Origin of the sequence: Yersinia massiliensis (assembly GCF_003048255.1) — a bacterium.
Lineage (GTDB): Bacteria > Pseudomonadota > Gammaproteobacteria > Enterobacterales > Enterobacteriaceae > Yersinia > Yersinia massiliensis_A.
The window spans coordinates 2,305,850-2,363,520 of sequence record NZ_CP028487.1 but is presented as its reverse complement, the minus strand read 5'-3'; the positions used below and the strand labels follow the sequence as shown (position 1 = coordinate 2,363,520).

Genomic DNA, 57,671 nt, shown 5'->3' with positions numbered 1-57,671 from the left:
GTAATAACCCTGCACTTCATCTGTTGTCGTCAGGCCGCCAATTTTGGATAATAGGCGGCTTTTATTTTTTTAGGTTCCGCAATGACTGAATACCTGCTCCTGTTTATCGGCACCGTGCTGGTGAACAACTTCGTTCTGGTCAAATTTCTTGGCCTATGCCCATTTATGGGGGTTTCCAAAAAACTGGAGACGGCTATTGGTATGGGGCTGGCAACCACTTTTGTGCTGACATTAGCTTCGGTTTGCGCATGGATGGTAAACAGTTTTATTTTGCTGCCTCTCGGGTTGGTCTATTTGCGGACACTGGCATTCATTTTAGTTATCGCAGTTGTGGTGCAATTCACTGAACTGGTGGTGCGGAAAACCAGCCCAGCGCTTTATCGTTTATTGGGCATCTTTTTACCGCTGATCACCACTAACTGTGCGGTATTAGGTGTGGCGTTGCTCAACGTGAATCAATCTCATAATTTCATGCAATCGGCGGTCTATGGCTTCAGCGCTGCCGCCGGTTTCTCTCTGGTCATGGTGCTGTTCGCCGCAATCCGTGAACGGTTGGCCGTGGCCGACGTTCCTGCGCCCTTCCGTGGTTCTTCCATCGCCTTGATTACCGCCGGTCTCATGTCGCTAGCCTTTATGGGCTTCACTGGATTGGTGAAGTTCTAATGATGTCGTTATGGATTGCCATTGGTGCATTGAGTACATTGGCGCTGGTTTCAGGCGTTGTACTGGGTTTTGCTGCTCGCCGTTTTCAGGTCGAGAGTGACCCCGTGGTTGAGCAAGTCGATGCCATTCTGCCCCAAAGTCAGTGTGGCCAATGCGGCTATCCTGGTTGTCGTCCTTACGCAGAAGCCGTTTCCAGCGGCGGCGAAAAAATCAATAAATGCGCACCAGGTGGCGAGCAAGTGATGCTCAAACTGGCCGAATTACTGGCCGTCGAGCCACAGCCTTTGGATGGCGATGAGGCCGCAGCCCACCCGCAGCGGAAAGTGGCCTTTATCGATGAAGCCAATTGCATCGGTTGTACCAAATGTATTCAAGCATGCCCCGTTGATGCCATTGTCGGTGCTACGCGCGCCATGCATACCGTCTTACCCGATCTTTGTACCGGCTGTGATCTGTGCGTCTCCCCTTGCCCAACTGACTGCATTGAAATGATCCCTGTCGCAGCAACAACAGCTAACTGGAAATGGGACCTGAGTACGATTCCGGTCACCAACTTGCCTCCTCAGTTAGTTGCCTCACAGATGATTCCGGTGAAAATGATAGATGTGGAGCAACATGTTTAAGCTGTTTACTGCCCGCCAACGCGACAACATTTGGGATTTTGACGGCGGTATTCATCCCCCTGAAATGAAGTTGCAATCAAGTACGGTGCCGATGCGCATTGCGCCTTTGCCTGAGCAAATGATCATTCCCTTGCAGCAACATCTTGGGCCAGAAGGTGAATTGTGCGTTAGCGCGGGTCAGCATGTCCTTAAGGGGCAGCCGCTAACCGTTGGCCGTGGCCGGACAGTTCCCGTCCATGCACCAACATCAGGTACCATCACCGCCATTGCACCCCATATCACTGCACATCCCTCAGGTCTGGCAGAACTTTGTGTGCACCTCACTCCCGATGGCGAGGACAATTGGCGGAAACAGCAACCCTGGGTTGACTACCTACAGCGGGACAAAGTCACCCTATTGGACCGTATTCATCAAGCAGGGATTGCGGGGCTAGGCGGTGCAGGTTTCCCTACCGCGAGCAAATTACAAAGTGGTTTAAATAGCGTCATTACATTGATTATCAACGCAGCCGAATGTGAACCTTATATCACGGCTGATGACAAGTTAATGCAAGACCATGCCGATGAAGTGATTGCGGGAACCAAAATTCTCATGCACTTACTGCAACCTCAGCAAGTGCTGATTGGCATTGAAGATAATAAGCCAGAAGCCATCAAAGCATTACAACACGCGCTGAACGGTCATGATGATATTCAGTTACGGGTCGTACCGACTAAATACCCTTCTGGCGGGGCGAAACAGCTCACCAAGATTTTGACCGGTAAAGAAGTCCCCTTTGGTCAACACTCTTCGTCCATTGGCGTGTTAATGCAAAACGTGGGGACAGTCGTTGCCATCAAACGAGCCATTATCGACGATGAGCCCTTAATTGAACGGGTGGTGACACTAACTGGTGATGCCTTATCGAAACCCGGTAATTTCTGGGCCAGAATTGGCACACCAGTGCTCCATTTGCTGAAACTGGCAGGATTTCAACCACAGAGCCAACCAATGGTGATTATGGGTGGCCCGCTCATGGGCTTTACCCTGCCCAGCTTAGATGTGCCGATCGTTAAAATCAGTAACTGTATCTTAGCTCCCGCAGAAGCCGAAATGGGGTTATCAGAACCAGAGCAATCCTGTATTCGCTGTGGTTTGTGCGTGGATGCCTGCCCTGCGGGCTTATTGCCACAACAACTCTACTGGTTCAGTCGCGGCGAAGAGCATGAAAAAGCCCGCAATCATAATTTATTCGATTGTATTGAATGTGGTGCCTGCGCTTATGTTTGCCCGAGTAATATTCCGTTAGTGCAGTATTACCGTCAGGAAAAGGCTGAGATACGCGCGCTAGACCAAGAGAGTACTCGCGCTGCTGAAGCTAAAGCACGTTTTGAGGCTAAACAAGCACGGCTGGCACGAGAAAAACTCGCCAGAGAGTTGCGCCACAAGCAAGCCGCTGTGAAATTAACGGATGCGGATCAGCAAACCGTAGAGGCTGCTGTTAGCCGATTAGCACGGCAAACCAACGACACCGATGCTGCCATCACAGTGACGGCTGGGCAGACACCGGATAATAGCGCGGTGATTGCAGCCCGTGAGGCCCGTAAAGCACAAGCTAGAGCGCGTCAGGCTGAAAAACAAAATGCCATCGTGGTTGAAGCGCCCGCCGAGGCAGTTGATCCGCGTCAAGCCGCTGTTGCTGCTGCTATCGCCAGAGTGAAAGCCAAAAAAGCAGCACAAGCTGAAACTGCGCCAGTGGTTGAGCATCAACAAGCTGAAGAGTTACAAGAAGATCCGCGCAAAGCCGCGGTTGCTGCTGCTATCGCCAGAGTGAAAGCCAAAAAAGCAGCACAAGCTGAAGCTGCGCCAGTGGTTGAGCATCAACAAGCTGAAGAGTTACAAGAAGATCCGCGCAAAGCCGCTGTCGCTGCTGCTATCGCCAGAGTGAAAGCCAAAAAAGCAGCACAAGCTGAAACTGCGCCAGTGGTTGAGCATCAACAAGCTGAAGAGTTGCAAGAAGATCCGCGCAAAGCTGCGGTTGCTGCAGCCATTGCCAGAGTGAAAGCCAAAAAAGCGGCGCAAGCTGTTAACCCAGACTAATTCAGGATAAATGGCGCGCTGCCGTACACCAACGGCAGCGTATTAACGCACTGACATGAGATAGCGATAGCGACACGCGATATCCCGCATTTTCGATTCGGCATGGCAACTGTCTATCTCAATCACTTCCATTTCAACCCCGCCGCCAAACTCTTCACGCAATTTGGGCAAAACAGCGTTAAAAAGATACGTTGAGAACTTCACGCATTCCTTGGCACTGCCTTGATGAGATATCGACAGAAACTCACCAGCAGGAATCGCGATATTATCGATTTCGCGATGCCCTTGAATCTCATGGCGCTTGTCTTTATCAATTGCCGTCGAATACTCTACGCTGTTCTGTGTTTGCTGACACGACTGAGCATTGAACAAGGAATACACTCGCTGGCATGAGAAGTTAATTTCCTTGAAGAAATCGAGCAGAATCTCATCTTTCATCGCCATAAAAGAAGAGTGCTGACCACTACAGTGATTGTGCTCATCAAAATCCAACCGCCGCGTAAAACCCACTAACTCTTTCTCAGGCAAAGCTACCCTATTGATTTTCGGCGTGTAATGCTCATAGAAACCAAAACGAGGGATCATCCCCTGCACATCCCAATGCTCCATCTGACGAAAGTTATTGGGTGTCGTGGCAAAACGCTTTTTAAAAGTACGCGTAAAGGTTTGTTGCGAGTCAAAACCCAACTCATCAGAGATCTGAATGATGGGTCTACGTGAAATACGCAACGCAACGGCGGCCCGAGTTAAAACTCGTCCACGTATATAGGAGGCTAATTGTAACCCCACAATACTTTTAAATTTGCGCTGCAGATGCCATTTTGAATATCCAGAAATCTTAGCCACATCGTCCAATGTCGGACGTTTCTCTAAATTGATTTCAATCCATTCAATTAACTCTTCAATAAATAATATGTCTTCGTTTATCATTTCATTATTCTTTAAATATATAATTCTAATGCATACTACATTAATCTATCATTATGCCAATGCTTTTCTTTTAACTCACTCAATGCGTTAATAAATCGTTAATTTACAGTTGATTGCCTTGTATGAACGCAGTGGTTATTCTCAACAAAACAAAGAGATAAAGTTAATCCGAACATCTTACTGCGTAATTATAACCGCTACTTCTATCAATTAACCTTAACTATTCTCTTGTTACTATCGCGATATAAATTGCAAGTTAATTTTTATAAATTTAACTATTAATCAAGAGCTATTCGTAACCTTATATTTCAGCTTAGAATCGATAATAACCCTATGATTAAGGCGTATTACACGCTGCGCGAATAGGGTAGAATGCGCAGCAATATTATTCCCCATAACGGCTAAGTGTATCGACACCAGCAAGATGAGCTTGCTCGCACGGTGTTTGCGTTTGATAGCCCAGTTAAGCATTCGACATATGGTTGTAATTTCATGAAATTTAGGCCAGTAACACCCACTCAGCACCCTAGGCTGCAGATAGCCAGCTCCCCTTTTACACATAATCAACGGAGCACCAGTAACATCATGCTACTGGTTATCTTGGCCTGTATTCCGGGCATCATTGCCCAAACCTATTTCTTTGGTTATGGCAGCTTGATTCAAGTGGCTTTGGCGATAGTGACAGCCCTACTAGCAGAAGGTGCAGTTTTACAGCTACGCAAACAGCCTGTTTTGACTCGTCTGCGGGATAACTCTGCCCTGCTGACCGGCTTGTTATTGGGGATAAGCCTGCCGCCTTTAGCGCCTTGGTGGATGATTGTATTAGGCACGCTGTTCGCTATTGTTATCGCCAAACAGCTTTATGGTGGCTTGGGGCAAAACCCGTTTAACCCTGCCATGGTGGGCTATGTCGTTCTGCTGATTTCATTCCCGGTGCAAATGACCAGTTGGTTGCCTCCGTTACCATTACAGGGCACACCAGTGGGCTTTTATGACAGTATATTAACCATATTTACCGGCTACACTCACAGCGGTGCGAATATGCATCAATTACAGATTGGCTTTGATGGTATCAGCCAAGCTACCCCACTCGATAGCTTCAAAACCGCATTGCGTTCACAACCTGCCGAACAAATACTGCAACAACCTATCTTTGGTGGAACCTTGGCTGGCGTCGGTTGGCAATGGATTAACATCGGCTTCCTAGCGGGCGGTCTGCTGCTGTTATGGCGTAAAGCGATCCATTGGCACATTCCCGTCAGCTTCTTACTGGCATTAGCGGGTTGTGCTGCTATCAGTTGGTTCATTGCACCACAGAGCTTTGCTTCGCCGATGTTCCATCTGTTTTCCGGTGCGACCATGTTAGGAGCTTTCTTTATTGCTACCGACCCCGTCAGCGCATCAACGACGCCACGCGGTCGTCTGATTTTCGGGGCATTAATTGGTGTTTTGGTGTGGCTAATTCGCGTCTACGGCGGTTACCCCGATGGCGTCGCCTTTGCGGTATTACTCGCCAATATTACCGTTCCGTTGATCGACCACTATACCCAGCCAAGGGTTTATGGCCATGATCAATCCAGTCAGCGCAAGCCTTCGGATAAGAACAGCCGTGCAAATAAGTAAGGTGCCATTATGCTCAACACAATGAAACGTCATGGTATTACTCTGGCATTGTTTGCTGCGGGTGCCACGGGTTTGACCGCAGTAGTAAATGCCTTAACCGAAACGACTATCGCGCATCAAGCCGCTTTGCAACAGAAAGCGTTGCTCAATCAGGTGGTTCCGGCTGAGTATTACGATAATGACATGCAAGCAGAGTGTTACGTTGTCACTGATTCTGCGTTAGGCAATCTGACTCCCCATCGTCTTTACTTAGCCCGTAAGGATAATAAACCGGTTGCCGTGGCCATTGAGACAACCGCGCCAGATGGTTATTCTGGTGCAATTCAATTATTAGTGGGCGCGGATTTTAAGGGTAATGTGCTCGGCAGCCGTGTGGTGGAACATCATGAAACACCGGGGCTGGGTGACAAAATCGAACTACGCCTTTCTGATTGGATAACCCATTTCAGCGGTAAGCATGTTGATGGCGAGCAAGATAAGCGCTGGGCGGTCAAAAAAGACGGTGGTGACTTTGATCAATTCACCGGTGCCACTATTACGCCAAGAGCGGTCGTTCGGGCAGTGAAAAACACGGCGCTGTATCTGGAAACCTTGCCAGCCAAGCTCGATAGCTTGCCGGTTTGTGGAGAGAATCAATGAGTGAAGCAAAAAATCTGCTAGCCCAAGGGCTATGGAAAAATAACTCTGCGTTGGTGCAATTGTTGGGGCTTTGTCCCCTGCTGGCCGTTTCATCGACGGCGACCAATGCGCTCGGTTTGGGGCTTGCTACCACCTTGGTACTCGTTTGCACTAATACAGCGGTATCGGCGCTAAGACGCTGGGTACCCAATGAAATCCGTATCCCGATTTACGTGATGATCATCGCATCAGTGGTCAGTACCGTCCAAATGCTGATTAACGCCTATGCCTTTGGTTTATATGAGTCACTAGGGATATTTATCCCATTGATTGTCACCAACTGCATTGTGATTGGTCGTGCGGAAGCCTACGCAGCCAAGAACCCCGTTGGCTTATCAGCGCTGGATGGATTAGCAATGGGGCTGGGAGCAACCTGTGCGCTATTTGTGCTCGGTTCGCTGCGTGAAATTTTGGGTAACGGCACCTTGTTCGATGGTGCCGACATGCTATTAGGCAACTGGGCAAAAGTTTTACGAATTGAAGTGATGCATCTGGATAGCCCATTCCTGTTAGCGATGCTACCGCCGGGTGCTTTCATCGGTTTGGGGCTATTGCTCGCCGGTAAATATGTTATTGATGAAAAAATGAAAGCGCGTAAAGCCCATGTGCAGGTCACGGCACCACAATCTCAGGATATTACGGCAGGGAAAGCCTTATGAACAAAGAAAAACGCGTCGCCATTTTGACCCGTCTGCGGGATAACGATCCGCATCCAACCACTGAGTTGGTGTATACCTCTCCCTTTGAGTTACTGATTTCTGTGCTGCTTTCAGCACAAGCCACGGACGTCAGCGTGAATAAAGCCACGGCTAAGCTTTATCCGGTGGCGAACACGCCACAAGCTATACTGGATCTTGGGGTCGATGGCCTGAAGTCATACATTAAAACGATAGGCCTGTTTAATACCAAGGCCGAGAACGTGATTAAAACCTGCCGTATTTTGCTGGAGAAACACAACGGCGAGGTGCCAGAAGATCGTGCGGCGCTAGAAGCGTTGCCAGGTGTCGGTCGTAAAACCGCAAATGTGGTGCTAAACACGGCATTTGGCTGGCCGACTATCGCGGTAGATACGCATATCTTTCGTGTCTGTAATCGCACGGGTTTTGCCCCCGGCAGCAATGTTGATCAAGTTGAAGCTAAGTTACTCAAAGTGGTACCTGCTGAATTTAAGCTCGATTGTCACCACTGGTTAATTCTTCATGGTCGCTACACCTGCATCGCTCGTAAACCACGCTGCGGCTCGTGCATCATTGAAGATCTGTGCGAATTCAAAGAAAAAGTTTATCCGACGCATTAAATGCTAAATAGTGGGATTCGATTGGATGCGTTAATACTCCCCTCTAGAAGAGTGACAAAACAGGTTTATGCAATGCGCTGTTTTGTCACTGCCTTAACACCGATTTAATACAGAGCATATCTGTGGCACATCATCATGAAATTTAAGCCAGCCATAAAACCTTATACCGGCGCAGCGGGCGGTTGGGGTTCACTTGAAGCAACAACCCGTTTTGTCTTTGACAGTAAGCAAGCGCTGAAAAATATTCGTAATTTGCTGCGCGTTAATCAGGTTAAGGGATTTGACTGCCCAGGCTGTGCTTGGGGTGATGATAACCACAGCACCTTCAGCTTTTGTGAGAATGGTGCCAAGGCGGTAAGTTGGGAAGCCACTCGCAAGGCGGTAGAGCCTGAGTTTTTTGCAGATCATAGCCTGACCACGTTACGCCAACAGAGTGACTATTTTCTCGAGTATCAAGGCCGCATAACCCATCCAATGCGCTATAACCCGCAAACTGACCGCTATCAGCCGATCAGTTGGGAAAGTGCTCTTGAGCTAATTGCCAAGCACATTAATGGATTAGATAACCCAAATCAGATAGAGCTATACACCTCCGGTCGTGCTAGTAACGAAGCCTCTTACCTTTATCAGTTGTTTGGTCGTATGCTCGGGACCAATAACTTCCCTGACTGCTCAAATATGTGCCATGAAGCCAGCGGAACCGGCTTAAAACAAAGTATCGGTGTCGGTAAAGGCACCATCCGGATGCAAGATTTTGAGCAGGCAGATGCCATTTTTGTTTTCGGGCAGAATCCGGGCACCAACCATCCGCGGATGTTACACAGCTTGCGTCACGCTAAAGATCATGGCGCACGGATTGTCAGCTTCAATACCTTACATGAACGTGGTTTAGAACGGTTTGCCGATCCGCAAAACCCCATAGAGATGTTGACGCCAAAATCTTCACCGATCAGCTCAGCCTATTTTCAACCTAATCTTGGTGGGGATATGGCTGCGGTACGAGGCATGGTAAAAGCGCTCCTAGAAACTCATCGTCAGCAGTTGCTTCAGGGCGATTCCGGCTTATTCGATCAGGCCTTTATTGCCGCACACACTCAGGGAGTTGATGATTATTTGGCTGCCGTTGATAACACGTCATGGGAGCAGATCACCCAACAATCGGGTTTGAGTGAAGAGCAAATCCGCCATGCTGCTGGGATTTATCAGCACGCTGAACGCGTTATCCTGACTTGGGCCATGGGGATTACACAGCATAAACATTCCGTGATAACCGTACGGGAGCTCGCCAACCTACAATTGCTGTTTGGTCAGTTAGGCAAAGCTGGCGCAGGGCTATGCCCTGTTCGCGGGCACAGTAATGTGCAAGGTAACCGCACGATGGGGATTGATGAGAAACCCTCGGCCACGATGCTAAACAGTTTAGGCCAACACTTTGGTTTCACCCCACCGCAAGCTGCCGGTCATAATACGGTCGAAGCATTGGAAGCCATGCTTCGTGGTGAAGTGAGAGTACTGATTGCCCTTGGTGGGAATCTGGCGGCTGCGGCCCCCGATACTGAGCGAACAGCGCAAGCATTGCGCAATTGTGATTTAACGGTGCATATCAGCACTAAACTCAACCGTAGCCACCTCATCACGGGTGCCGACGCGTTAATTCTGCCGACATTAGGGCGCACTGAGCGTGATATGCAAGCCACTGGCTCGCAGTTTATCACTGTCGAAGATTCGTTCAGTATGGTGCACGCTTCTGAAGGTGTGGGTAAACCGCTGGCAGAAACCCAGCATTCAGAAACAGCCATTGTCTGTGGCATCGCGAATGCTGTTTTTGCCCATCACCCCATAGAAAATCATCGTCTCGACTGGCTGGCACTGGCGGATGATTACAATTTGATCCGTGACCATATTGCCGCCACATTGCCTGGTTTCGATGACTTCAACGCTCGTTGTGAACAACCGGGGGGCTTTTATTTGGGTAATGCGGCCGCTGAAATGCGTTTTGCGACCCCCAGTGGTAAAGCGGAATTTTGCGCCGCCGCCCTACCTGATAGTTTATTCCCGCAGACCTATGGCCCAATAAAAGCCCCCTTTGTACTGCAAACATTACGCTCACACGACCAATACAATACGACGATTTATGGCCTCGATGACCGCTACCGCGGGGTATATGGGCAACGTGAAGTTTTGTTTATCAACCCTGAGGATTTGGCCGAATTGGCATTAGAAGATGGTAGTTTGGTTGAAATTGAAACCCTGTGGAATGATGGCATTACCCGGAAGGTCAGCGGATTCAAGCTGGTTGGCTATGATATTCCCCGTGGCAATCTGGCAGCTTATTATCCTGAAACCAATCCGCTGGTACCCTTGTCCAGTTTTGGCGATGGCACCCATACACCCACCTCTAAATCTGTACCGGTGACCATTCGGCGCTGGCAGCCACCACAGTCACCCCGTATTGCCTGAATTTATTGCCATCTTCTGGCCCCAAATGGGGTCAGAAAAAAAGCTGCGGATAGGATGATGAATTTACCTGTGAATTTCCTTCCGGCATGATATGCCGCTTGCCCGACGGGGCTGATTCGCGTAAAACTGTCAGCCGGATTTAACCCACTCACTTGACCATTCACTGGACGCTATGTTTCAAGATAACCCGCTGCTGGCGCAGCTAAAACAGCAACTTCACACTCAGACCCCACGCGTCGAAGGCGTGGTAAAAGGGACTGAGAAAGGCTTTGGCTTTCTTGAGGTAGACGGGCAGAAAAGTTATTTTATTCCCCCGCCGCAGATGAAGAAAGTGATGCATGGCGATAGGATCATTGCCACACTGCACACTGATAAAGATCGTGAAATTGTTGAGCCAGAAACACTGGTTGAGCCATTTTTAGCCCGTTTTGTCGGTCGCGTTCAACGTAAAGATGATCGCCTGTCTATTGTCCCTGACCACCCGCTGCTACGTGATGCCATCCAATGCCGTCCAGTGACTGAATTGCCACATGACTTCCAAAATGGTGACTGGGCAGTAGCCGAAATGCGCCGCCATCCATTAAAAGGGGATCGGACTTTCCATGCTGACCTCACCGCATTCATCACGAATGGCGAAGATCATTTCGTGCCCTGGTGGGTCACCTTAGCGCGCCATAATCTGGAGCGTGAAGCCCCAGCGATGGTTGAATCCCCTCTGCATGATGCTGACCTACAGCGTGAAGATCTCACCGCACTGAATTTTGTGACTATCGATAGCGCCAGCACTGAAGATATGGATGACGCATTGTATGTGGAAGACAACGGTGATGGTTCATTGCGATTAACCATCGCTATTGCCGATCCGACTGCCTACGTCGATGAAAACAGTGAGTTGGATTTAATTGCGCGCAAACGTGCATTTACCAACTACCTACCGGGCTTTAACATCCCGATGTTGCCACGCAACTTATCCGATGATCTCTGTTCATTGCGACCTAATGAACGCCGTCCCGTATTGGTCTGTCGTGTCACCATCGCGGCTGATGGCGCTTTGGGTCACGACATTCGTTTCTCAGCCGCATGGGTCGAGTCTAAAGCCAAACTGGTTTATGACGAAGTGTCTGACTGGCTGGATGGACAAGGCGAATGGCAGCCGAAAACGCCTGAGATAGCACAGCAAATCACTTTGCTGAAGCAAGTTTGTGAAGCCCGTAGCCAGTGGCGTCAGGCTCATGCGTTAGTCTTTAAAGACCGCCCAGACTACCGCTTCCTGCTGGGTGAAAAAGGCGAAGTGCTGGATATTATTGTTGAGCATCGTCGCATTGCGAACCGTATTGTTGAAGAGTGTATGATTGCCGCCAACGTCTGCGCGGCCCTAGCACTGCGAGATAACCTTGGTTTTGGTATTTATAACGTCCATACCGGATTCGATCCGGCATTGGTTGACCAAGCCGCGACCGTATTGCAAGCCAATGGGGTTGAGGCTGATCCACAGGCGCTACTCACCCTGCCAGGTTTCTGTGAATTACGCCGCCACCTTGATGCGTTGCCGACTCAGTTCCTTGATAGCCGTATCCGCCGCTTCCAGACTTTTGCTGAAATCAGCACCGTTCCGGGCCCCCACTTTGGATTGGGTCTCGAGGCTTACGCGACTTGGACCTCGCCAATTCGTAAATACGGCGATATGGTCAATCATCGTCTGCTAAAAGCCATTATTACTGGGCAGCAAGCAGAGAAACCGCAAGATGAAATCACCGTTCAGTTGGCTGAGCGCCGTCGCTTAAATCGTATGGCTGAGCGCGATGTCGGTGATTGGTTATATGCCCGCTATCTGCAACCTCAAGCAGGCACGGATACGCGTTTCCCTGCTGAAATCATTGATGTCACCCGTGGCGGCCTACGAGTGCGATTGCTGGATAACGGCGCAGTGGCCTTTATTCCGGCACCCTTTATTCACGCGGTGCGTGATGAAATGGTATGCAGTCAGGAAACTGGGACGGTACAGATTAAAGGTGAGACGGTTTACAGCCAAAATGACAAGATTGAGGTTTGCATTGCAGAAGTGCGTATGGAAACCCGTAATGTGGTCGCCCGCCCTGTTGTTTAACCCTGTATACAAGTTTAGCCGATAGTCATGACGTAAAAGCAAATACAAGCCGTGGTGATGCAAAACATGCCACGGTTTTTTATTCATCTCACGCTTTCAGACCACAACTTTTTACGTTCATTTGTCTCTGCCTCCCCCTCCATCGTCATATTCCCACCCACATAGCAATATGTAAAAAAGTACTACCAATTATTACGTAAAAACATTTACGCATCACATTTTTTACTTCCGCTACTTTTCTTTCACATTAAAGCTCCTATGTTAAGTGATCGTGAGATCACCCCCCTACAAACGAAGGAGTCGTTACCCATGAAGAACGTCAAGACTGTCGTCATTTGGCTGACCGTGGCGTTAATAGGCGCATTTGCCTTTGCCATGCTAGCGCTGAGTCGAGGCGAGCATGTCAACGCTATCTGGCTAGTGATTGCAGCGGTAGCTTGTTACAGCATCGCCTACCGCTTTTATAGCCTGTTTATTGCCAAGAATGTTTTTGAACTCGATGATCGGCGTCTAACGCCGGCAGAGCGCCGTAATGATGGTTTGGATTATGTCCCGACCAATAAATGGGTGCTATTTGGTCACCATTTTGCTGCTATTGCGGGTGCAGGACCACTCGTTGGCCCTATTTTGGCAGCGCAGATGGGGTTCTTGCCCGGGACTATCTGGATTCTGGTTGGGGTGATGATGGCCGGTGCAGTACAGGACTTCCTGATCCTGTTTATCTCCACCCGCCGCGATGGCCGTTCTCTGGGGGAAATGGCAAAACAAGAACTGGGTGCTTTTGCTGGCGTTATCACCATGTTGGGCGCTTTAGGGGTGATGATCATCATCTTATCCGCATTGGCCTTGGTGGTCGTAAAAGCCTTAGCTGATAGCCCATGGGGTCTGTTTAGTATTGCCGCCACCATCCCCATCGCCCTGTTTATGGGCGTCTATATGCGCTTTATTCGTCCCGGCAAAATTGCCGAAGTGTCTATCATCGGTTTCGTACTGATGATGACCGCTATTATTTATGGCGGGAATATCGCAGCAGATCCTTACTGGGGACCGTTCTTTACCTTACACGGCACCACCTTGACATGGGTGCTGATTATCTATGGATTCATCGCGTCCGTGCTGCCGGTGTGGTTGTTGCTGGCTCCACGAGATTATTTATCCACCTTCCTAAAAATTGGGGTCATCATTGGTTTAGCCGTGGGCATTGTCTTTGCCATGCCTGAAATGAAGATGCCCGCCGTTTCACGCTTTATTGATGGCAGCGGCCCAGTGTTCTCCGGCAGCTTGTTCCCATTCCTGTTTATCACCATTGCCTGTGGCGCAATCTCAGGTTTCCATGCGTTGGTGGCCAGCGGCACGACCCCGAAATTGATTGAGCGCGAAAGTCATATCCGCTTTATCGGTTACGGCGCAATGCTGATGGAATCCTTTGTCGCTATTATGGCGCTCATCTGTGCGTCTGTTATCGACCCAGGTGTCTATTTCGCCATGAACTCACCGGCAGCATTAATTGGTAGCACGGTAGAAAGTGCCGCGCTGGCGATTAACAGTTGGGGATTTGTTGTCACACCTGAAACCTTAACGATGATAGCCCAAGATGTTGGTGAGAAGTCGATTCTATCTCGTGCTGGTGGCGCACCGACCTTCGCCGTCGGGATGGCCCATATCATCAGCGAAGTGTTTAACAGCCGCCACATGATGGCCTTCTGGTATCACTTCGCCATTCTGTTTGAAGCCATGTTTATTCTGACTGCCGTCGATGCCGGTACCCGCGCCTGCCGCTTTATGGTGCAGGACTTGGTCGGGGTCGTCGTGCCAAGCATGGCGAATAACCGCTCTTGGTTGGGCAACTTATCCGGCACCACGGTCGCCGTCGCTTGCTGGGGCTTCTTCGTATATCAAGGTGTGGTTGACCCATTAGGTGGGATCAATACCTTGTGGCCACTGTTTGGTATTGGTAACCAGATGCTGGCATCAATGGCGCTGATTTTAGGGACTGTCGTCCTGTTTAAAATGAAGAAGCAGCGCTATGCTTGGGTAACGATTGTGCCAACTGTCGGGCTGTTCATCACCTCGATGACCGCTGGCTGGCAAAAGATTTTCCATGAAAAACCAAGCATTGGCTTCTTGGCTCAAGCACGGAAATTCTCTGCCGGTGTGGAGCAAGGGGTATTAATCGCACCCGCCAAGAGCATTAAGGACATGGAAACTATCGTGTTTAACAACCAAATTAACGCCGCTTTATGTGCATTCTTTATGCTGGTGGCGGTGACCATGTTGATTTCATCCTTCTTTGTGGTGCGTCGCGCGTTGAAATCCAGCAAACCGACCACTCATGAAACTGAAATCGTATTCCGTGAGGAGGCTGTCCGTGGCTAATGTTGGTTTACCTTTTCGCCCACAACAGACTACCGCACCGCGTATCATTACGCGCTGCATTCCGCTGGTGCCTGTTGTTGCTCATCCAACCCATTTTTGGGGTTGGGTGCGACTGATTGCTCAGCGTATGGCGCAGAGTTTTCGCCTGATGGTCGGCGTTCAGGATTACGGCAATTATGTCAATCATATGCGCCGTCACCACCCTGAAACACCCCCGATGAGTGAACGGGATTTTCACCGTTATTGCCTTGACGCTCGTTTCCCGAGCAAAGCAGGTAAATTGGGGAAATGCCCCTGTTAATGTCAAAGGGAGGTTAATTTAATCAATTAATGATTTAACCGAACTGGCAAATCAGTGACACCGTAACGCCCTGTTGATACTCCGCAGGGCGTTTTTATTGTTAGCTAAGGATGGCTGAACCAAACGCGCCTTGCCAGTCATGCTCAAACTGTTCTACTGCTGCTTTCACTGCTGGCGTATTGATAAACTGCTCAGCCACATCCACGGGTATAGTCACTGATTGGCAGCCCGCTAACAGGCAATCTAAAACTTGGCGTGGTGTCCGGAAACTGGCAGCCAGCACTTTTGCATTGGGTGCATGCAGGGTCAGCAATTGCTGTAACTCACGCACCATCGCGATGCCATCCCCCCCTTGCGCATCCAAGCGGTTAACGTAAGGCGCAACATATTCAGCCCCCGCTAACACGGATAATAGCCCTTGCCCTGCACCATAAACTGCCGTGCCTAGCGTCGGGATTGACATCGCTTTCAATTTCTTAATCGCAGCGAGCCCTTCAGCAGTGGCAGGAACTTTAATCACTAAACCAGGGACGCGCTGAGACAATAACACCGCTTCAGAGACCATCAGCTCACTGTCGCTGGCTAAGACTTGGGCGAAAAGCTTGCCCGTGCCACCCAACGCATCACGCAGTGCAGGTAACACTTCCCAGATAGGTTTGCCCGCTTTAGCTAAAATGCTGGGATTTGTGGTCACGCCTTGCAAGGGTAATACGCGGGCCAGCCGTTTTACTGCGGCCACATCTGCGGTGTCGAGATAAAGCTCCATAAAACCTCCGATTGGGATGAATTTAGCGTTCAAGTGAGTCTGAGAACCCATCTGAGCAAATAGATTGGTCAAGAATCATTAACAGTAATCATAAACTAATGACCAAGGAATAACGTGATCCTCATCAACTTACTTTCATTCGAAAGTTAAATTAACTTCAAACGAAGAATTAATTAATTAATTTGGCAGCTGAAAATTAGCCCCTCAACATTCCAATCCAAATGAAACAGGTTGCCCTTCCCATCCCGTCGCTCTCAAGAACTGCTCCCAAGTCAAACTGTCGGGGTTAATTTTTCTGCTCCAAAGTAGATCGCGGTCCGGTCTGTAGTAACCGAATTCTACCGCGTAAGCCGCCATATTCGTCACTTCTTCGACTAGCCCATCCATATCCGCAAATGATGGGAAGTGCCGAACAAGTTCTTCGCGTGTATAGGCCGAACTGTATTTCGCTTTTATACCTCGGACGCGGGCAAAAGTTTCCACTATCTCTCTAGGCGACAAAATCTCGCCAATAACAGGTAAAGACTGTCCAGCGTATTTCTTCTTATGATCAAATAGCTCTAGAACAGCTGGGCCAGTTGCGGTGAGTGGGTCAACAAATGGCGCGGGGATATCTTCCGGTAGATAGACGGGGAAAACCAGAGCGCCATCCTCAAGATAGGGTTGATAGTATTCAAGTAGATTGGTGTAGAAGAAGGACAGGTAGATGAAGGTACTGGTCACTGGCAACGTTCGAATGTACTCCTCAATCTTCGCTTTATCGGTAAAGTGCGGAACCCATTTTGTCCCCGCCGTGATCTTTGCGACGTTTTCCAGAGCCGAGAATACAATGTGGTCCACGCCAGCTTCCACAGCTGCATCAGCGAGCTGTTTCCCCAGATTGGTTTCATATGTTTGTGCGTATATCCCCTCTGGTGTGACAGGCGGTGTCATCAGGAATGCACCATGCGCACCTTTGAATGCTCGAACGAAATCATCCTGAAGATCCAACTCAAGCGGCACTGCCATCAGTTCTGCTCCTCTCAGGGCCATCTCTTGTGCCTGCGGTGAATTCACCTGTCGAGTTAATGCCCGGACCCGGTAGCGTTGGCTTTGAAGCAGCGTATTGACGACGCTACGCCCTTGCTTGCTTAATGCACCCACCACGGTAATGAGTGGCTTATCAGTTGATGACATATATTCCCTCTGCTCTGTTTATGGTTTGAACTTGCATTATCAGAACAACTGAGAGATAACAGAAATCGATTGTTTTGTTATCAGGAATCCATTCCATGGATACCAAAAAGCTTGATTTGAATTTGTTAGTGACGCTAGAAGCACTGTTGACAGAACTGAATGTGACAAAGGCTGCGGCACGCTTACATCTCAGCCAGCCAGCTGTAAGCGCACAGTTGAACCGTCTGCGGACGCTGTTTGATGATCCGCTACTGGTTCCTGCTCGAAGGGGGATGATACCGACAGCCAAGGCGCTGGAGTTGTTGGCTCCGCTGCGTGGTTCTTTGGATCAGCTCCGGTATACACTGCAAGCTCATAATGATTTTCATCCTGAGCGAGCGACGTTGACCGTCAATATCGCCTGCACCGATTATATTCAGGCCGTGGTTGTCATGCCACTGGTGCTCGCCTTGAGACAAAAAGCACCGGGCGTACGTATTGCGGTACATCATTTTGATCCCACACAGGTTGAACATCAACTGGCGACAGGCGAGATTGATATCGTTATTGCCACACCTACGACAGGCAATGTGCATCTGCGTACTCATCACCTCTTTGATGAAAGCTATGTCCTCATTGGGCGGCGAGAGCATCCATCGTTAACCAACAACCTAACAATGGAAAGTTATGCCAAATTAGAACACGTCATCGTTTCACCTGCCGGTGGTAGTTTTTCGACGCCTGTTGACGATATGCTGGCGGTGTTCGGACATCACCGAAAAGTGGTGCTATCCGCGACTTCTTTCTTATTTATTCCTGACATTATCTCTGGCAGTGAGATGGTTGCCTTGGTTCCGCGTCGCTTAATCAGCAATGATTCCACGCGATTTTCGGTTTTTGATATCCCTTGGCTTGCCGAACAATTTGAGGTCAGCCTAGTTTGGCACGAACGCAACCATAGCCATGCCGGCCAGCGTTGGGTAAGAGAGACGGTTATAGCACTGAATGACTGAGTGTATAGCCTGCATTTATTTGTATCAGACTCAAATTTGTAGATTTGCCTGAATCGAATGCAGGTCGTTACTGCTATGTGGTCAATCTCACTTTTACCTGATGGGGACAGCGCATTGACCTTGCTATTTAAGGTATTATGGTTAAACGATAGCTTGTCACTATTATTGACAGCATCCCTATTAAGTACATTTATCCCTCTGGAATGCCATGAACCCTAGACAACAGACAATTTTACAATTGGTCAATGACCGCCAACGTATTAGCGTCAATGAGTTAGCGCAAGCTACCCATGTCTCCGAGGTCACCATTCGCCAAGATCTCAACGCGCTAGAGAAAAGAGGTTTACTCAAGCGCGTGCACGGTTCTGCTGCGGCACTTGAAAGTGATGATGTGGATGTCCGCATGATGACCCATTTCGCCACGAAGCAAAAAATGGCTCATTACGCCGCTTCATTAGTAAATGACGGCGAGACGGTGTTTATAGAAAGTGGGAGCAGCAATGCCCTACTGGCCCATCATTTAGCCCAACGCCCTGGGATTACGTTGGTCACTGTAAGCGGCTATATTGCGCGCCAATTAAAAGATTCTGCCTGCGAGGTCATTTTACTCGGGGGGATCTATCAGAAGAAAAGTGACAGTATGGTGGGCCCACTCACTCAGCTTTGCCTGCGCCATGTCAATTTTAGTAAGGCATTTATTGGCATCGATGGTTACCAGATAGATGCCGGTTTTACGGGGCGCGACATGCTACGAGCAGACGTTATCAATGCCGTGTTAGCGAAAGGCGCTGAAAATATTATTTTGGCTGATGCATCAAAGTTTGGTCTCGTGCATCAGAACTCACTATCACCACTATCCTCAATTAGCCGAGTGATCACTGATAGCCGCCTACCGGCAAATTATCAACAACAGCTCGCTGCGCAGAATATTCAAGTCGATATTATTAGTGAATAAGTGGGCTGAGTTCATCAGTTCGCAATAACATTTAACGATTTAACGGGGTCACACAGTGGCAGACATTACGTTCACGCGTGAACAAACACAGCGCATGGCGCGAAAGATTCAGCACTATTTGGAACAAGAACACAGCATTGAACTGGAAGATTTTGATGCGGAGTTTTTACTGGAATTTATTAGCCGCGAATTAGGTGCTCACTATTACAATCAAGGCATCAATGATGCTATTGCCCAAGTCGAAGCCAAAATGTTAGATATCACAGATTCAGTGTTATGGCTGGAAAAACCCGTGCAAGACTGAGCACGGGTCGAATAAAGTTCACGTCATCACTGCCCGTAATAGGCGTTTTTTCCATGTTTACGCAGGTAATGCTTATCGAGCAACTGCGGTTGCATATCGCCTAATTGTGGGTTCAATTGGCGTGAGAAGATCCCCATATAGGCCAACTCTTCTAGCACCACCGCATTATGTACCGCGTTATCAGCACTGGTTCCCCAAGCAAAGGGCCCGTGTGAATTGACTAAAACCGCAGGCACATCTTCTGGCTTAATGCCTCGCTCATGAAACGTTTCGACGATGACATTGCCGGTTTCCCACTCGTAGCGACCCGCTATCTCTTCCGGGGTCATCTGGCGAGTACAGGGAATGGTGCCATAAAAGTAATCAGCGTGCGTCGTACCCCATGCAGGCAAATCCAGACCAGCTTGCGACCATATGGTGGCATGGCGCGAATGGGTATGAACAATGCCGCCAATTTGTGGAAAATGCTGATAGAGCACTCGGTGAGTGTCGGTATCTGACGAGGGTTTTTTACTGCCCTCGACCACTTTGCCGGTTTCTAACTCAACCACCACCATATCGTCCAACGTCATGACATCATATTCCACGCCTGAAGGCTTGATGATCAGCAGACCACTTTGCCGATCAACGGCGCTGACATTACCCCAAGTGAATGTCACCAGATTATGGCGCGGGAGCGCCAAGTTAGCGGCAAGAACTTGCTGCTTCAGTTCGTTGAGCATCGTCATATCCTGATTAACTGAATTTGATTCATTTTCAGCGTCACAGGTCAGAACAGGTATGGGATAAATCGCTATAAACTGCGTAAGGATCGGCTGGAAAGTGCAGTCTGCGAACTACACATGTCTAACGGTAATATTTTATTCAAGGCAGACAATGGGTTAATCGTGCCTTTCTCCTCAGAAACCCTTAATTCATTCCCCTCAGTTAGCCAAATTAAGACTATTTACCTTTTAAATGATTTCAAGGCATTTATACTAGTTTCTATTGATGACAAAAGGACTTTTCAGCATTAATCCTGAATTAATGCCTATATGGCATTTTTTATTCTAAACACTCTAAAATTAGGACTGAAGCTACAATTGATACAATGCCTATACTTATCTAGGTAAGTTCAATTTGATACAGCTAGTTCAGGATATATACATCCAAAGTGTATCACCTGATCTATCCATACCAAGCTAACAGTCAGGAGAATAGCTATGATGATCAACAAACGATTTGCCACTGCGGCACTAGCGCTAACACTCGCTTTTTCACTGTCCGCTTGTTCTAACATGTCAAAACGTGACCGCAATACCGCCATTGGTGCTGGTGCTGGTGCCGTAGGTGGTGCCGTGCTGACGGGGAGTACGTTAGGGACGTTAGGGGGTGCTGCTATTGGTGGGGTGATTGGCCATCAGGTCAGTAAATAAACTTATCTTTCGTCCTTGGTGTTGTGCCGTTGTTAGCGGCACTCACTGACCCGAATAACTTACTCATGTAAGCTCATCGGGTTCACTCGTTTGCTGCCTAGCACAACACCAATGAATTTGGATAAACGGAAAAAACTTTGGATAAACGTAAAAGTCGCTGACATACCGCGTTTACATAATAAAGACCGTCTATTTATTGTCTACAGAATTACTTCAACCGCCCGCCAGTTTGACTTTCATTCCTTTGGCTTCTAAAAGTTGTTTTAGTAGGTCGCGCTTATCGCCTTGAATCTCAATAATGCCGTCCTTCACTGAACCGCCACAACCACACTTCTTCTTTAATTCAGCGGCCAATTTTTCGATGACATCATCACTGCCGTCAATACCGGTAATCAGGCTTACGCCCTTTCCTTTGCGGCCGCTAGTTTGACGCTGAATACGGACAATACCATCGCCTTTAGGACGTTCTACTTTAACTTCGGGCTCATTGATGCGACCAGTATCCGTTGAATAAACTAAGCGGCTATTATCATTGCTCATTATGCGCCCTTTTTCAGCGAGGCCAGAATTTCAGTTAGCGTTTTTTCTGGATCAGGTGATTGGGTGATCGGACGCCCTATTACCATGTAATCCACGCCCGCGTCGACAGCTTGTTCTGGTGTCATAATGCGGCGCTGATCGCCTGCCTCACTGCCCTGTGGACGAATGCCTGGCGTCACCAGTTTGAAGTCTGCGCCACACACCTGTTTTAAGCGAACCGCTTCATGGGCAGAACAGACGACACCATCCAAGCCGCAGTCCCAAGTGAGTTTGGCTAAACGCTCTGCCTGCTCTGCTGGGCTAATATTGATGCCAATGTCACGTAGATCTTCACCGTCCATACTGGTTAAAACGGTGACAGCAATCAATAGTGGCGCCTGCGTACCAAAGGGCAACAAGGCTTCTTTGGCGGCAGTCATCATCCGAGCACCACCACTAGCATGGACATTGACCATCCAAACGCCTAGATCAGCCGCAGCGGCAACTGCGTGTGCAGTCGTATTAGGAATATCGTGGAATTTCAAATCGAGGAATACGTCAAAGCCACGCTGCTGGAGATCACGAACCAATTGTGGGCCGTATAAAGTAAACATCTCTTTACCCACTTTTAATCGGCAATCACGTGGATTGATACGATCAGCAAAGGCTAATGCAGCATCTTTGTTGGCATAATCCAACGCGACAACGATGGGAGAAGAGGACGGGCCACTGTTATTCGAGTTCGTTGCAGACGTCATTTTTAAGCCTTTTTCAGTCAAAAGAGAATATTAACGCCGATATTCTACAGGGTGTGCCACTTAAATTACAGCCATCGGACAGCAAGGTTTTTACTGCTACGGTGTCAGGCTTTGATTGTTTAGTTCAAGTTACGTCAAGCCGCCGGCAGCAGCATACCCGCAGTTAAGTAAAATAGTTTCAAGAAGCGTAAATTGTTGATCAAATAATTTGATTTAAACATTCAGCTTTTTGTTATTTTCATTCAACGACAATCCTATATCATTCACTCCATCGCAAGACATTGATTGTCTAGCAAACAAAAAATAAAATATTAACTACACAAATAACAATGACATATGGAGTTATACATGAAGAGTATAAAATACATCGTTCCAGCATTAGTCCTTTCTCTTGCTTCATTTGCCAGCGTTGCCGCTACGCAAATCCAGCATGGTCAATCAACTGAATTGAATGAAATTGGTGTGGTCGTTGCCAGCAATGCCAGCACATTAACCGATTTAGAAAATGCATTGGCACAAAAAGCAGAAGCTGCAGGTGCGAAAAACTTCATGATTACTTCTGCGACCGGTAATAACAAGCTGCATGGCACCGCAGTAATATACCGTTAAGACTTCACCCCTCCCTCGGTTAAGTCTGTGTCCAAACAAAAAAGAGCGTTAAAGCGCTCTTTTTTGTTTTTGACCAATCCATTTAGACATTTCCCCGGTTAATGGTCTGAAATAAGTGTCATTTCACACTTTTGCGATTTTTTAATGTGAATTTTTTGTGACAATCGTGTTATCCCCTAGACAGTTCTCCTTCCCTCGCTTAGCTTGGTATTTTCCCCTAAGTTGAAGGTTATATAATGAGCGAAACATCGACGTTAACCATTAAAATCCCTCTGGAATTAAAAGAAAAAATTAAGGCTGCCGCCTTAGAGAAACAATTTTCTCTCAGCACCGAAGTCTGCGAGAGATTAGAAAAAAGTTTTGAGGTTGATGTTAAAAATACGAAGGGCAGCCGTAAAGACAGCAAATTGCATCACGGTGAGATTGATAACCAAGGTGTAGAAGAGATTTCAGAGCAACCACTTAGCCAAAAAGAATTAAAGAAACTACGTCAATTACTGAAAGATGGTGTTAAAGCACCGCAGAAGAAAAAGTAACTCGTCCACATTGTGCCCATACAGCGCTTTATCGAAACATCGGGTGATTTAATTCACCCGATTAATCACTATCTGATCACACCTTCAGCTTCATATTTCATCACAAATATTGGCTTATTGACCATCTAGTCCACGGATAGGCTTAACCGATGCCCAAGCACGGCATGACGGACAGTGCCAATACAACGAGTGGGCGGTGAAACCACACTTATGGCAACGATAACGAGGTTTAGTTCGAATTTGTTCGCCAACCATATCCCGCAGTAACAGCAAGCTCTCTTTTGCTCGCCCTTCTTCTGCATCAGCCAAGTGGTAATCCATCAATCGATAGAAGACTCGCATGGTTGGATGACGCTGTAATTGGCGGTTGATATAGGTTTGTGCCACATCGCGACCTTCTTGTTGCTCCAAAATTTCTGCCAGCATCAATTCAGCTGTCGCGCCGGTATTATCCTCTACGCAGCGTTTAAGGAAATTAGCCCAAGCCTCAGGCTGTTCCAAATGTTGGTAACAATCGCTCAGCATAGGCAGAGCCTCGCTGACCATTTCTTTATCTTGCTCCAAGACGCGTTCTAGCGCTTCTACCCCTTTAGCGTACTCACCTCTGGCGATATGGACTCGCCCCCGCATAATGGAAACGCGTGCACATTGCTTGTCAGCAGAAGCCGCTTTTTTTAGCAGCCCCATCGCCTTATCGAGATCATCAATGCCCATCGATTGTAGAGCGAGCTCACAATAAAAATGGGCAATTTCTAAACGCTGATTTTCTTTGCCCATCTTGACCAGTTTTTCCGCAACTTCGATTGCGTTATTCCAGTCACTGGTCGCTTGATGAATCACTAATAGCTGTTGTAATGCACCGAGCCGGAAATCTTGCTCTTCAACCAATTGGTTAAACATGTCTTCGGCACGATCATAGAATCCAGCCGCCATATAATCACGGCCGAGTTGTTGGATGGCTAACAAACGTTGTTCAAAAGTCAGAGAGGCGCTTTCCATCAATGCCTGATGGATGCGGATTGCTCGATCAACTTCGCCACGTGAACGAAACAGATTGCCTAATGTGAGATGTGCTTCCACCGTCGAACTGTCTTCTTTCAACATTTCAAGAAACAGATCAACCGCTTTGTCCTGCTGATTGGAAAGAAGGAAGTTAACCCCTGCCACGTATTCTCGTGACAGGCGGTTTGCATCCTGCTGTTTATCCTGCTGAGCACTTCTACGCCCCATGTACCAGCCATAGGCAGCAGCGACGGGTAACAGCAGGAACAGCATTTCTAGCATAGAAAATTATTCCTTGCTGGCAGCAGATGTCGTGACACTCGTACCAGTGTCAACAGGCACTTCTTGCTGTGATTCAAGACGTTTAATTTTCCGCTCTGCTCGACCCAGTAAAATACGGATCCGCAAATAAAAAAGCCCACAAATAATCCAGCCAAGAACCAAGCCCGCAGCGAAAAGTGTTGCCAATAAAGTTGATACTCGATATTCGCCCTGAGCTAATAAATAATTGAATGTTACGACCTGATCGTTATTCGCCCCTAATGTGACTGAAATCACGAAAATCACCAACACTAACAAAAAAATCAGCAAATATTTCACGTTTTTTCCTAAAGGCCGAATCAACCTGATGAATTATGCCAAAAATGTGGCGTCGTTACTTGATAAATTAGCACTTCCTCACGCAGCAAAGAACCCTACACCAAGATAAAGCGGCGTTTCAGCATCTAATCGATAGAATTTTAAGCGTCAGAATGAAGAATTATCATCAAGGACTTAATTCTCCTTGTGCTCCCGTTGCTCAATTTCACGTTGTTCAGACGGTGCAATCGTTAACGAACCGAACCAACGTTGCACTAGTCCGCAAACAATCGCGACCAATAATCCACTGATAAGCGTTGCCACAACCAGATCTCGTGGCCAATGCATACCTAAAGCCAAGCGGCTCATCATGACGCCTTGTGCCCATAACATCAGTATGATGACCGTTTTATAATGCCGCCGTGGCCATAATAACCCCACGGCTAGCAGCGCCCAAGTGGCTGCAAAAACCGTATGACCCGATGGAAAAGCAAACCCAGTTTCAAACTGCCAATGGCTGCTTAGCCAAGATGGGATGAGAACTTGATTTTCCAACTGCTGCTTAACCAGTTCGCTGCGCCCTGCACGGGGTAAGGAATAGAAATAGTGATTATCAATATGATGTTCCGCCTCCAGCCATACAACGAACGGACGAGGCGCTTGTACCTGCTCTTTAATCAGTGATTTAACACCTTGCCCCACGATGATGACGCCCCCCAATATGAGCAGCAAACCAATGGCAGGTTTTAGCCGAAAGCGCAAACACCACAGGAACCAACCACCGAGCAGCGCGCTGGTTACTATTCCCCATGGCGCAGTGACGGTTTCTGTCACCCAGAAAAGCCCCTTAAGCCAGGCTTCATTACCACCCGGTTGCCAGTGCCAACCATAGAGCCAGATAATCATCGTTGGCAGTAGTAAAATAAGGGTTCCTGCACAAATACGTTTTGCTATTTTCCCCATCTAATGCCCTTTATGATCATGCCTATCTCCATTGTTATCTCATCGCGAGTACCTGTTAATAGCACAATTTTTACCAGTGCTATAGCAATAGAGTATAAGTGCTGCGACCCATTGATAACATAAACAAATTTTTTATATTATTGGTATAAGTTACCAACAGACATGAGCTATTGACTTACTGCTGCTTTGTTGAACAGCAGTCCGCACCAAGTTATGGCAATATAGCTAATAATAATCGCGGCGAAACTTTTTATTTAATCCTATCCCTAAAATGAATATGTATAGGGTAGATCGCTGATAAATGCGGATATCCACAGTAGGATAGCAACAACTTCCCTAAGGGTCTGACGTTATAATATGAACAGTAAGATGCAGTTAAAACGTGTAGCAGAAGCCAAACTACCCACCCCATGGGGTGATTTTTTGATGGTTGGTTTTGAAGAACTGGCCACAGGGCATGATCATCTGGCTTTAATCTTTGGTGATATCAGCGGTGATGAGCCTGTACTTTCCCGTGTTCACTCTGAGTGCTTAACGGGTGATGCTTTGTTCAGTCTACGTTGTGATTGCGGTTTTCAACTAGAAGCAGCTTTGGCTCATATCGCTGAAGAAGGTCGCGGTGTACTGATCTACCATCGTCAAGAAGGACGCAATATAGGTCTATTGAATAAAATCCGCGCGTATGCACTGCAAGATCTTGGCGCGGATACTGTCGAAGCTAATCACCAGCTCGGTTTTGCGACTGATGAGCGTGATTTCACCTTGTGTTCAGACATGTATAAATTATTGGGCGTCAAAGCGATACGTTTGCTGACGAACAACCCGAAAAAGGTTGAGATCCTCACCGAGGCGGGCATTAATATTGTCGAACGTGTGCCATTAATCGTTGGCCGTAACCCGAAGAATGAGCAGTATATGGCAACCAAAGCCGCCAAAATGGGCCATTTGCTGACAAAATAAGACGCGCTAACGACCTGCCATAAACCCGTTATTCTTATGAGTTAAAGATAGCACTATGACTTAAAGGGTGATCTCTCAATCACCCTTTAAGTCGCTCAACCTTATTAGTGACAGCGTCACTTTCCACTACAACATTTTGCGTATCACATAATGCAAAATGCCGTCATTCTCAAAATAAGCCAGCTCATTGCCCGTATCGATACGGCAGCGAGTATTCACTGTTTGTTGCCTTCCATCAGCATAGGTGACCACTATCGGCACCATCTGCCCTGGAGACAGGTTTTGCAATCCGGAAACGCTAATTGACTCATCCCCCGTTAAACCAAGTGTTTTACGGTTGACGCCTTGCGGGAATTCGAGTGGTAAAATTCCCATCCCAATTAGATTAGAGCGATGGATACGTTCAAATGACTCGGCGATAACAACCCTAACCCCCAATAATCGTGGCCCTTTGGCTGCCCAATCGCGACTGGACCCCGATCCGTACTCTTTACCTGCAATGACTGCAAGAGGTACATTTTCCTGTTGATAGCGCATTGCTGCATCGTAGATAGACATTTCATTTTGAGATGGAATGTGACGTGTCATACCGCCTTCGGTCCCCGGAACCATCTCATTGCGAATACGAATATTGGCGAATGTGCCGCGCATCATCACTTCATGGTTACCACGTCGAGAGCCATAGGAGTTAAATTCACCGATCTCTACCCCGCGATCACGCAAATAACGGCCCGCAGGACTATCTGACTTGATATTCCCCGCAGGTGAAATGTGGTCAGTGGTCACTGAATCGGCCAATATCGCCAGAATACGGGCTTGGTGGATATCCTGCACAGGTTCCGGTAATGCTTTCATATCTTTAAAGAAAGGCGGTAAACGAATATACGTCGAGTCATTTTGCCAATCGTAGGTTGGGGTACTTTCAACTTGAATCGCCTGCCAATCTTTATCGCCATCAAATACGGCAGCATATTCCTTACGGAACATATCGGTCTTGACCTCTTCCACCGCTTTAGCGATTTCAAGTCCGCTGGGCCATATGTCTTTCAGATAGACAGGATTACCCTCAGGGTCGTTACCCAAAGAGTCCTGAGTCAGGTTAATATTCATATTCCCCGCCAATGCATAGGCAACCACTAAGGGTGGCGAGGCGAGCCAGTTCGTTTTCACCAAAGGGTGAATGCGCCCTTCGAAGTTACGGTTACCCGAGAGTACCGCACCCACCGTTAAATCCCCTGCTTTGATGGCTTGTTCTATTGGTTCCGGTAATGGCCCTGAGTTACCAATACAAGTCGTACATCCGTAGCCCACCAAATTAAAACCTAAATGATCCAGATAAGGCGTTAAGCCTGCCGAATTAAGGTACTCGGTAACCACTTTGGAGCCAGGTGCGAGCGAAGTTTTCACCCAAGGTTTGGTTTTCAATCCCTTTTCTGATGCTTTTTTGGCAAGCAGGCCCGCCGCCATCAGCACACTAGGATTAGAGGTATTGGTACATGAAGTGATGGCCGCAATCACCACCGCGCCATGGGTCAATTGATGGGTTTGCCCCTCAAGCGTAAAATCTATCTGGTCAACTTTATCTTTTTTGCTATTAAATTCCAGCTCTTCAAATGCTTTGAAGGCGAGAGGTACCTTAGGCAACACGACACGATCCTGAGGGCGTTTCGGTCCGGCAAGACTGACTTCGACCGTACTTAAATCCAGTGATAACTGGCTAGTAAACACCGGTTCATCACCGGGATTGCGCCATAATCCTTGCGCTTTGCTGTAAGCTTCTACCAACGCTATTTGCTCATCGCTGCGACCACTTAAACGCATATAACCGAGCGTGACGTCATCGACAGGGAAGAATCCGCAGGTTGCGCCGAATTCGGGTGACATATTGGCAATAGTTGCACGGTCCGCAAGAGGCAGATCAGCCAACCCATCACCGTAAAACTCGACAAACTTACCTACGACACCATGCTTACGTAGCATTTGGGTCACAGTCAGTACCAAGTCAGTAGCGGTGATCCCTTCACGCATTTTGCCGGTCATTTTGAAACCAACAACATCAGGAATTAACATTGAAACAGGTTGACCCAGCATCGCAGCTTCCGCCTCAATCCCACCGACCCCCCAGCCAAGTATCCCCAAGCCATTGATCATGGTGGTGTGGGAATCGGTCCCCACTAACGTGTCCGGATAAGCAATGCGTTTATCGCCCTGCTGTTCGTGCCAGACAGTTTGCCCCAGATATTCCAAATTGACCTGATGACAGATCCCTGTTCCCGGCGGCACAACCCGAAAGCGGCTAAAGGCTTTTTGCCCCCAACGTAAGAAAATATAACGCTCGTGGTTACGTTCCATTTCTAAACGAACGTTTTCACCAAATGCGGCTTTATCACCGAACTCATCGACAGTCACTGAATGGTCGATCACTAAATCGACGGGCGATAAGGGATTAACCTGCGCCACATCGCCGCCCAACCGAGTAACCGCTTCACGCATGGCGGCCAAATCCACCACGGCGGGTACGCCAGTAAAGTCTTGCATCAGTACACGAGCAGGCCGATAAGCAATTTCTCTATCGGCATGACCCGTCTGTTGCCAATTAACGATTGCAGCCAGATCCTCTTCCTTAACTTGCTCCCCATCCAAATGGCGTAGCAAGTTTTCCAGTAGGACTTTCAGTGATTTTGGTAAGCGGTCGATACCCCCCAGCGCTACCGCAAGTTGCGGCAGGCTGTAGTAGTGATATTCGTGATCGAGGGCAACCAACTTGGCCATACTCGTTTTCCGCAAATCCAACGACATAGTGCCTCCATTGTTTCTTATGTGTACTCCGAGTCAGCATAATTCCTAGGATATATTCCATTGTAATTATGTGGTCTAGATTAAATATAACACAAAGAAACATTAACATTTTGGCAACAATGACGGTCGTTTGTAACGATAGGCGGAAACGATTGTAATGGCTATTCGCTATTGTCAATATCAGCTATTGGTACAGTAGCATATTGGTATCCATTGCTACGATCCCAAACGTTCACCGCCCCAAGTTCTTCGGAAAGTTGTTCGCAATCTTCATCGGATAAATTATTTATTTCGTCGATCACTATGTCTACCGAAACAGTTGTTTTCCCAACACCATCTATAGTATCTAATTGAGTTCCTATAGTTTCCCATTCATAACCTTTCTCGTCAGTTATAAATTTATTTTCGTCATCGATATCAGTCTTATAGTACATTGCCATGTTAGTTTTTAAGCTGTTATTTTTTGACAATTCACCCTCTTCTTTTTCATTCGAAAATAATTCATTAAAATCATTATCAGATAACCCTGCAAAAGGAAGATGTTGGATATCAGGGGAACCGCTTACTTTAAATGAAACGGTATTATCAGCAATGTAAGAACTAGATGAGAATTTATTTTTAAACCAATCAAAAATTCTTTCAATGACTGTTCGACAATCCAGATCATTCCTTAGTTCTGTCGAACAGTTCTCGTTGAATTCAAAATATACACGTGCTTTATTTTCATTTAATGTAAAATTATCACCTAAAAACATCTTACAATTCAATGTAAAAACTTCAACATCATCGTCGCTATAAGTCGCCGAGTAGACCATTTCAAGCGCTGAATCATCATTGCGCTTAAATTCCATTGATATATGAGGATCATGATCTAAGTAGAGGTAGATATTATTACTACTTTCAAGAATCACATCTGCCATAGAGAATTCGCTTATTGAACTAAGCAAATTAACTCTTCTTTCAGACTCATCAAAATTGCAAGGTGGTTTTAACCAGTCTTTCTGGACTAACTGCTCTAACATCTTACTGATATTGTCATGATCTGCAATATTATAACCATCAATATAGAAATGGGCTTTATCGTGTGTAACGCCTTTTGTTTCCATGGCTTGAACCGTATGGCTAATATCTATATTTGATATTGGGTAGGAGATTCTATCCATATGCATTCCTTTTTATATATAGTTGGAAATTAATACGGATAAAAATATCATAAGAATACTAGAGAAACTTTTGAATTATGGCTTATAACTTCAGTTATGGTAAAGCCACAACATTAAAAATGTGGCTTTACCTTAATAAAATTTACTTCGTCGGCAGCTTAATGTCTTTAAACATCGCCTCGATATCTTCGTTAGAGCGCAGGGCCACCGCTTTATCTACGACGTCACGAGTCAGATGAGGGGCAAAACGTAGAATAAAGTCATACATATAGCTACGTAAGAATGTGCTACGGCGGAAACCAATTTTGGTGGTGCTATAGGTAAATATATCCCGAGCATCAACTGTCACTAAGTCTGGGTCTTGTATCGGGTCAACTGCCATGCTGGCAATCACCCCAACGCCTAATCCTAAGCGTACATAGGTCTTAATAACATCTGCATCTGTCGCTGTAAAAACAATTCGAGGTGTCAGGCCAGCTCGGTTAAATGCTGTATCCAACTCTGAACGTCCTGTAAAACCGAAGGTGTAGGTCACAATAGGATAAGCCGCTAATTCTTCAATACTGACATGAGCTTTACCTGCTAAAGGGTGGTCAGGCTTGACAACAACCGCACGATTCCAGTGGTAGCACGGCAACATAATCAGATCGTCGTACAAATGCAACGCTTCAGTGGCTATGGCAAAATCCGCACTGCCCTTCGAAACGGCTTCAGCGATCTGAGTCGGTGACCCTTGATGCATGTGCAAGGACACTCGCGGATAACGTTCAATAAAACCTTTAATGACATTCGGTAACGCATAGCGAGCCTGAGTATGGGTTGTTGCCACATACAGTGAGCCTTTATCTGGATAGGTATGTTCTCCAGCAACGGCTTTAATAGCGTCCACTTTTGATAATACTTCGCGGGCGATACGAATGATTTCTAACCCTGCTGGAGTGACCTGCGTAAGATGTTTACCACTACGGGCAAAAATTTGAATACCCAGTTCATCCTCTAGCATCCTGACCTGTTTACTGATCCCCGGTTGCGAGGTGTACAGCCCTTCAGCGGTGGACGATACATTAAGATTATGATTGACCACCTCAACAATATAACGGAGCTGCTGCAATTTCATAGCTAGACCATCCTAGGTTGAACACCGTGGAAAACCCACAGTTTGGTATATCGGTATCACCCGGTACGCCGAGAAGTTATTAACTAAAACCCATAATTTCATAATGCTGTGTTGGTCAGTATTGACCTTATAATAACCTTAGGTGATAAGAAAATATTTTATATAACTAGATTACTATATCACTTCATCCGTAGCTGTATAGACCCTTGTGACTCATAGAGAGCATCAGCATTAAAAATGGTATTTGGGATCATGCAGACGGTAGCCAAAGACAGATTATTTCGATGGATTAACTAAGACTATAAAGCACTTGGCAAGATTAGCCCAATAAAAAAACCAGCCATAAAGGCTGGTTTTTACTCATGTCACGGTGTATTTCTTCTGCAAAGATTTCTTTGCTTAAAAACCACCATGCTCAAGGGGTTGTTACTTTTTTGCTTCAACCCATTTTCCATCAATATAGAAAGCAGACCACCCTGTGGCTTTGCCCTCTTTTTCTGAGGAAACATACTGTTGTTTAGTCTTACGGCTAAAGCGAACCATAGTTTTGTTCCCTTCTTTATCCGTGACCGGCGCATCAGCCAAATAGCGCAGTTTCTCCGGTAACCTATCCTTAAAACGGACCAACTCTTCAACCAATGGCGCACGAGTTTCGCGCGATTTAGGGAAAGTATTGGCAGCCAAGAAGACGCCGGCTGCACCATCTCGTAATACGAAATAGGCGTCAGATTTCTCGCAAGGCAACTCTGGTAGTGGAACAGGATCTTCTTTCGGTGGAGCTACTTCACCACTGCGTAAGATTTTACGGGTATTCTTACACTCGTCATTGGTACAGCCCATGTACTTACCAAAACGCCCCATTTTTAGGTGCATTTCAGAACCACATTTTTCGCACTCAACAATAGGGCCTTCGTACCCTTTAATGCGGAATTCACCCTGCTCTATCTCATAACCATCACATGCAGGGTTATTACCACAAACATGCAATTTACGCTGATTATCGATTAGGTAGCTGTCCATCGCTGTGCCGCACTTCTGGCAACGGCGACGGGCACGCAAGGCGTTAGTTTCCGCATCATCACCTTCCAAAATATTCAGAATCTCTGCTTCCGGCACCAGATTAATGGTGGTTTTGCAGCGTTCTTTTGGTGGCAATGCATAGCCGGAACAGCCGAGGAACACCCCCGTACTGGCAGTACGAATCCCCATCTGGCGACCGCAGGTTGGGCAGTCGATACTGGTCATGACCATTTGATTTGGGCGCATACCGCCCTCTTCAGGATCCTTCTCAGCTTTTTCTAACTGTTCGCTAAATTCAGCGAAAAAGCCATCCAATACCGCTTTCCATTCAGCTTGATTGTTAGCCACCTGATCCAGGCCACTTTCCATACGCGCAGTAAAATCATAATTCATCAATTCACGGAAATTTTCTTCCAACCGATCAGTGACGATTTCACCCATTTTCTCCGCATAGAAACGGCGGTTTTCTACCCGAACATAACCACGATCCTGAATAGTCGAAATAATTGACGCGTAGGTAGATGGCCGGCCAATGCCGCGTTTTTCTAACTCTTTTACCAGAGAAGCTTCACTGTATCGTGCCGGTGGCTTAGTGAAGTGTTGGCTTGGGATCAGTTTCTGCAAGTCAAGCTCACTGCCGACCTCAATCACTGGCAAGGTTCTATCTTCATCGCCTTTGCGCAAAGCTGGCATCACTTTCGTCCAACCATCAAAGCGTAAAGTACGGCCTTTGGCCCGCAGTTGGAAATCCCCTGCCTGCACAGTTAATGTGGTGGAATCATACTTAGCCGGTGTCATCTGACAGGCGACGAACTGGCGCCAGATCAGCTGATACAGTTTCTGTGCGTCAGGTTCCATATCTTTTAACTGTTCAGCAAGCACATTCACATCCGATGGACGAATAGCTTCATGCGCTTCTTGCGAATTCTCTTTGCTGCTGTACTGATTCGGTGCAGATGGCAAATATTTATCGCCAAAATTATCACCGATATAACCACGCACCATGGTGAGTGCATCTTGACTCAAATTGGTTGAGTCAGTACGCATATAGGTAATGTGGCCCGCTTCATACAGGCGTTGTGCCATCATCATCGTTTTCTTCACCCCAAAGCTCAGGCGAGTACTGGCAGCCTGCTGCAAGGTGGATGTGATAAATGGCGCGCCGGGTTTACTACTGGTCGGTTTATCTTCACGATCCAGTACTTTGTAGCTAGCCTTCTCCAGTAAATTCAGTGCCGCATGCGTTTGTTCACGATTAACCGGTTTAAACGGCTTACTGTGCGCATGGGTGACTTCCATCTGGATCGGAACTTCACCTTTCGCGAGCAAATCGGCATGCAGTTCCCAGTACTCTTCAGGAACGAATGCTTTGATGTCACGTTCCCGCTCCACCACCAAACGCACCGCGACAGACTGAACGCGGCCAGCAGATAAGCCACGGGCTATCTTTTTCCAGAGCAACGGCGAAACCATATACCCCACAACCCGATCCATAAAACGACGAGCTTGCTGGGCATTGACCCGGTCGATATTCAGTTCGCCGGGTTGATTAAACGCTTGTTGAATGGCGTTTTTGGTAATTTCGTTAAATACCACACGACTAAAACGCTTATCGTCACCACCAATCACTTCCCGCAAATGCCAGGCAATCGCCTCTCCTTCGCGGTCAAGGTCGGTTGCGAGGTAGATATGGTCAGCGTTTTCAGCTAAAGCTTTCAGCTCGGCAACTACTTTTTCTTTGCCAGGCAAAATTTCATACTGTGCTTTCCAGCCATGATAAGGATCGACCCCCATACGATTAACCAAGGCAACCTTTTCGTCTTTCTTGACTTTGGTTTTGGGTTTATCCGATGTTTTCTTGGCTTTATCTTCAGTTGAGTTCGCGCTCTTCTTACTGGCTGAGCCACTGGTCGGCAAATCACGAATGTGACCGACACTGGACTTAACCACGTAGTTATTCCCTAAGTATTTATTAATAGTTTTGGCTTTTGCCGGGGACTCAACTATTACAAGAGCTTTACCCATAATTACCTTTACCTAAATTATTTCTTCTAAAAGAAGGTTTTTATCTTGCCGTACCGCGGCATTCTGTATCTCTTTTTTATATTGCGGTACTTTCTCAGGAGATCAACCTGTTTTTTTGATCGGACGACAAAATATCGCTCCGAGTCTCCGCGGCCTACCGCTCAAAAATTTTCGCCTGTACCCAGAGAGATATCAGTGAATTATGACTCTTGGTGCGAATAAAACCTTCCACCTAATAGTATAAAATCCCACACTTTACCTGATAAAAAGCGCTACGCAACCAAATTAGCCTGTAATCTGTATTTATCCAATCACGGCGATAAAACCATCAAAGGCTCGAGTAAACCTTAGCCGGTTTGCGAACAAATGCTAACCCGCAGTACAATGCTGAGATAAATTGCCTGATAATGAGGAGAAATAATGCTCGGTAACACCGCACCCATTGCACGTGATCAATTATTGGCAGAAGCCAATGAGATTATTCGTCAACATGAAGATTATATCCATGGTATGCAGGCGACGGAAGTTGAGCAAAAAGGGCCTGTATTAGTCTTCCGTGGGGAGTTCTTTCTTGATTCTGACGGGTTGCCAACGGCAAAAACAACCGCTGTATTTAATATGTTTAAACACTTGGCTCACGTTTTGTCAGCTAAATATCATTTAATTGATTAGTGTTCTGTTGAAGTTGAAATACTGGCCAAAGCGCAAAAAATAACAGGGGACAAAGCCCCCTGTTATTCTCAGTACAAAACATGATTAACCGCTTATAACAAGGGTTTCTCACCACGCTGCCACCAACGCAATAATAAACGATCAACACTTTCAGCTGCGCTACCGGTAAAGCGATCCATTAGGCGTTTGCGTCGTGAGTAACGTACACCAATAACTTCGTGATTATCCATTTCAGCAATCAGTAAATCATCGCTAGTCCCAATGGCATCAACTAACCCTTTCTCTTTCGCTTGCGTACCAAACCAATGTTCACCCGTGGCGACGGCATCAATATCCAAAGAAGGGCGCTGCTGCTGAACGAACTGCTTAAATAGTAGGTGCGTTTCATTCAAATCTTCGCGGAATTTCTCACGCCCTTGTTCGGTATTCTCACCAAACAATGTCAGAGTGCGCTTAAACTCACCCGCGGTATGCAGTTCTACATCGATATCGTTCTTTTTCAGCAAACGGTGGAAGTTGGGAATTTGCGCCACAACACCGATGGAACCGATAATAGCAAAGGGTGCGCTGATGATACGATCAGCCACACAGGCCATCATATAACCCCCACTCGCGGCAACTTTATCGACTGCGACCGTCAAGCGGATACCTTTGTGGCGCAAACGTTCGAGTTGCGAAGCGGCTAAGCCATAGCCGTGAACCACACCGCCAGGACTTTCCAATCTAAGCAGCACTTCATCTTGCGCTGTAGCAACGGCCAGTACTGCCGAAATTTCTTCACGTAATGACGTGACTTCGTGTGCATCGATGCTGCCTTTAAAATCAATAACATATAAACAGGGTTTTATGGCTGCTACCGCACCTGCTTTGGCACGTTGTGTTTTCAGTTTCTGATCGGCTTTTTGCTGTTTTTTAAATGCTTTACTCCAGGTTTTTTGTTCCCCATGACTCATGCGACTCAGTCGCATTTCTCGCTGCATTTCCTTATATTGCTCACCCAGATCAACCAGACTCAGTTCTCCCCGTTGCCCTTGTTTCCTCATACCTTGGCTGACAATCAATAACACGATGGCACCTATCGCAATCACGATGGTCACCACTTTCGCCAGAAACAGTCCGTACAGAGAAATCAACTCCACAAATACCGCCTTATTCATTTGCTATTAGAGAGATATTGGCATTCTAGCGAACCCGCGCCTCGGCGTCTTGCGCAAATGAAGAATTGCATTGGTTTCGCTTAAATATAAGAATGTAAGCGATATCGTGGCATGCATGGGTAAAATACCCGCCGCCAGCAAGAGGAATAATTATGCATTATCAACCTAAACATGACCTGCTCAATAATCACTCTATTTTAGTCACTGGTGCAGGTGATGGTATTGGTCGTGAAGCCGCGCTGACTTATGCGCGTTTTGGTGCACGGTTAATTTTAGTCGGCCGTACCGAGAGCAAACTGATCGCTGTTCAGCAACAGATTGCTGCGGAAAATGGCTTACCAGCACTAGTTATCAAGCTCGATCTGTTAAAAGCTACACAACACGATTGCCAACAATTAGCTGATAAGCTAGGTCAACAAACACCCCATTTAGATGGAGTGTTGCATAACGCAGGTTTACTGGGTGATATCGCCCCCATGTCTGAACAGAATATCACCACGTGGCAAGATGTCATGCAAGTGAATGTCAATACGACATTTATGCTTACGCAAGCACTGCTCCCTCTGCTATTAAAAGCCCCAAGTGCCTCACTGGTATTCACCAGTTCTAGCGTAGGTCGCCAAGGACGTGCGGGATGGGGAGCTTATTCAGTTTCCAAATTTGCAACAGAGGGCATGATGCAAGTTCTTGCAGAAGAGTATAAACAGACTAACCTGCGAGTGAACTGCATTAACCCAGGGGGAACGAGAACCCCAATGCGTGCAAGTGCTTTCCCTGATGAAGATAAATCTAAATTAAAAACACCGGCCGATATTATGCCGTTGTATCTTTACCTCATGGGTGATGATAGCCGCAGAAAGACGGGTATCAGCTTTGATGCACAACCAGGCCGTAAACCCGGCCCCGCTGAGTAATAAAAGGAATATTGAATGTCCGAAGAACGCCATCAACAGCGCCAACAAAAAATAAAAGAAAAGGTTGAATCACGGGTTGCAGCCGCACAGGAAATCCGCGGCATCATGATCGTTTTTACCGGTAATGGCAAAGGTAAAACGACTGCAGCGTTTGGTACTGTCACCAGAGCTGTTGGTCATGGTTTAAAAGCCGGTGTCATTCAATTCATTAAGGGAGAATGGCCCAATGGCGAGAAAAACTTACTGCAACAACATGGGGTTGAATTTCAGGTGATGGCGACTGGCTTTACTTGGAATACCCAGAACAGAGAAACCGATACCGCAGCTTGTCAGGGAGTATGGCAGCATGCATTACGTATGTTGGCTGATCCAACACTGGATTTGGTTGTGCTTGATGAATTGACTTATATGGTTGCTTACGACTATTTGCCACTCGATGAAGTCGTTAATGCTCTTAAACAGCGCCCTGCTCATCAAACGGTCATTATTACTGGTCGTGGATGCCATCGTGATTTACTGGAAATGGCCGATACTGTCAGTGAATTGCGACCGGTAAAACATGCTTTTGATGCCGGTGTTAAAGCTCAACAAGGTATTGATTGGTAATTTAACAAAGTCATCTGCAAAAAAAATGCCGCAGTGATAACTCTGCGGCATTTTAATTGATCTGATTAAATGGGAATCATTTATACCTTCCCAAAATAAAACTCAGCTACAGGTGCTCTTTACCCGCGCTTGTTCGATCCGCGACGACCGGTATTTGTTGCTGGTGCAGCACTACCGACATTTTGACGAGTCGAACCTTTACGTGCTGAAGCTTGACGACCAGCAACTTGGCGGCCTGCAACTTCTGTGTGGCGTTTAACCGCACGACGAATTTGATTTGCTTTAACTCGGCGACGATCTTTCTCAACGGACAATTTACTCACCGTTTCAGAATCGAGTTCTACTAACTCACGTAGGTAGTTAGTGGCTTTCAAATCTAATTCAGTCCAGCCACCACGCGGCAGACCTTTCGGGAGATTGATATCACCGTAACGTACACGAATCAAGCGACTCACCTGCACGCCAACCGCTTCCCACAGGCGACGCACTTCACGGTTGCGCCCTTCGGTCAAGGTGACGTTATACCACTGGTTAATCCCTTCACCACCTTGGAAAGTGATGGTACGGAATGCCGCTGGACCATCTTCCAATTGCACACCATTACTGAGCTGTTTGATCTTTTCATCATCGATTTGACCAAACACGCGTACTGCGTACTCGCGCTCGACTTCGCGGCTTGGATGCATCAGACGATTAGCCAACTCACCATCTGTGGTGAACAGCAATAAACCTGAGGTATTGACGTCCAACCGGCCTACCGCAACCCAACGCGAACCACGCAGTTTAGGTAAACGATCAAATACCGTTGGTCGGCCTTCAGGATCATTCCGGGTACAAAGTTCGCCTTCTGGTTTGTAATAGGCCAGAACACGACACACGACTTCTTCAGATTCTGTAATAGAAAGAAGATGGCCATCCAGACGAATTTTAGTCGCTTGGGTCACTTCAACACGATCACCCAACGTGGATATTTTACCATCTACGCTGACGCGGCCCTGTTGAATAATTGCTTCGATTTCCCGACGAGAACCATGACCGGCTCTGGCCAAGACTTTCTGTAATTTTTCGCCCACGATTTTATCGCCCTGTGATTTAGGGCTTTGTGGCTTTGAGTTTGGTAACTTTTGGTCTTCAGACTTCTCGCTCATTGAGCAACCTCTAATGTCGCCTTCACAGGCGTCAGTTTTAACTATAAAATCAATGCGTTAGCTTAACGCCTCATTCGATATCAATGAGTTATAACATTAAGGTACACAACATGGATAACAAATGGGTATACAACAGGCTTAAGTTTACCACAGAGCGCAATGGAATTTTTTATATTAATTTCAGTCTCTCCAATTGGTGAATATGGTCGGTGATAAGACCCTCTATGCGACTATACTAAAAGCTAACACAATCTATGTGGCATAGTTCTAGTCGATAATATGATAGCTGTTCCAATGAGTACGAACTGAATAACCTCATACAACTAAACTGTAAACTCGCGAGGTGGCCTATGTTATACGTTGATATTCCAAGCCGTGAAGAATTCTCTCGTTTATCTGATGTCCGCTCTGATGCCTGTATTTCCATCTACCTTGAAACTTCTCCGTTGCACCAAAAATTAGACGCAAGCAAAATTCAATTGAGCAACTTCATTAAAGAAGCATTGCGGCAGGTTGCGGAAAAAGGTTTGGATAAACGCCGCTTAGTTCTGTTGGAAGAAGAACTTTACTCGGTGTTGGAAGATGAGGATTTTTGGGATCTGCATGCCCACAGCCTAGCCATTCTGGCCACGCCGGATAATATTACAACTTACCGGTTAGCGAACAAACTACCCAACCAGCTTGAAATAGGCGAACGTTTCTACCTTAAACCTTTACTGCGAGCACTCACCTTCCCCCACTCAGCCTATGTTCTGGCTTTATCTGAGAATCAGACGCGCCTAATCGAATTTTTTGCCGATGCACCGCCAGTAGAAGTTGTCGTGCCAAATATGCCATCTCGCAAACGTGATGCAATGGGCGACGCTGCATTAAACGATCATCAGCATGGTGCGGTTCACCATAAGATACGCTTAGCACAATACACCCGTAAAATTGACCAAGCCTTGCGCCCAATATTTGCGAGGCATAACTACCCGCTTATTTTGGTCACGACCGAGCCTTTAGCTTCTATTTATCGAGCAACCAACTCGTTACCCAATCTTACCGACGAAACACTTTTCTGTAATGCCGAGCATTTAGGGGCATCTGAGCTGGTGACTCAGGTTCGCCCACTATTGGAAAACTATTATCAGGCGCAGTTAAATGTGCTGAAATCACGATTCGAGGCCCGCTCAGGCAAGCGACGGGTGACGCAGGATCTATCCGATGCCGCCCGTGCAGCAACTTTTGGAGCCATCGATTTACTGCTGATTAATATCGACAGCAGCGTAAATGGGACCATTGATGATGAAGGCATAATCTCCTTCAGCGGCAGCGGTAATGAAGTGAGTTACGGGATTATCGATGAGATTGCCAAACGAGCGATTGCAACTGGGGCAAGAGTCTTGGCTGTACGCAGCGAAGACCTGCCATCCGGTGCCGACCTCAACGCGATATTACGTTATCCCCTGTAAAAAATACTCTCTGAAGCCCCGCTTAGGGGCTTTATTTTTAACAAACTTTCCATCGGTCGCAGACAATTAGCATTATTAGTTACACATCCCAGTGTGACATATTGCGCAATAGTTTTTAACGTACAAAGAATACGCTAATACGACAAATCATGACTGACTAGGACTTAATTTAATATTAATAATAAGCCCGCCATTAAGCTATTGCGATGTCAGTAGCGTCCTAAGTATTTCATTAACTGTTCTCACGCCGAGCTTATTATAAATATTTCTCCGATGGGCACTGGCTGTTTTGCTTTTCATATTCAATCGTATTGATATGTCAGGATTTCTTAACCCAATTAATATACATTCAAAAACCTCATTCTCTCTTTCGGTGAGTTGTGATTTAATTTTATTTTTCAAGTCAAGTCGATTAAAATTCTTGGGCGTTTTCCGTGAGTTAAATGCTCTAACTATCATTGATTTAATGTTTTTTACTGATGCTGTTTTACACAGTATTCCATCAGATAGAATAGAGAGATAGGTGAAATCTTCAGTGCCAGCAAGCTTTCTGCAGAAAACCATAACGAAAGATAGTGGGTTTGACGCTCTTATTTGACTAATGGTATTAAATACCTTGGAAGGATTAATATCGTCGACATCGAGGATAACAATACTTCGCTCATTTGATTCATTGTATATTCTCTCATCGTCAATGGAATGGTATTGTTCAACATTCACATTCATGGCTTCATTATGGACCATGATGACTTCTTTGATGATTGTCTCGAATGATAATAGCGTTAAATTGCAATAACTAACCACCATGACTCTCATGTGTTATATCACCCTTTACTCGAGTTTATTAACTATAAAAATATATATTGAGTCCATAAAAAGACGGCACCGAGGCACCGTCTTTTTATGATATTACGGAGATTAGAAGTTGTATTTAACACCTAACATAACTTGGGTATCACTGTAACCTTTATCACCGAGTTGTTGACCTACGTTACCCCAAACATTCAATTGCTTATTCAATTGCCCCTCAATGCCCACTTTCAGTTCACCGATATTTTTCGCGCCCGCCTGCTTAACTTCAACCGAGTTCATATTGGTGCCAAAATCTTTGGTATTGTGGATCCAATTGGCTTCTACAAACGGTTGGAACTCACGATCTTTACCGTTATCACTTTCGTGGTGGCCTTTCATATATGAACGCAGCCCCAGACGAGTTTGAATATTGCCATCGCCTTGCCCACTAACATGAGTCCCATTCGCTTCACGGTGCTCGTCAGCTTTCACGCCCATCCAAGTGATTTGGGCTTTCGGCTGGATAAAATAGGTCTCATTTTTCGACTTATTTTCTCCAATCTTAAAGGTATAACCGCTCTCCACCGAGGCTGTAAACCCTTTGGATTTATACTCTTCCGTCGCTAGACCTTCACCCTGCACGCTGTTGTTAAACCAGCTGTACTGCGCCCAACCGTCGACATACAAACCAGACTTATCTTCATCATTGGCATACCACGTACTGTAAACACCTGTGCTGTAGCCATCGACCGAACCACTTGACTTATAGCCAGACTTCGCATTGGTGTTACTTTTGCTATTACCGTAGCCAGCCATCACACCTAGATGTAAGCGATCCAAGCCATCGTTGCTCCACTGGGCAATATCACCACCCAATTGCATCACATAACGGTTGCTTTGGGTTTTCAACTGACCACTGGTATCACGAGAACGGTTATGACCGCCTTCGTTACGCAACCACATGCTGGTAACTTTCTGTTCGCCGGTCAGAACATCAAGGTACTGCGTTTCACCTAAACGATCGTGCAAACGGGTCACAAACATATTGTTAGCCGAGGCTAGGTTGGCAGTGTAGCTACCTGCTTCTGGACGTTTAGTTTCTTCGCCTGGGCCCACTGGATTTTCTGGATCAACCGGGTTCTCTGGGTCAATTGGCAAATTACTCAGGCTGGTCAAATACCAGTTACTGGCATTTGAACCCACTCCACGTACGAGTGAATAATCATATGCACCCGCGACGATACGGCCAGGGTTCACAAACTCACCGTCGGATTGACCATTCACCTGAATGAGCTCAATGCCGTTTAAGGTTTTAGCGCCCGTACCGCCCGCATTATCTACGCTTACGTTAGTGGTGCCGCTGGTGTTACCGTTCACAATCATGCTGTCAGTTGCGGAGTCATCTGCACCTAACGCAGTATTGAAATGCAGCAGACCATTGTTGCCAATATAGTTGCCGTTCACCACTAATTGATTACCCGTGGTGCCCGTACCATCACTGGTTTTGTTGCCGATAAAGACTGTGCCGCTGTTGGTTAAGTCAGTACCTACGGTAAAGATGTTACTCGCCGGAGCAAGACGGCCCATAATCGGTGCGGTAGATGCCGTTGGATGACCAACAAACAACACGCCATTATTATCAATAGCACCAGCCACCCCACCGAAACCGCCCATAAAGGCACCATTAGCGATATTGACTTGCTGGCTTGCCAGCGTCATTGGGTCGGCACTACTGCCTAAGATCAGGCCACCTTCATTGATATCCGTCTGCCCGGTATAGGCCGCAGTTTGGGTCAATGACAGGGTACCGTCACCGTTTTTAGTCAGACTACCACTGCCGGTAATGCTATTTGCCAACAACCAGTTACTACCGCTATTGAGCACCAATGAACCGTCGTTGATGACCGCAGCCGTACCTAAATGTTCTGCTTGAGAAGCGGTTAATTGGCTGCCGTTCGTGATATCAAACATGCCGCTGAACAGACTGTTATCACCGGTTAATGTGATATCGCTGCTATCTTCCAGCGCCACACTACCGGCATCACTGATGGCGTTAGCCAACTGACCTGCTGCACTTTTCAGTGTCAGTAGACCGGCGTTGACAATGTTGCCACTGCCCAGACCCACGGCATTGTTCAGCAAAGCTTGTGCGCCGCTGGCAATATTCGTCGTCGCGGTCAACGTATTATTCGCACCGTTTACCGTCAAGGTATCACCGGCAATAGTTAACTCGCCACTGCCCGTGAGTTCCCCATCAGATACACCGCCCTGACTTAACGTCAGGTTGCCGCCATTAAGATTGAGTGATGAACCAGCCGTGCTACTCAATTGACCCACGGTCTGGCTATGACCATTCATATCAAAGGCGGTATCAGCCGCCAGCGATAACAGTGAGGTATTCCCTAACACGTTATCGTTCAGCATCTGTAAACTGCCGCTGCGCACATCAGTCATGCCAGTGTAGTTATTATCCAAATTAGACAGCGTGACAGTATTTCCTGCACCGGTATCAATGGCCAAGTCGCCGCTACCAGTAATTTTGGCACTCATGTCCGCCGCTGGACCGGTTTTATTCGTGGCATACAACGACAGTGCATCTGCATCGCTGCCCAGCAAATCAATCTCCGTCAAACCATAGCTGACATACAGACCATCGTTACTCAAACTACTCGTCAGGCGGTAATCGTATGTCCCTTTAGCAACGGTATTGCCATTCTGCGCAATATCAGCTGTGGTGGCATCCGTGATCACATTGCCATGCTGGTCTTTGAGCACCAAATTGCTACCATTGCCCTGCACCGTCACATCGCTAGTCGCCAATTGCAACAAGGTGTTAGCATCATCCTGCTCCATGATTGGAAGTGTAGGATTGACCGGTGTCTGGCTGTTATCGACACTCTCAATATTCACTTCCACCGTACCCGTACCAAGCAGATTCATCTCTTGAGTGGTATGGATAGTGCTTTTTGCCACAGCCTCACCGGGTGTACCGGTATTAAATTTCACGGTACCACCGTCAAAGGTAAGACCGCCGATCGTTTGAATGCCATCGCCTACTGTAGTGATACTGTCCGCGCCCAACTTCAACGTCGCATTAATCAGTGCCGTGGTATTTTCAGCCGCGAGATCAAAAGTGGCATGGCCCAATGCCAGCACACCGTTAAAAGCATTTTGTGCTGCATTGGCAGTAAAGTTAAACGCATTACCAGCTGTATCGACACCTACTGTCCCGAGGCCATTTAACTTGCTGTTAAAGTTAACTGCATTCAGGTTCTTGATTTGCAACAGGCTACCATCACCGAGATTAAAGCCCGTGTCGGCGTTGTCATCCTGCGCGTTGCCCAGAGCCAACAGCACGTTGTCCATAGTCAACGTCGAGTTATTGATCAGGTTAATGTATTCCATATTCTGGATAGCATTAACATCACTCAGGGTATACAACGAACTGTCCAGCGTAAGCGTATCGCTGCCAGTACCGCCGTTCAGGGAAGTAAAGACACCGGTATCGGCTAAAGTGAGCCCTTTCAGAATGAAGGCATCGTCGCCACTGCCGGTAGTGAAGTCAGTGCCTTCACTGCCTTGCATCAGGGTCACAGTGTTGTTGCCGGTTAACAGATTAACCTGACCGATAATGCTGCCGCCCGTCTGGTTGGTAAAGGCCAGACCTGTTCCTGTATTGGTGACTACAGCCTGCTGCGCTGCACTGTCGGCATGGATACTGCCGCTGTTGACGAAGCTGGTGACATAGCCGTTATTGATGTCCACTACTGGGCTGGTGAGTGATTTTGATATCAGGTTACCGGACTGCTCGACACGGCCAGTAGTGCCTTGAACAATCAGGGCTGCCCCGCCTGCGACATCATTGACGTTTACGCTAGCGCCGGTTTTCAGATCTTGGCGAGAGTTGGTGACAATCCCTTTACCAGCGGCAGAGTTCACATTAATCACTAGACCCGCTGAATCAGACATATCTAATGTGTTATCGGTTATTGTGTCGCCTGTATTGGCAAACAGAATACCGGTGCCACTGCCATTAACATTAATGGTGCCTGAGTTGGTTGCAGCCATCGAAGCACCGGTACGCACACCAGCACCATTGCCAACTGTCAGTGTGGTATCTTTTAATTGAATGCCTGCGATTTCTGCTTTGTTTTCAATCGCATTACCACTACCGCCTGCCATCATAGTGATGGTGGCACCGTCAACAGTCAGTGCTGTTGCACCGGTATCCAGCAGTACGCCATGTGCCGTGCCACCCGCTTGAGTTTCACCGCTGCCGGACAGGGTCAAACTTGCGCCGGAACCTAATAGGAAGGCAGCAGTGCCGTCGGTTGCATTAACGATACCAGTGTTATTGACTGTTGAGTTAGCACCCTGAATGTTTACCGCCGTCCCGTTAACAGAGATCAGATTTTCGTTAGTCAGAATACCGCCATCGACCAGCACACCTGTACTGCCCGCTTGCGTAAAATCGATAGTCCCCTTGTGGATCAGCTCACCGCCATTACGAGCGATATAACCGTAAGCACCTGACGCCGTATTGCCTGTGCTTAAAACGGCAGAACTGATCAGCACCGATTTACCGGTCACGCCAGTCGAAATACCATCAAGACCGTAATAATTACCATCAACGATACCGGCAGTGGCGCCGTTACCACTTAATTCCAAGCTTGCATCAGCGGTGATGGTACCCGTCGCGCCACCTTCCACTTTAACGCCCGTGGAACCTTCACCTGAAAGCACCATATCTAACGCGCCAGAGCTAAAGCTACTGCCCACCCCGGTGACTTGAATAAGGGAAGAGTCTTTGCCTGTCGCATTCATGGTTGAAGCCGTGGTACCGGCAAAAGAGGCACCCTTATCAACACGATATAAAGTAGAGCCTTCCGTCGAAACGGTTTCATCGCCAGTCGCAATGTTATTGATGCTAGAACCAGTTCCGTAAATTAGGTAGCCCACCTGTTTGGTACCGGAGGTAAACTCAACTTGACCCGCACCAGTAACGTTAATGGTACCCTTATCTTCGGCAACCACGCCGATAGCTCCGTCACCAACCAGACTCACTTGACCGGAAAGGTTGGCCACCGCACCTGTACCCACAGCCTGAATACCGTAGTTAGCCAAATTGGTTGCTGAATCCAGCCCTTTATTAACATAAACGTTACCGGCGTTAGTGGCTACACTGTTGGTCAGTACTTTAATACCTACGGTATTGATACCATTTATAACGATGTCGCCATTATTGAAGATATTCGTGGCGCTGTAACGGGATAAGATACCAATATTCTGCGCTGATTTTTCTCCAGGTGTTGCACCCGCACCGTTTAGCTCGATAGTACCGTTCTGATTGACTGCCGTTCTCACCCCTTGCGCATCAACAGCAATAGAGTTTTCAGTTTTACTACCAATCACGATTTTACCGGTCGCACTATTGGTAAAGGTAACGATATTGCTCAGATTAACCGTATCTTGCAGTAATTTGACGGCATAAGACTGGGTCTTAATAGCCAGATCAGTGACGATATCAGTCGCTGAACGTTGGGCTTGACGACCCACATAGACAGTACCGTTATTTTCAAAGGTAGAGCCTTTCTGAACATTAACCCCTTCATTCATATACCCTGCCGGAGGGACTAAATCGACAGTTGCTGCGATGTTGATTGCACCGTTATTAACGAAGGATGAGTTGCCATCGATCGTCGCCGCGCGGGTATAAGTGCTTGCCCCACGAGAAGCGGTATTAATCACACCATTGTTGGTGACTGACGAAGTTCCATTAGCCAAAATAGCGGTATGGCTGCCGTTGGCAACATATAGCGGTAATGTGGAGGTCGGGGTAGGTTTGAAATCCAGCATGTCAGGGTTAGTCCCTGCATCCAAAACACCTGTAGATTCAATCAGTACCGTACTATCTGTGGCAAAAATAATATTGGTGCCACGAACCGTCCCTGACGCTGAACCTAGTGTCCCAGCATTATTCAATGTTGCACCGTCTTCCAGACGCACCACTGAAATATCGGTGTTATATGCCTGAATATTGGCATCAGCGCCAATGTTCACTATGGCATGCTGACCTTCACCATGAATGAAGGCAACACGATCAGAATCAACGAAATGATTTACAGCATCATTAGCATCAATACCCATATCAAGATAGATCGGGGTCACTTTAGGTGAGCTATTGCTGCCATTAGTGATATAGGCTCTCGCCAGTTCACTCTGATAGGCGGTACTGCTCAGTGTAATAGCACCACTCTTAATAGCATCGATCAGGTCTTGGTTATATTTTTGGAAATCTGCAAAATTTTGAACATTTTGGGCCCCTAGATAAGGGCTAGTGAATGCGCCGGTAAAGTCATCAAGTACAGCATTCGCCACTGCGGTGTCGCGGTCACGAAGGTTATTACTGTTATTACCCAAGTTGACCACTGTCTTAGCATTATAATTTAAGACTGTATTCTGGGCTGATGTAGTAGATTCAACATAGAATCCTGAAGAGGTCGTTGTTGCAGCTTCACTTTTCAGGCTGCCTTTAAGAATGGCGTTAAAATAGTTATTGCTGTCATTAACCCAACCTGCGGCAGTGCTACCAACATTCACACTTAGATCGCTACCATCCAGCACATGGAATAGGTTGCGATTCACATACTGACCATTTTCACCGACAGCATGAGAAACCGGTACCGAGAAATCAGCAAGTGGCTTAATTGACATTTTGTCGTTGTTATACACATTAATGGTAATTAATGCGCCCGTGCCTTTCGGGTCAAGGAAGGTTTCAGTTACCATTGAACCCAAGTTGAAAATATTTTTACTGAGCAGATTCTCAGCACCATTAAGGAATTTATCTGTCGGAATATCCCCTAACTTCATGTTAGTAAAACCATTGGCTCCGCGAGTAATACTGCTAAAGCTCCCCGATAACGTATTGTTGGCCCCACTAAACGTCTGGGTAAAATCCACTTCAGGTGTAAAGACCGGCACACTGATATCAGCGGCAAATACAGTACTGACAGATAAAGTACCTATCACCATCAATGCAATTTGACTCAACCGAGAATGATTTGCTAACCCTATAGAGGTATCGACAGTTCCGGTGCTAAATGATTTATTTTTTTTGCTCGACTTGGAAAACTCCGACGCAACATCGTAGCGGCCTAATGCACTATTCCAAATGACTTTAAATACACGATTCATAGAACTCTCGATTTTCTCTCTATATTTGTGGGTTACATATAACGGGCAACGCATTCACTTAATTATATGTAATTAAGACAGTTAGCTTCCGTTAAGGGATAATTTATGATCTATAGCTTTTTACCTACATCAATAATAAACTTTAGCTGTCACATAAATATATAGGATCCAGCAACTTAATTTGTAGGAATCATCCTACCGAAAATACAGAAAAATACATTTATACAATAAAATCATAAGATTAATACGAAAAATCAAACAAGAAAAATCTTAATAAAATACACTTCCATATAAGAAAATTCTTTATTCACCATCACGAAAATTACTTATTAAAAGCAATCGCTACAAATCGATTCTCTCAAATGAAAAGAAATGTAAACAATAAAATATTGTAGGATTTGTATGTTATGAGTTTATTGACCATTAAACGTGGCAAGTATACATAAAAAAAACAATTATTGGATTTTTAATTCATAATTTACATTAAAACAGCACATAACCTCGCAACAAATGAATAATCTAATTTTAACGAGATTTTATACCTTTCGTTGGAATGATTCCTAGAATAAAAGATCGTCTAATTAAATTAAATTCCACTTAGCGATACTCACAATTAAAATCTCATTGGATTTGTCTTAAAAATACAATCTTGAAATTCGGTTGAATAATAAATTAAATACAAAGATAATTCTCAATGGAAAATTAGTCTAACTTTTTATCCATATTTTAAATAATAATTAATATAAAACCATTTTATTACTGCTTTAATTTTAGTTGGTTACGAACTGTCATTTTATTTTCTGATAGTCACACTAACTCATTTCCCGTGTCGAAAAGAAATGATAATAATATGCTTATTCCATCTGACTGATTCTCTATCGTCATAGACATGCACTATTTATGATTGGCTAAGCATAAGGTTTGCTAAGAGACTCCGGGGCTTTTGTAGGATGAATAATTTTTAGATGAGATTCTTTTTAGATAAGTTATAGGTTTGCACAACCTACTTAATTAAAATGAGGGCGCTTTAAGCACAGTAAGAGAAGACCGAACGGGTAACAGTTGGATAAGGCAGCGAGAGAATCACTCTCTGCGTATGACCACCGTGTTCAACGACGATGCCTTATCCAACAATATGTTTATATAGCAATATGTCTATGTAGCAGTATGACTAACGACACTTAGCGGAATGGAGTAGCGTCCCCTGCGCCTTCACGGATAACTTCTGGGGATGAATCAGTCAGGTCAATCACGGTGGTAGGTTGTTGGCCTAATGACCCACCATGAATGATTAAATCCACCTGTTTGCCTAGATTGTCTTTAATCTCTTCAGGATCAGATTCAGCGAAATCATTACCGGGCAACATCAATGTTGTCGACATCAATGGCTCACCCAACACGTCCAGCAAAGCCAGTGCTATTGGGTTGGATGGTACGCGTAATCCAATGGTTTTACGCTTATCATTCATCAATCGCCGAGGCACTTCTTTGGTTGCCTTTAAAATAAAGGTGTAATTGCCTGGTGTGTTATTTTTGATCAAGCGAAATGCCGAGTTATCGACATACGCATAGGTGGATAACTCAGAAAGATCGCGGCACATTAATGTGAAATTATGATTACCATCTAACTGACGAATACGACATATGCGTTCCATTGCCGTTTTATCTTCTAATCGGCAACCAAGGGCATAACCAGAATCTGTCGGGTAAACAATCACACCGCCTTTGCGCAAGACATCAACACTTTGGTTGATCAGCCGTGGCTGTGGGTTTTCTGGGTGAATATAAAAAAACTGACTCATGACTCTACCTCATCATTCAACGTACGATCGGTATTGGCTGGCTCTGTAGGCCAATCACGCCACACCGGTTCCACCCCTGCGGGCAGCCATAATTTGCGGCCCAACTCAATCCAAGAGCAAGGTTGATGGAAATCAGACCCTTGGGATGCAAGTAAATTATAGTCGCGTGCATACTGTGCGAGTTGCGCTCTTTCATGAGGCGCTTGCTGGCACTGGGCAACTTCCATGGCGTGACCACCCTGTGCTGAAAAATGCGCTAATAAACGTTTCAACCATTTTGCCGTTAAGTCATAACGGCCAGGATGCGCCAACACGGCTTGCCCACCAGATTGCGTAATAGCATCAATAGCTTGTTCTATTGTACACCATTGCGCGGGGACATAACCGGTCTTGCCTTTTGCCAAATACTTTTTAAAAACCTGCCCGACATTACTCGCCAGCCCCAATTCCACCAAATAGCGAGCAAAATGCCCACGGGTAACCTGCCCCCCCTGCGCCAGTCGATTTGCGCCTTCCCAAGCATCAGGAATACGCGATTTTGCTAAGCGAGCGCTGATCTCCTGCGCCCGTGTATAGCGGTGATCAGACTGTTCACGTAATAATTTGCAAATGCTAGGGTGATGCTCATCAATGCCCAGCCCCACAATATGGATCTCGTGGTTTTCCCACAGAGTGGAAATTTCTACGCCAGAGATAAGCCGTAATGCTAATTTCTCCTGCTCAATGGTGGCAGCTGCTTCAGCCACCCCCGCAGTGGTATCGTGATCCGTTATCGCCAATACACCGACACGCATTTGCGCCGCCCTTAACACCAGTGCCGCTGGCGTGAGTGAGCCGTCTGACGCAGTAGTATGGCTGTGCAGATCATAGAGTGTGAAAGCCGTTGATACCGTATCAGGCAAGGTGGCGTTATCCGTTAAAACAGGTTTATTTATCAAAAGGGTCTTATTAACCAAAACAAAAATCCGGAAAAAGCGTGGCTGCCTATCATACTCGCTAATACGCCTGTTTGGTTAATCAATCTTGAGTTGTCATGCTGCTCAACTTAGATAAGTACCCTACGCAAAGTATGTTAAAAAACAATCATTGAGGTGTTGACATTCACCCTTCGAACTAGTTTACTAGTACGCAAGTTCGCAAGGCACGAATGTGCTGGTACGAATATTGGGTAACACGCCCAATCCTTTGAAAAAGCAATTATAGGACTGAAAATGAAAACGAATCTGATTTCTTTACTGCGTTGGTGGCACATATCCCTCTCACGGGCGGTGTAATCACGCATACCAGTCATCAGACAGTGCAGATTGCTTCAGCCCGCTAATAGCGGGTTTTTTTATGGACAAATATTGGCATAGCCGCTTTTTCAGATTCACTTTTTCGAGATAAATAAATGATGCAGACTTCGCGCCCTACCTTACAGTTATTAACGACCACGGCGTGTTACCGCGATGACCCTACCGCGTTATTCCACCAATTGTGTGGCGCTCGCCCAGCAACTTTGCTGCTTGAATCCGCTGAGGTCACGAGCAAACAAAATCTGAAAAGCCTGCTGATTATTGACAGCGCACTGCGAATTACTGCTTTGGCACAAACAGTCACTATTGAAGCACTGACACGCAATGGCGCATCGCTATTGCCTCTGCTAGATGCTGCGTTACCCCCTCAAGTTGAGATTCAGGTGCGCCCGAATGGCCGTGAACTCACCTTCCCCGTCGTGAATGAAGTTCAGGACGAAGACTCACGTTTACAGTCATTATCTGTATTTGATGCATTGCGCTTGTTGTTGCAGTTAGTGAATACGCCTGCGACAGAGAGAGAAGCGATGTTTATCGGTGGTTTATTCGCTTACGATTTGGTCGCTGGCTTTGAAAATTTACCCCCGTTACGCCATGACCAGCGTTGCCCTGATTTCTGTTTCTATCTTGCAGAAACGTTACTCGTTTTGGACCATCAACATCGCTCAACACAGTTACAGTCAAGCCTGTTCACGCCAGATGCCAGCGAACACCAGCGTTTAAGTGCCCGCTTAGAGCAACTTAGCCACCAGCTACAGCAGGCTGCCCAACCGATCCCCGCCACATCAGTGCCAGAAATGAAGTTACAGTGTAACCAGTCAGATGAAGAATATGGTGCGGTAGTCAGTGAATTGCAGCAAGCCATTCGCGAAGGTGAGATTTTCCAAGTGGTTCCTTCTCGCCGCTTCTCTCTGCCTTGTCCATCACCACTGGCCGCTTACCAAACCCTAAAAGATCATAATCCCAGCCCGTATATGTTCTTTATGCAAGACAATGAATTCTCTTTATTTGGCGCGTCACCTGAAAGCGCACTGAAGTACGATGCAACTAATCGCCAGATTGAGATTTACCCTATTGCCGGAACTCGCCCACGTGGACGTCGTGCCAACGGTGAACTAGACCGCGATTTAGATAGCCGCATTGAGCTGGAAATGCGTACTGACCATAAAGAACTGGCCGAACATTTGATGTTAGTGGATTTGGCCCGCAACGACTTGGCCCGCATTTGTGAACCGGGTAGCCGCTATGTGGCCGATTTGACCAAAGTTGACCGCTACTCCTTTGTGATGCATTTGGTATCCCGCGTTGTCGGCACACTACGTCATGACTTAGATGTGCTGCATGCCTATCAGGCTTGCATGAATATGGGCACCTTGAGCGGTGCGCCAAAAGTTCGTGCGATGCAATTGATTGCGGAACGCGAAGGTTCCCGTCGTGGGAGCTACGGTGGCGCGGTAGGCTATTTTACCGCACAGGGTGATTTGGATACCTGCATTGTGATTCGGTCTGCTTATGTTGAAGACGGTATCGCCACGGTTCAAGCCGGTGCAGGCGTGGTTCTTGACTCAATACCGCAGGCAGAGGCCGACGAAACTCGCAACAAAGCACGTGCCGTGTTACGGGCGATTGCGACAGCACACCATGCCAAGGAGATTTTCTAATGGCCGATATCTTACTGATCGACAATATCGATTCATTTACTTACAACTTGGTGGATCAGTTGCGCGCTAGCGGCCATCGCGTCGTGATTTATCGCAACCAAATTGCGGCTAAAACCATTATTGAGCGTTTGCAACAAATGGAACAACCCGTACTGATGTTGTCTCCTGGCCCAGGGACGCCTGCCCAGGCCGGTTGCATGCCTGAATTATTGCAGCGCCTGCGCGGACAATTACCGATTATCGGCATTTGTCTTGGTCATCAAGCCATTGTTGAAGCCTATGGTGGCCATGTCGGTCAGGCTGGCGAGATATTACATGGCAAAGCCTCCGCCATAGAACACGACGGACAAGGTATGTTTGCGGGTATGCCAAACCCATTACCTGTAGCGCGCTATCACTCCTTAGTCGGCAGCAATATCCCAGCAGAATTAACCGTTAACGCCCGCTTTGGTGAAATGGTCATGGCAGTTCGCCATGATGCTCACCGTGTTTGTGGCTATCAATTCCATCCAGAATCGATTTTAACCACTCAGGGCGCCCGTTTACTTGAGCAAACATTGGCTTGGGCCTTATCCCCTTTAGGCCTTAAATCGTAGTGACGTTCTTGGTGAATAGAATATTGAAGGAATTTATGATGCAAACATTATTAGAAAAATTATTCCGCGCGGAGTCACTGAGCCAAGAAGAAAGCCAACTGTTGTTCGCCGCCATTGTACGCGGTGAGCTAGAAGCGAGCCAATTAGCCGCCGCATTGATCAGCATGAAAGTTCGCCGTGAAACACCGGCTGAGATAGCAGGTGCAGCACAAGCCCTGTTGGCCGATGCACAACCGTTCCCACGCCCCGACTATCTATTCGCTGATATTGTTGGCACCGGTGGCGATGGCACCAACAGCATTAATATCTCTACCGCCAGCGCATTTGTTGCCGCCAGTTGTGGGGTCAAAGTGGCTAAACACGGCAATCGCAGTGTTTCCAGCCGTTCGGGTTCATCAGATTTACTTGCCGCTTTTGGTATTCGTCTGGATATGAGCGCGGAAGAATCACGTTTAGCCTTGGATGAATTAGGCGTTTGTTTCCTGTTTGCACCGCAGTATCACACCGGTTTCCGTCATGCGATGCCGGTACGCCAACAGTTAAAGACCCGAACCCTGTTTAACGTATTAGGGCCACTCATTAACCCCGCCCGTCCACCATTGGCGCTGATCGGTGTTTATAGTCCTGAATTGGTTTTGCCCATCGCTCAGACGCTGAAAGTTCTGGGTTACCAGCGTGCGGCCGTGGTACATGGCGGCGGTATGGATGAGGTGGCCATTCATGCACCGACACAAGTCGCCGAGCTGAATAATGGCAGTATCGAAAGCTATGAGTTAGCGCCAGAAGACTTTGGTCTGAACCGTTACTCGCTAGGTTCGCTACAAGGTGGCGCTCCGGAAGAAAACCGTGACATTTTAGCACGCTTGTTACAAGGTAAAGGTGAGCCGGCGCATGCCGCAGCCGTTGCTGCTAACGTGGCGTTATTGCTGAAATTGCACGGCCAAGAAAATTTGCGTCATAACGCGCAGCAAGCATTAGAAATGATTCATAGCGGTCAAGCTTTTGATCGTGTTACCGCTCTGGCAGCAAGAGGATAGATCATGCAGGAAACCGTACTTCACAAAATAGTGCGCGATAAGGAAATCTGGGTTGCCGCGCGGAAATTACAACAACCATTGGCCAGTTTTCAAAACGACATTACCCTGAGTCAACGCGATTTTTATCAAGCGCTACAAGGTGATAAAACAGTTTTCATTCTGGAATGCAAGAAAGCGTCCCCTTCTAAGGGCGTGATTCGAGATAACTTTAATCCTGCTGAGATTGCCGCGGTTTATAAGAATTATGCTTCGGCAATTTCAGTATTAACTGACGAGAAATATTTCCAGGGCAGTTTTGATTTCTTGCCGCAAGTCAGTGCTGTCGTCACTCAGCCTGTTTTGTGTAAAGACTTTATTATCGATGCTTACCAGATTCAGTTAGCGCGTTTTTATCAGGCCGACGCTATTTTGCTGATGCTTTCTGTGCTTGATGACGAAAGCTATCGCCAGTTGGCCGCCGTGGCTCATAGCCTCAATATGGGCGTGTTAACTGAAGCCAGTAACGCCGAAGAATTGGATCGCGCCATTGCCTTAGGTGCGAAAGTCGTCGGGATCAATAATCGTGATTTGCGTGACCTGTCTATCGACTTGAATCGCACCCGTGAACTGGCTCCTCGCCTCCCTGCTGGCGTGACCGTTATCAGCGAGTCGGGCATTAATCATTACCGCCAAGTCCGCGAATTAGGCCACATCGCGAATGGTTTCCTGATTGGCAGTGCATTGATGTCTGAACCTGACCTTAATGCCGCCGTGCGTCGTGTTTTGTTAGGTGAAAATAAGGTCTGTGGCCTGACCCGAGCGCAAGACGCTGCTACCGCCTATCACGCTGGTGCGGTGTATGGTGGGTTGATTTTTGTTGATAGCTCACCTCGTCATGTCGACATCGCCCAAGCCCGCGCGGTGATCAGTGGCGCGCCACTGAAGTACGTTGGGGTCTTCCGAGATGCTCAATCGGATACGATTCAAAATATCGCCGAGCGCTTGTCACTGGCGGCAGTACAATTACATGGGCATGAAGATCAAACCTATATCAACCAACTGCGTGATGTTTTACCCGCGAGTTGCCAAATTTGGAAGGCGTTGAGTGTCAGTGACACCCTGCCAGCGCGTCACTTACAACATGTTGAGCGTTATGTATTGGACAATGGCAAAGGCGGCACCGGCCAAACTTTTGACTGGTCATTATTGGCCGGCGAGTCGCTGGACAACGTCCTGCTGGCCGGTGGATTAAATGCCGACAACAGTGGCCGTGCTGCACAGTTAGGCTGCGCCGGTTTGGACTTTAATTCCGGCGTCGAAAGCGCGCCCGGCGTCAAAGATCCCCAACTGATTGCCGACGTATTCAAAACATTGCGCGACTATTAATTGAATTGAATTAAATCGAAACACAGAACTTGGTTAATCCGATAAAGGACAAAAAATGACCACACTAAATCCTTATTTTGGCGAGTTCGGTGGCATGTATGTGCCACAGATACTGATGCCAGCGTTGAAGCAACTGGAAGAAGCATTTGTCAGTGCGCAAATGGACCCTGAGTTTCAGGCCGCGTTCCAAGACTTACTGAAGAACTATGCTGGTCGCCCTACGGCACTGACTTTGTGTCAGAACTTGACTGAAGGCACAAAAACCAAGCTATATCTGAAACGCGAAGATTTGCTGCACGGCGGCGCGCATAAAACCAATCAGGTTTTGGGGCAAGCATTATTAGCAAAACGCATGGGTAAAACTGAGATCATTGCGGAAACAGGTGCTGGTCAACATGGCGTGGCATCCGCATTGGCTTGCGCCCTGCTGGGTTTGAAGTGCCGCATCTATATGGGGGCAAAAGACATTGAGCGCCAATCACCAAACGTCTTCCGTATGCGCCTAATGGGTGCAGAAGTGATCCCTGTTCACAGCGGCTCCTCAACGTTGAAAGATGCTTGTAATGAAGCATTACGTGACTGGTCTGGTAGCTACGAAACTGCGCACTATATGCTGGGGACCGCTGCTGGCCCGCACCCTTACCCGACCATTGTGCGTGAATTCCAACGTATGATTGGCGAAGAAACCAAAGCGCAGATCCTCGCGAAAGAAGGCCGTCTGCCCGATGCTGTATTAGCCTGTATTGGTGGCGGCTCAAACGCCATTGGTATGTTCGCTGATTTTATCGATGAACCCAATGTAGGGCTGATTGGTGTTGAGCCGGCAGGACATGGTATCGAAACAGGTCAACATGGTGCACCGCTTAAACACGGTAAGGTCGGTATCTACTTCGGCATGAAATCGCCAATGATGCAAACCAGTGATGGCCAAATTGAAGAGTCTTACTCCATCTCTGCGGGGCTAGACTTCCCCTCTGTTGGGCCACAACATGCCTATCTGAACAGCATCGGCCGTGCAGATTATGTGTCGGTGACCGATGACGAAGCACTGGAGGCATTTAAAGCGCTGTCTTGCAAAGAAGGGATTATCCCTGCGTTGGAATCCTCCCATGCGCTGGCTCATGCCTTGAAAATGATTAAAGCATCACCGGAGAAAGAACAGATTCTGGTCGTGAATCT

The 57,671-nt window shown here is 47.0% G+C and carries 45 protein-coding genes, 1 pseudogene and 1 other annotated feature (1 of these 47 cut by a window edge); of the genes and pseudogenes, 27 read left to right on the top strand and 19 right to left on the bottom strand.

The genetic code is table 11. The features are described from left to right. Nucleotides 1-81 precede the first annotated feature (81 nt). Genes rsxA through rsxC form a run of 3 tightly spaced genes read left to right on the top strand, consistent with a single transcriptional unit; the run spans nt 82 to nt 3,366 of the window. Complete coding sequence (rsxA, locus tag DA391_RS11090) at nt 82-663, top strand: electron transport complex subunit RsxA (protein WP_019210051.1); 582 nt, start codon at nt 82-84, stop codon at nt 661-663. Then, complete coding sequence (rsxB, locus tag DA391_RS11085; RefSeq protein ID WP_019210052.1) at nt 663-1,286, top strand: electron transport complex subunit RsxB; 624 nt, start codon at nt 663-665, stop codon at nt 1,284-1,286. Before rsxA ends, rsxB begins: the two co-directional genes overlap by 1 nt. Further along, a complete protein-coding gene (gene rsxC, locus DA391_RS11080) occupies nt 1,279-3,366 on the top strand; it encodes an electron transport complex subunit RsxC (protein WP_108087701.1) in 2,088 nt (695 codons plus the stop codon). The genes rsxB and rsxC overlap by 8 nt, the downstream gene beginning before the upstream one ends. A gap of 42 nt (nt 3,367-3,408) precedes the next feature. Here rsxC and DA391_RS11075 read toward each other — a convergent pair whose 3' ends face one another. Next, on the bottom strand, nt 3,409-4,296 hold the full coding sequence (locus DA391_RS11075) for a helix-turn-helix domain-containing protein (protein ID WP_050080767.1): 888 nt from the start codon (nt 4,294-4,296) through the stop codon (nt 3,409-3,411). A 492-nt stretch (nt 4,297-4,788) separates the two neighbouring features. Between DA391_RS11075 and rsxD the strand changes: the two genes are divergently transcribed. The 8 genes from rsxD (at nt 4,789) to DA391_RS11035 (ending at nt 15,138) form a co-directional block, all read left to right on the top strand. Next, on the top strand, nt 4,789-5,919 hold the full coding sequence (rsxD, locus tag DA391_RS11070; RefSeq protein WP_167398170.1) for an electron transport complex subunit RsxD: 1,131 nt from the start codon (nt 4,789-4,791) through the stop codon (nt 5,917-5,919). Nucleotides 5,920-5,928: 9 nt separating this feature from the next. Further along, a complete protein-coding gene (rsxG, locus tag DA391_RS11065; protein ID WP_108087700.1) occupies nt 5,929-6,558 on the top strand; it encodes an electron transport complex subunit RsxG in 630 nt (209 codons plus the stop codon). Further along, the gene (locus DA391_RS11060; RefSeq protein WP_050080764.1) at nt 6,555-7,256 is read left to right on the top strand and encodes an electron transport complex subunit E; all 702 of its coding nucleotides are present in this window, start codon (nt 6,555-6,557) and stop codon (nt 7,254-7,256) included. The genes rsxG and DA391_RS11060 overlap by 4 nt, the downstream gene beginning before the upstream one ends. After that, nucleotides 7,253-7,894, top strand: coding sequence for an endonuclease III (nth, locus tag DA391_RS11055; RefSeq protein ID WP_050080763.1), 642 nt, complete (start codon nt 7,253-7,255; stop codon nt 7,892-7,894). Before DA391_RS11060 ends, nth begins: the two co-directional genes overlap by 4 nt. A gap of 135 nt (nt 7,895-8,029) precedes the next feature. After that, complete coding sequence (locus DA391_RS11050; RefSeq protein ID WP_108087699.1) at nt 8,030-10,354, top strand: FdhF/YdeP family oxidoreductase; 2,325 nt, start codon at nt 8,030-8,032, stop codon at nt 10,352-10,354. Nucleotides 10,355-10,526: 172 nt separating this feature from the next. Beyond that, nucleotides 10,527-12,461 carry an exoribonuclease II gene (locus DA391_RS11045; RefSeq protein ID WP_050080761.1) on the top strand — a complete coding sequence of 645 codons (1,935 nt, stop codon included), beginning with the start codon at nt 10,527-10,529 and terminating at the stop codon, nt 12,459-12,461. Between the two features lie 309 nt (nt 12,462-12,770). Continuing rightward, nucleotides 12,771-14,837 (top strand): carbon starvation CstA family protein, encoded by a 2,067-nt coding sequence (locus DA391_RS11040; protein ID WP_050080760.1) that lies wholly within the window; start codon nt 12,771-12,773, stop codon nt 14,835-14,837. Beyond that, nucleotides 14,830-15,138 carry a YbdD/YjiX family protein gene (locus DA391_RS11035; protein WP_050285658.1) on the top strand — a complete coding sequence of 103 codons (309 nt, stop codon included), beginning with the start codon at nt 14,830-14,832 and terminating at the stop codon, nt 15,136-15,138. The genes DA391_RS11040 and DA391_RS11035 overlap by 8 nt, the downstream gene beginning before the upstream one ends. A 100-nt stretch (nt 15,139-15,238) precedes the next feature. On the opposite strand, the gene fsa is transcribed toward DA391_RS11035, so the two are convergent. After that, entirely contained in the window at nt 15,239-15,904 is a 666-nt protein-coding gene (gene fsa / locus DA391_RS11030; protein ID WP_050285659.1) for a fructose-6-phosphate aldolase, read from the bottom strand. Between the two features lie 204 nt (nt 15,905-16,108). Continuing rightward, entirely contained in the window at nt 16,109-17,080 is a 972-nt protein-coding gene (locus DA391_RS11025; protein ID WP_108087698.1) for an NmrA/HSCARG family protein, read from the bottom strand. A 95-nt stretch (nt 17,081-17,175) separates the two neighbouring features. On the opposite strand from DA391_RS11025, the gene DA391_RS11020 reads away from it, so the two are divergent. The 3 genes from DA391_RS11020 to DA391_RS11010 all read left to right on the top strand — a co-directional run bounded on the left by DA391_RS11020 (nt 17,176) and on the right by DA391_RS11010 (nt 19,331). Beyond that, nucleotides 17,176-18,072: a LysR family transcriptional regulator gene (locus DA391_RS11020; RefSeq protein ID WP_050285661.1), complete on the top strand. Its 897-nt coding sequence runs from the start codon at nt 17,176-17,178 to the stop codon at nt 18,070-18,072. A 208-nt stretch (nt 18,073-18,280) separates the two neighbouring features. Continuing rightward, the gene (locus DA391_RS11015) at nt 18,281-19,027 is read left to right on the top strand and encodes a DNA-binding transcriptional regulator YciT (RefSeq protein ID WP_050080755.1); all 747 of its coding nucleotides are present in this window, start codon (nt 18,281-18,283) and stop codon (nt 19,025-19,027) included. A 55-nt stretch (nt 19,028-19,082) separates the two neighbouring features. Then, nucleotides 19,083-19,331 carry a DUF2164 domain-containing protein gene (locus tag DA391_RS11010; RefSeq protein WP_019210067.1) on the top strand — a complete coding sequence of 83 codons (249 nt, stop codon included), beginning with the start codon at nt 19,083-19,085 and terminating at the stop codon, nt 19,329-19,331. Nucleotides 19,332-19,357: 26 nt separating this feature from the next. Here DA391_RS11010 and araD read toward each other — a convergent pair whose 3' ends face one another. Further along, nucleotides 19,358-20,053 carry an L-ribulose-5-phosphate 4-epimerase gene (araD, locus tag DA391_RS11005; RefSeq protein ID WP_050080754.1) on the bottom strand — a complete coding sequence of 232 codons (696 nt, stop codon included), beginning with the start codon at nt 20,051-20,053 and terminating at the stop codon, nt 19,358-19,360. A 480-nt stretch (nt 20,054-20,533) separates the two neighbouring features. Here araD and osmB point away from each other — a divergent pair, with 480 nt between their 5' ends. Further along, the gene (gene osmB, locus DA391_RS11000; RefSeq protein WP_019210069.1) at nt 20,534-20,746 is read left to right on the top strand and encodes an osmotically-inducible lipoprotein OsmB; all 213 of its coding nucleotides are present in this window, start codon (nt 20,534-20,536) and stop codon (nt 20,744-20,746) included. A 213-nt stretch (nt 20,747-20,959) separates the two neighbouring features. Here the strand turns inward: osmB and yciH are convergent, their stop codons facing one another. Next, entirely contained in the window at nt 20,960-21,286 is a 327-nt protein-coding gene (yciH, locus tag DA391_RS10995; RefSeq protein ID WP_050080753.1) for a stress response translation initiation inhibitor YciH, read from the bottom strand. Further along, nucleotides 21,286-22,023 (bottom strand): orotidine-5'-phosphate decarboxylase, encoded by a 738-nt coding sequence (gene pyrF / locus DA391_RS10990; protein WP_108087697.1) that lies wholly within the window; start codon nt 22,021-22,023, stop codon nt 21,286-21,288. Before pyrF ends, yciH begins: the two co-directional genes overlap by 1 nt. 348 nt (nt 22,024-22,371) lie before the next feature. Here pyrF and bhsA point away from each other — a divergent pair, with 348 nt between their 5' ends. Continuing rightward, the gene (gene bhsA / locus DA391_RS10985; RefSeq protein WP_108087696.1) at nt 22,372-22,632 is read left to right on the top strand and encodes a multiple stress resistance protein BhsA; all 261 of its coding nucleotides are present in this window, start codon (nt 22,372-22,374) and stop codon (nt 22,630-22,632) included. Nucleotides 22,633-22,868: 236 nt separating this feature from the next. Continuing rightward, entirely contained in the window at nt 22,869-23,168 is a 300-nt protein-coding gene (locus DA391_RS10980; protein ID WP_019210073.1) for a hypothetical protein, read from the top strand. 114 nt (nt 23,169-23,282) lie between these two features. Here DA391_RS10980 and lapB read toward each other — a convergent pair whose 3' ends face one another. From lapB to pgpB, 3 genes are all read right to left on the bottom strand, one after another. Further along, the gene (gene lapB / locus DA391_RS10975) at nt 23,283-24,452 is read right to left on the bottom strand and encodes a lipopolysaccharide assembly protein LapB (RefSeq protein WP_050080750.1); all 1,170 of its coding nucleotides are present in this window, start codon (nt 24,450-24,452) and stop codon (nt 23,283-23,285) included. A gap of 6 nt (nt 24,453-24,458) precedes the next feature. Beyond that, a complete protein-coding gene (locus DA391_RS10970; protein ID WP_050080749.1) occupies nt 24,459-24,770 on the bottom strand; it encodes a LapA family protein in 312 nt (103 codons plus the stop codon). Between the two features lie 174 nt (nt 24,771-24,944). After that, nucleotides 24,945-25,712 (bottom strand): phosphatidylglycerophosphatase B, encoded by a 768-nt coding sequence (gene pgpB, locus DA391_RS10965; RefSeq protein WP_050080748.1) that lies wholly within the window; start codon nt 25,710-25,712, stop codon nt 24,945-24,947. A 369-nt stretch (nt 25,713-26,081) separates the two neighbouring features. Here pgpB and ribA point away from each other — a divergent pair, with 369 nt between their 5' ends. Next, nucleotides 26,082-26,672: a GTP cyclohydrolase II gene (gene ribA, locus DA391_RS10960; protein ID WP_042806400.1), complete on the top strand. Its 591-nt coding sequence runs from the start codon at nt 26,082-26,084 to the stop codon at nt 26,670-26,672. 126 nt (nt 26,673-26,798) lie between these two features. Here ribA and acnA read toward each other — a convergent pair whose 3' ends face one another. The 4 genes from acnA to topA form a co-directional block, all read right to left on the bottom strand. Further along, a complete protein-coding gene (acnA, locus tag DA391_RS10955; protein WP_050873106.1) occupies nt 26,799-29,471 on the bottom strand; it encodes an aconitate hydratase AcnA in 2,673 nt (890 codons plus the stop codon). Nucleotides 29,472-29,632: 161 nt separating this feature from the next. Beyond that, entirely contained in the window at nt 29,633-30,634 is a 1,002-nt protein-coding gene (locus DA391_RS10950; RefSeq protein ID WP_108087695.1) for a hypothetical protein, read from the bottom strand. A gap of 142 nt (nt 30,635-30,776) precedes the next feature. After that, a complete protein-coding gene (cysB, locus tag DA391_RS10945) occupies nt 30,777-31,751 on the bottom strand; it encodes an HTH-type transcriptional regulator CysB (protein ID WP_005165856.1) in 975 nt (324 codons plus the stop codon). Nucleotides 31,752-32,177: 426 nt separating this feature from the next. Beyond that, nucleotides 32,178-34,796, bottom strand: coding sequence for a type I DNA topoisomerase (topA, locus tag DA391_RS10940; protein ID WP_108087694.1), 2,619 nt, complete (start codon nt 34,794-34,796; stop codon nt 32,178-32,180). Between the two features lie 420 nt (nt 34,797-35,216). Between topA and DA391_RS10930 the strand changes: the two genes are divergently transcribed. Then, nucleotides 35,217-35,468: a YciN family protein gene (locus DA391_RS10930; protein ID WP_050873108.1), complete on the top strand. Its 252-nt coding sequence runs from the start codon at nt 35,217-35,219 to the stop codon at nt 35,466-35,468. 92 nt (nt 35,469-35,560) lie between these two features. Here DA391_RS10930 and sohB read toward each other — a convergent pair whose 3' ends face one another. Continuing rightward, nucleotides 35,561-36,607, bottom strand: a complete 1,047-nt coding sequence (gene sohB / locus DA391_RS10925) for a protease SohB (RefSeq protein ID WP_050080740.1) — start codon at nt 36,605-36,607, stop codon at nt 35,561-35,563. A gap of 170 nt (nt 36,608-36,777) precedes the next feature. Between sohB and DA391_RS10920 the strand changes: the two genes are divergently transcribed. Beyond that, nucleotides 36,778-37,539: a YciK family oxidoreductase gene (locus DA391_RS10920; RefSeq protein ID WP_108087693.1), complete on the top strand. Its 762-nt coding sequence runs from the start codon at nt 36,778-36,780 to the stop codon at nt 37,537-37,539. A 15-nt stretch (nt 37,540-37,554) separates the two neighbouring features. Beyond that, nucleotides 37,555-38,145 (top strand): cob(I)yrinic acid a,c-diamide adenosyltransferase, encoded by a 591-nt coding sequence (gene cobO, locus DA391_RS10915; RefSeq protein WP_050080732.1) that lies wholly within the window; start codon nt 37,555-37,557, stop codon nt 38,143-38,145. A 119-nt stretch (nt 38,146-38,264) separates the two neighbouring features. On the opposite strand, the gene rluB is transcribed toward cobO, so the two are convergent. Then, on the bottom strand, nt 38,265-39,293 hold the full coding sequence (rluB, locus tag DA391_RS10910; protein WP_098904549.1) for a 23S rRNA pseudouridine(2605) synthase RluB: 1,029 nt from the start codon (nt 39,291-39,293) through the stop codon (nt 38,265-38,267). 350 nt (nt 39,294-39,643) lie between these two features. Here rluB and DA391_RS10905 point away from each other — a divergent pair, with 350 nt between their 5' ends. Next, nucleotides 39,644-40,747 carry a hypothetical protein gene (locus DA391_RS10905; RefSeq protein ID WP_050080731.1) on the top strand — a complete coding sequence of 368 codons (1,104 nt, stop codon included), beginning with the start codon at nt 39,644-39,646 and terminating at the stop codon, nt 40,745-40,747. A 198-nt stretch (nt 40,748-40,945) separates the two neighbouring features. Here DA391_RS10905 and DA391_RS10900 read toward each other — a convergent pair whose 3' ends face one another. From DA391_RS10900 to rnm, 4 genes are all read right to left on the bottom strand, one after another. After that, a complete protein-coding gene (locus tag DA391_RS10900; protein ID WP_226722635.1) occupies nt 40,946-41,491 on the bottom strand; it encodes a helix-turn-helix domain-containing protein in 546 nt (181 codons plus the stop codon). A 174-nt stretch (nt 41,492-41,665) separates the two neighbouring features. Then, nucleotides 41,666-48,736, bottom strand: coding sequence for an autotransporter outer membrane beta-barrel domain-containing protein (locus DA391_RS10895; protein ID WP_108087692.1), 7,071 nt, complete (start codon nt 48,734-48,736; stop codon nt 41,666-41,668). A 1,181-nt stretch (nt 48,737-49,917) separates the two neighbouring features. Further along, complete coding sequence (locus DA391_RS10890) at nt 49,918-50,538, bottom strand: L-threonylcarbamoyladenylate synthase (RefSeq protein ID WP_050080719.1); 621 nt, start codon at nt 50,536-50,538, stop codon at nt 49,918-49,920. Next, a complete protein-coding gene (rnm, locus tag DA391_RS10885; protein ID WP_430980865.1) occupies nt 50,535-51,494 on the bottom strand; it encodes an RNase RNM in 960 nt (319 codons plus the stop codon). The genes DA391_RS10890 and rnm overlap by 4 nt, the downstream gene beginning before the upstream one ends. Nucleotides 51,495-51,749: 255 nt before the next feature. Here rnm and trpL point away from each other — a divergent pair, with 255 nt between their 5' ends. The 5 genes and pseudogenes from trpL to trpB all read left to right on the top strand — a co-directional run. Then, a complete protein-coding gene (gene trpL / locus DA391_RS10880) occupies nt 51,750-51,812 on the top strand; it encodes a trp operon leader peptide (RefSeq protein ID WP_099461822.1) in 63 nt (20 codons plus the stop codon). Next, nucleotides 51,774-51,875 (top strand) — a sequence feature (Trp leader region). (Overlaps the previous gene by 39 nt.) A 56-nt stretch (nt 51,876-51,931) precedes the next feature. Continuing rightward, nucleotides 51,932-53,494, top strand: a complete 1,563-nt coding sequence (locus tag DA391_RS10875; protein ID WP_053009144.1) for an anthranilate synthase component 1 — start codon at nt 51,932-51,934, stop codon at nt 53,492-53,494. Further along, nucleotides 53,494-55,127, top strand: a pseudogene (gene trpD, locus DA391_RS24480) (bifunctional anthranilate synthase glutamate amidotransferase component TrpG/anthranilate phosphoribosyltransferase TrpD). Before DA391_RS10875 ends, trpD begins: the two are co-directional and overlap by 1 nt. A gap of 3 nt (nt 55,128-55,130) precedes the next feature. Next, on the top strand, nt 55,131-56,492 hold the full coding sequence (gene trpCF, locus DA391_RS10860; protein ID WP_050285673.1) for a bifunctional indole-3-glycerol-phosphate synthase TrpC/phosphoribosylanthranilate isomerase TrpF: 1,362 nt from the start codon (nt 55,131-55,133) through the stop codon (nt 56,490-56,492). 55 nt (nt 56,493-56,547) lie between these two features. Continuing rightward, on the top strand, nt 56,548-57,671 hold the 5' portion of the coding sequence (gene trpB, locus DA391_RS10855; protein ID WP_050080713.1) for a tryptophan synthase subunit beta. It continues 67 nt past the right edge of the window; 1,124 of the gene's 1,191 nt are visible here — the first part of the coding sequence; the start codon lies at nt 56,548-56,550; the stop codon falls past the right edge of the window.

Coding starts and splice junctions, on each gene's coding strand:
- rsxA (WP_019210051.1), top strand. CDS start 82: ATGACTGAATACCTGCTCCTGTTTATCGGCACCGTGCTGGTGAACAAC.
- rsxB (WP_019210052.1), top strand. CDS start 663: ATGATGTCGTTATGGATTGCCATTGGTGCATTGAGTACATTGGCGCTG.
- rsxC (WP_108087701.1), top strand. CDS start 1,279: ATGTTTAAGCTGTTTACTGCCCGCCAACGCGACAACATTTGGGATTTT.
- DA391_RS11075 (WP_050080767.1), bottom strand. CDS start 4,296: ATGATAAACGAAGACATATTATTTATTGAAGAGTTAATTGAATGGATT.
- rsxD (WP_167398170.1), top strand. CDS start 4,789: ATGAAATTTAGGCCAGTAACACCCACTCAGCACCCTAGGCTGCAGATA.
- rsxG (WP_108087700.1), top strand. CDS start 5,929: ATGCTCAACACAATGAAACGTCATGGTATTACTCTGGCATTGTTTGCT.
- DA391_RS11060 (WP_050080764.1), top strand. CDS start 6,555: ATGAGTGAAGCAAAAAATCTGCTAGCCCAAGGGCTATGGAAAAATAAC.
- nth (WP_050080763.1), top strand. CDS start 7,253: ATGAACAAAGAAAAACGCGTCGCCATTTTGACCCGTCTGCGGGATAAC.
- DA391_RS11050 (WP_108087699.1), top strand. CDS start 8,030: ATGAAATTTAAGCCAGCCATAAAACCTTATACCGGCGCAGCGGGCGGT.
- DA391_RS11045 (WP_050080761.1), top strand. CDS start 10,527: ATGTTTCAAGATAACCCGCTGCTGGCGCAGCTAAAACAGCAACTTCAC.
- DA391_RS11040 (WP_050080760.1), top strand. CDS start 12,771: ATGAAGAACGTCAAGACTGTCGTCATTTGGCTGACCGTGGCGTTAATA.
- fsa (WP_050285659.1), bottom strand. CDS start 15,904: ATGGAGCTTTATCTCGACACCGCAGATGTGGCCGCAGTAAAACGGCTG.
- DA391_RS11025 (WP_108087698.1), bottom strand. CDS start 17,080: ATGTCATCAACTGATAAGCCACTCATTACCGTGGTGGGTGCATTAAGC.
- DA391_RS11020 (WP_050285661.1), top strand. CDS start 17,176: ATGGATACCAAAAAGCTTGATTTGAATTTGTTAGTGACGCTAGAAGCA.
- DA391_RS11015 (WP_050080755.1), top strand. CDS start 18,281: ATGAACCCTAGACAACAGACAATTTTACAATTGGTCAATGACCGCCAA.
- araD (WP_050080754.1), bottom strand. CDS start 20,053: ATGCTCAACGAACTGAAGCAGCAAGTTCTTGCCGCTAACTTGGCGCTC.
- osmB (WP_019210069.1), top strand. CDS start 20,534: ATGATGATCAACAAACGATTTGCCACTGCGGCACTAGCGCTAACACTC.
- yciH (WP_050080753.1), bottom strand. CDS start 21,286: ATGAGCAATGATAATAGCCGCTTAGTTTATTCAACGGATACTGGTCGC.
- pyrF (WP_108087697.1), bottom strand. CDS start 22,023: ATGACGTCTGCAACGAACTCGAATAACAGTGGCCCGTCCTCTTCTCCC.
- bhsA (WP_108087696.1), top strand. CDS start 22,372: ATGAAGAGTATAAAATACATCGTTCCAGCATTAGTCCTTTCTCTTGCT.
- DA391_RS10980 (WP_019210073.1), top strand. CDS start 22,869: ATGAGCGAAACATCGACGTTAACCATTAAAATCCCTCTGGAATTAAAA.
- lapB (WP_050080750.1), bottom strand. CDS start 24,452: ATGCTAGAAATGCTGTTCCTGCTGTTACCCGTCGCTGCTGCCTATGGC.
- pgpB (WP_050080748.1), bottom strand. CDS start 25,712: ATGGGGAAAATAGCAAAACGTATTTGTGCAGGAACCCTTATTTTACTA.
- ribA (WP_042806400.1), top strand. CDS start 26,082: ATGCAGTTAAAACGTGTAGCAGAAGCCAAACTACCCACCCCATGGGGT.
- acnA (WP_050873106.1), bottom strand. CDS start 29,471: ATGTCGTTGGATTTGCGGAAAACGAGTATGGCCAAGTTGGTTGCCCTC.
- DA391_RS10950 (WP_108087695.1), bottom strand. CDS start 30,634: ATGGATAGAATCTCCTACCCAATATCAAATATAGATATTAGCCATACG.
- cysB (WP_005165856.1), bottom strand. CDS start 31,751: ATGAAATTGCAGCAGCTCCGTTATATTGTTGAGGTGGTCAATCATAAT.
- topA (WP_108087694.1), bottom strand. CDS start 34,796: ATGGGTAAAGCTCTTGTAATAGTTGAGTCCCCGGCAAAAGCCAAAACT.
- DA391_RS10930 (WP_050873108.1), top strand. CDS start 35,217: ATGCTCGGTAACACCGCACCCATTGCACGTGATCAATTATTGGCAGAA.
- DA391_RS10920 (WP_108087693.1), top strand. CDS start 36,778: ATGCATTATCAACCTAAACATGACCTGCTCAATAATCACTCTATTTTA.
- cobO (WP_050080732.1), top strand. CDS start 37,555: ATGTCCGAAGAACGCCATCAACAGCGCCAACAAAAAATAAAAGAAAAG.
- rluB (WP_098904549.1), bottom strand. CDS start 39,293: ATGAGCGAGAAGTCTGAAGACCAAAAGTTACCAAACTCAAAGCCACAA.
- DA391_RS10905 (WP_050080731.1), top strand. CDS start 39,644: ATGTTATACGTTGATATTCCAAGCCGTGAAGAATTCTCTCGTTTATCT.
- DA391_RS10900 (WP_226722635.1), bottom strand. CDS start 41,491: ATGGTCCATAATGAAGCCATGAATGTGAATGTTGAACAATACCATTCC.
- DA391_RS10895 (WP_108087692.1), bottom strand. CDS start 48,736: ATGAATCGTGTATTTAAAGTCATTTGGAATAGTGCATTAGGCCGCTAC.
- DA391_RS10890 (WP_050080719.1), bottom strand. CDS start 50,538: ATGAGTCAGTTTTTTTATATTCACCCAGAAAACCCACAGCCACGGCTG.
- DA391_RS10875 (WP_053009144.1), top strand. CDS start 51,932: ATGCAGACTTCGCGCCCTACCTTACAGTTATTAACGACCACGGCGTGT.
- trpCF (WP_050285673.1), top strand. CDS start 55,131: ATGCAGGAAACCGTACTTCACAAAATAGTGCGCGATAAGGAAATCTGG.